Origin of the sequence: Paraburkholderia sp. RL17-373-BIF-A, assembly GCF_046030175.1 — a bacterium.
Classification (GTDB): Bacteria; Pseudomonadota; Gammaproteobacteria; order Burkholderiales; family Burkholderiaceae; genus Paraburkholderia.
The window spans coordinates 1-57,671 of sequence record NZ_JARESO010000041.1 but is presented as its reverse complement, the minus strand read 5'-3'; the positions used below and the strand labels follow the sequence as shown (position 1 = coordinate 57,671).

At 60.7% G+C, this 57,671-nt stretch carries 45 protein-coding genes and 7 pseudogenes (1 of these 52 running past the window's edge); 21 read left to right on the top strand and 31 right to left on the bottom strand.

Annotation, left to right across the window (positions count from 1 at the left end):
* The 6 genes and pseudogenes from P0D80_RS34905 to P0D80_RS34880 form a co-directional block, all read right to left on the bottom strand.
* Window positions 1-683, bottom strand: partial view of a 3-hydroxyacyl-CoA dehydrogenase NAD-binding domain-containing protein gene (locus P0D80_RS34905; protein WP_408290629.1) — the 5' portion only. Its footprint begins 271 nt before the window's first position; the window shows 683 of its 954 coding nt (coding positions 1-683); it begins with the start codon at window positions 681-683; the stop codon falls past the left edge of the window.
* Between the two features lie 21 nt (window positions 684-704).
* Window positions 705-1,619 (bottom strand): 3-hydroxyacyl-CoA dehydrogenase, encoded by a 915-nt coding sequence (locus tag P0D80_RS34900; RefSeq protein WP_408290627.1) that lies wholly within the window; start codon window positions 1,617-1,619, stop codon window positions 705-707.
* A gap of 479 nt (window positions 1,620-2,098) precedes the next feature.
* Window positions 2,099-2,692, bottom strand: a pseudogene (locus P0D80_RS34895) (AraC family transcriptional regulator); the annotation flags it as partial.
* A gap of 70 nt (window positions 2,693-2,762) precedes the next feature.
* Window positions 2,763-3,665 carry a choline ABC transporter permease subunit gene (gene choW, locus P0D80_RS34890; RefSeq protein WP_408290625.1) on the bottom strand — a complete coding sequence of 301 codons (903 nt, stop codon included), beginning with the start codon at window positions 3,663-3,665 and terminating at the stop codon, window positions 2,763-2,765.
* Window positions 3,658-4,827 (bottom strand): annotated as a pseudogene (locus P0D80_RS34885) (quaternary amine ABC transporter ATP-binding protein); the annotation flags it as partial. The gene choW and the pseudogene P0D80_RS34885, both read right to left, overlap by 8 nt.
* A 309-nt stretch (window positions 4,828-5,136) precedes the next feature.
* Window positions 5,137-5,964: a glycine betaine ABC transporter substrate-binding protein gene (locus P0D80_RS34880; protein ID WP_408290654.1), complete on the bottom strand. Its 828-nt coding sequence runs from the start codon at window positions 5,962-5,964 to the stop codon at window positions 5,137-5,139.
* Between the two features lie 1,051 nt (window positions 5,965-7,015).
* Between P0D80_RS34880 and P0D80_RS34875 the strand changes: the two genes are divergently transcribed.
* Complete coding sequence (locus P0D80_RS34875; protein ID WP_408290623.1) at window positions 7,016-7,906, top strand: 2OG-Fe(II) oxygenase; 891 nt, start codon at window positions 7,016-7,018, stop codon at window positions 7,904-7,906.
* A gap of 42 nt (window positions 7,907-7,948) precedes the next feature.
* Here P0D80_RS34875 and P0D80_RS34870 read toward each other — a convergent pair whose 3' ends face one another.
* The 3 genes from P0D80_RS34870 to P0D80_RS34860 all read right to left on the bottom strand — a co-directional run bounded on the left by P0D80_RS34870 (window position 7,949) and on the right by P0D80_RS34860 (window position 12,698).
* Window positions 7,949-8,620: an SEN1982 family lipoprotein gene (locus P0D80_RS34870; RefSeq protein ID WP_408290621.1), complete on the bottom strand. Its 672-nt coding sequence runs from the start codon at window positions 8,618-8,620 to the stop codon at window positions 7,949-7,951.
* 97 nt (window positions 8,621-8,717) lie between these two features.
* Window positions 8,718-10,175, bottom strand: coding sequence for a cytochrome-c peroxidase (locus P0D80_RS34865; protein WP_408290619.1), 1,458 nt, complete (start codon window positions 10,173-10,175; stop codon window positions 8,718-8,720).
* 186 nt (window positions 10,176-10,361) lie between these two features.
* Complete coding sequence (locus tag P0D80_RS34860) at window positions 10,362-12,698, bottom strand: alkaline phosphatase family protein (RefSeq protein ID WP_408180895.1); 2,337 nt, start codon at window positions 12,696-12,698, stop codon at window positions 10,362-10,364.
* A gap of 796 nt (window positions 12,699-13,494) precedes the next feature.
* Between P0D80_RS34860 and P0D80_RS34855 the strand changes: the two genes are divergently transcribed.
* The 6 genes and pseudogenes from P0D80_RS34855 (at window position 13,495) to P0D80_RS34840 (ending at window position 18,234) form a co-directional block, all read left to right on the top strand.
* A complete protein-coding gene (locus tag P0D80_RS34855) occupies window positions 13,495-13,722 on the top strand; it encodes a winged helix-turn-helix domain-containing protein (RefSeq protein ID WP_408180896.1) in 228 nt (75 codons plus the stop codon).
* Between the two features lie 64 nt (window positions 13,723-13,786).
* Window positions 13,787-13,858 (top strand): annotated as a pseudogene (locus P0D80_RS51925) (IS6 family transposase); the annotation flags it as partial.
* Window positions 13,859-13,966: 108 nt separating this feature from the next.
* Complete coding sequence (locus P0D80_RS52035; protein ID WP_132381007.1) at window positions 13,967-14,251, top strand: CppA family protein; 285 nt, start codon at window positions 13,967-13,969, stop codon at window positions 14,249-14,251.
* A gap of 695 nt (window positions 14,252-14,946) precedes the next feature.
* Window positions 14,947-16,458, top strand: coding sequence for a sensor domain-containing diguanylate cyclase (locus P0D80_RS34850; RefSeq protein ID WP_408290615.1), 1,512 nt, complete (start codon window positions 14,947-14,949; stop codon window positions 16,456-16,458).
* A gap of 343 nt (window positions 16,459-16,801) precedes the next feature.
* The gene (locus P0D80_RS34845) at window positions 16,802-17,080 is read left to right on the top strand and encodes an HU family DNA-binding protein (protein ID WP_408290613.1); all 279 of its coding nucleotides are present in this window, start codon (window positions 16,802-16,804) and stop codon (window positions 17,078-17,080) included.
* Window positions 17,077-18,234 (top strand): PDDEXK nuclease domain-containing protein, encoded by a 1,158-nt coding sequence (locus P0D80_RS34840; RefSeq protein WP_408290611.1) that lies wholly within the window; start codon window positions 17,077-17,079, stop codon window positions 18,232-18,234. Before P0D80_RS34845 ends, P0D80_RS34840 begins: the two co-directional genes overlap by 4 nt.
* Window positions 18,235-18,381: 147 nt before the next feature.
* Here P0D80_RS34840 and P0D80_RS34835 read toward each other — a convergent pair whose 3' ends face one another.
* Window positions 18,382-18,531: a hypothetical protein gene (locus P0D80_RS34835; protein ID WP_408290609.1), complete on the bottom strand. Its 150-nt coding sequence runs from the start codon at window positions 18,529-18,531 to the stop codon at window positions 18,382-18,384.
* 810 nt (window positions 18,532-19,341) lie between these two features.
* Here P0D80_RS34835 and P0D80_RS34830 point away from each other — a divergent pair.
* Window positions 19,342-19,989 (top strand): cysteine hydrolase family protein, encoded by a 648-nt coding sequence (locus P0D80_RS34830; protein WP_408180901.1) that lies wholly within the window; start codon window positions 19,342-19,344, stop codon window positions 19,987-19,989.
* Between the two features lie 194 nt (window positions 19,990-20,183).
* Window positions 20,184-21,008: an alpha/beta fold hydrolase gene (locus tag P0D80_RS34825; protein ID WP_408180902.1), complete on the top strand. Its 825-nt coding sequence runs from the start codon at window positions 20,184-20,186 to the stop codon at window positions 21,006-21,008.
* 309 nt (window positions 21,009-21,317) lie between these two features.
* On the opposite strand, the gene P0D80_RS34820 is transcribed toward P0D80_RS34825, so the two are convergent.
* Window positions 21,318-22,010, bottom strand: a complete 693-nt coding sequence (locus P0D80_RS34820; protein ID WP_408290652.1) for a phosphatase PAP2 family protein — start codon at window positions 22,008-22,010, stop codon at window positions 21,318-21,320.
* 2,744 nt (window positions 22,011-24,754) lie between these two features.
* On the opposite strand from P0D80_RS34820, the pseudogene P0D80_RS34815 reads away from it, so the two are divergent.
* Window positions 24,755-24,916: pseudogene (locus P0D80_RS34815) on the top strand (phenol hydroxylase); the annotation flags it as partial.
* Between the two features lie 54 nt (window positions 24,917-24,970).
* Here the strand turns inward: P0D80_RS34815 and P0D80_RS34810 are convergent.
* The 10 genes and pseudogenes from P0D80_RS34810 to P0D80_RS34765 all read right to left on the bottom strand — a co-directional run bounded on the left by P0D80_RS34810 (window position 24,971) and on the right by P0D80_RS34765 (window position 34,406).
* Window positions 24,971-25,660 (bottom strand): zinc-binding dehydrogenase, encoded by a 690-nt coding sequence (locus P0D80_RS34810; RefSeq protein WP_408290651.1) that lies wholly within the window; start codon window positions 25,658-25,660, stop codon window positions 24,971-24,973.
* Window positions 25,661-25,663: 3 nt separating this feature from the next.
* A pseudogene (locus P0D80_RS34805) lies at window positions 25,664-25,996 on the bottom strand (NADP-dependent oxidoreductase); the annotation flags it as partial.
* Window positions 25,997-26,160: 164 nt separating this feature from the next.
* On the bottom strand, window positions 26,161-27,132 hold the full coding sequence (gcvA, locus tag P0D80_RS34800) for a transcriptional regulator GcvA (RefSeq protein ID WP_408290606.1): 972 nt from the start codon (window positions 27,130-27,132) through the stop codon (window positions 26,161-26,163).
* 157 nt (window positions 27,133-27,289) lie between these two features.
* Window positions 27,290-28,327 (bottom strand): NADPH-dependent curcumin/dihydrocurcumin reductase, encoded by a 1,038-nt coding sequence (gene curA, locus P0D80_RS34795; protein WP_408290604.1) that lies wholly within the window; start codon window positions 28,325-28,327, stop codon window positions 27,290-27,292.
* Between the two features lie 49 nt (window positions 28,328-28,376).
* The gene (locus P0D80_RS34790) at window positions 28,377-28,934 is read right to left on the bottom strand and encodes a DUF302 domain-containing protein (RefSeq protein WP_408290602.1); all 558 of its coding nucleotides are present in this window, start codon (window positions 28,932-28,934) and stop codon (window positions 28,377-28,379) included.
* 81 nt (window positions 28,935-29,015) lie between these two features.
* Window positions 29,016-30,602, bottom strand: a complete 1,587-nt coding sequence (locus tag P0D80_RS34785; RefSeq protein WP_408290600.1) for a solute symporter family protein — start codon at window positions 30,600-30,602, stop codon at window positions 29,016-29,018.
* A complete protein-coding gene (locus P0D80_RS34780; RefSeq protein ID WP_408180911.1) occupies window positions 30,595-30,969 on the bottom strand; it encodes a DUF485 domain-containing protein in 375 nt (124 codons plus the stop codon). Before P0D80_RS34780 ends, P0D80_RS34785 begins: the two co-directional genes overlap by 8 nt.
* A gap of 54 nt (window positions 30,970-31,023) precedes the next feature.
* Window positions 31,024-32,346 (bottom strand): fumarylacetoacetase, encoded by a 1,323-nt coding sequence (fahA, locus tag P0D80_RS34775; protein WP_408290598.1) that lies wholly within the window; start codon window positions 32,344-32,346, stop codon window positions 31,024-31,026.
* A 57-nt stretch (window positions 32,347-32,403) separates the two neighbouring features.
* Window positions 32,404-33,633 carry a CaiB/BaiF CoA transferase family protein gene (locus tag P0D80_RS34770; protein ID WP_132380985.1) on the bottom strand — a complete coding sequence of 410 codons (1,230 nt, stop codon included), beginning with the start codon at window positions 33,631-33,633 and terminating at the stop codon, window positions 32,404-32,406.
* Window positions 33,634-33,635: 2 nt separating this feature from the next.
* Window positions 33,636-34,406 (bottom strand): enoyl-CoA hydratase/isomerase family protein, encoded by a 771-nt coding sequence (locus P0D80_RS34765; protein WP_408290595.1) that lies wholly within the window; start codon window positions 34,404-34,406, stop codon window positions 33,636-33,638.
* Window positions 34,407-34,525: 119 nt separating this feature from the next.
* Here P0D80_RS34765 and P0D80_RS34760 point away from each other — a divergent pair, with 119 nt between their 5' ends.
* The 8 genes from P0D80_RS34760 to P0D80_RS34725 all read left to right on the top strand — a co-directional run bounded on the left by P0D80_RS34760 (window position 34,526) and on the right by P0D80_RS34725 (window position 43,433).
* Window positions 34,526-35,884, top strand: a complete 1,359-nt coding sequence (locus P0D80_RS34760) for an AraC family transcriptional regulator (protein WP_408290593.1) — start codon at window positions 34,526-34,528, stop codon at window positions 35,882-35,884.
* 172 nt (window positions 35,885-36,056) lie between these two features.
* Window positions 36,057-37,022 carry a helix-turn-helix domain-containing protein gene (locus P0D80_RS34755; RefSeq protein ID WP_408290591.1) on the top strand — a complete coding sequence of 322 codons (966 nt, stop codon included), beginning with the start codon at window positions 36,057-36,059 and terminating at the stop codon, window positions 37,020-37,022.
* 238 nt (window positions 37,023-37,260) lie between these two features.
* Window positions 37,261-38,319 carry an ABC transporter substrate-binding protein gene (locus tag P0D80_RS34750; RefSeq protein WP_408257212.1) on the top strand — a complete coding sequence of 353 codons (1,059 nt, stop codon included), beginning with the start codon at window positions 37,261-37,263 and terminating at the stop codon, window positions 38,317-38,319.
* A gap of 90 nt (window positions 38,320-38,409) precedes the next feature.
* Complete coding sequence (locus tag P0D80_RS34745; protein ID WP_408180917.1) at window positions 38,410-39,231, top strand: ATP-binding cassette domain-containing protein; 822 nt, start codon at window positions 38,410-38,412, stop codon at window positions 39,229-39,231.
* Window positions 39,228-40,511, top strand: coding sequence for a sugar ABC transporter permease (locus P0D80_RS34740; protein ID WP_408180918.1), 1,284 nt, complete (start codon window positions 39,228-39,230; stop codon window positions 40,509-40,511). The genes P0D80_RS34745 and P0D80_RS34740 overlap by 4 nt, the downstream gene beginning before the upstream one ends.
* Before the next feature lie 98 nt (window positions 40,512-40,609).
* Window positions 40,610-41,338, top strand: coding sequence for an SDR family oxidoreductase (locus P0D80_RS34735; protein ID WP_132380975.1), 729 nt, complete (start codon window positions 40,610-40,612; stop codon window positions 41,336-41,338).
* Between the two features lie 98 nt (window positions 41,339-41,436).
* Window positions 41,437-43,080 (top strand): FGGY-family carbohydrate kinase, encoded by a 1,644-nt coding sequence (locus P0D80_RS34730; RefSeq protein ID WP_408290588.1) that lies wholly within the window; start codon window positions 41,437-41,439, stop codon window positions 43,078-43,080.
* A 110-nt stretch (window positions 43,081-43,190) separates the two neighbouring features.
* Window positions 43,191-43,433, top strand: coding sequence for a hypothetical protein (locus P0D80_RS34725; RefSeq protein ID WP_408290586.1), 243 nt, complete (start codon window positions 43,191-43,193; stop codon window positions 43,431-43,433).
* A gap of 275 nt (window positions 43,434-43,708) precedes the next feature.
* Here the strand turns inward: P0D80_RS34725 and P0D80_RS34720 are convergent, their stop codons facing one another.
* Together P0D80_RS34720 and P0D80_RS34715 are read right to left on the bottom strand one after the other, a co-directional pair.
* Window positions 43,709-45,067: a hypothetical protein gene (locus P0D80_RS34720; RefSeq protein ID WP_408290584.1), complete on the bottom strand. Its 1,359-nt coding sequence runs from the start codon at window positions 45,065-45,067 to the stop codon at window positions 43,709-43,711.
* Between the two features lie 407 nt (window positions 45,068-45,474).
* On the bottom strand, window positions 45,475-46,857 hold the full coding sequence (locus P0D80_RS34715) for an FAD-dependent oxidoreductase (RefSeq protein WP_408290582.1): 1,383 nt from the start codon (window positions 46,855-46,857) through the stop codon (window positions 45,475-45,477).
* Between the two features lie 118 nt (window positions 46,858-46,975).
* Here P0D80_RS34715 and P0D80_RS34710 point away from each other — a divergent pair, with 118 nt between their 5' ends.
* The gene (locus P0D80_RS34710) at window positions 46,976-48,526 is read left to right on the top strand and encodes a bifunctional AfsR/SARP family transcriptional regulator/alpha/beta hydrolase (RefSeq protein WP_408290580.1); all 1,551 of its coding nucleotides are present in this window, start codon (window positions 46,976-46,978) and stop codon (window positions 48,524-48,526) included.
* A 296-nt stretch (window positions 48,527-48,822) separates the two neighbouring features.
* Window positions 48,823-50,328 (top strand): pyridoxal phosphate-dependent decarboxylase family protein, encoded by a 1,506-nt coding sequence (locus tag P0D80_RS34705; RefSeq protein ID WP_408290578.1) that lies wholly within the window; start codon window positions 48,823-48,825, stop codon window positions 50,326-50,328.
* Window positions 50,329-50,463: 135 nt separating this feature from the next.
* Here the strand turns inward: P0D80_RS34705 and P0D80_RS34700 are convergent, their stop codons facing one another.
* Both P0D80_RS34700 and P0D80_RS34695 read right to left on the bottom strand, forming a co-directional pair.
* Entirely contained in the window at window positions 50,464-50,889 is a 426-nt protein-coding gene (locus P0D80_RS34700) for an acyl-CoA thioesterase (protein ID WP_408290576.1), read from the bottom strand.
* 67 nt (window positions 50,890-50,956) lie between these two features.
* Window positions 50,957-51,166, bottom strand: a pseudogene (locus P0D80_RS34695) (branched chain amino acid aminotransferase); the annotation flags it as partial.
* On the opposite strand from P0D80_RS34695, the gene P0D80_RS34690 reads away from it, so the two are divergent.
* Window positions 51,166-51,387 (top strand): alanine racemase C-terminal domain-containing protein, encoded by a 222-nt coding sequence (locus P0D80_RS34690; RefSeq protein ID WP_408290574.1) that lies wholly within the window; start codon window positions 51,166-51,168, stop codon window positions 51,385-51,387. The pseudogene P0D80_RS34695 and the gene P0D80_RS34690 overlap by 1 nt on opposite strands.
* 686 nt (window positions 51,388-52,073) lie before the next feature.
* Here the strand turns inward: P0D80_RS34690 and P0D80_RS34685 are convergent.
* The 6 genes and pseudogenes from P0D80_RS34685 to P0D80_RS34660 form a co-directional block, all read right to left on the bottom strand.
* Window positions 52,074-52,991: a sterol desaturase family protein gene (locus P0D80_RS34685; protein WP_132380034.1), complete on the bottom strand. Its 918-nt coding sequence runs from the start codon at window positions 52,989-52,991 to the stop codon at window positions 52,074-52,076.
* A 329-nt stretch (window positions 52,992-53,320) separates the two neighbouring features.
* Window positions 53,321-54,367: a zinc-dependent alcohol dehydrogenase family protein gene (locus P0D80_RS34680; protein WP_408290571.1), complete on the bottom strand. Its 1,047-nt coding sequence runs from the start codon at window positions 54,365-54,367 to the stop codon at window positions 53,321-53,323.
* A gap of 57 nt (window positions 54,368-54,424) precedes the next feature.
* Entirely contained in the window at window positions 54,425-56,161 is a 1,737-nt protein-coding gene (locus P0D80_RS34675; protein ID WP_408290569.1) for an FAD-dependent oxidoreductase, read from the bottom strand.
* A gap of 67 nt (window positions 56,162-56,228) precedes the next feature.
* On the bottom strand, window positions 56,229-56,510 hold the full coding sequence (locus P0D80_RS34670; RefSeq protein WP_408290567.1) for a hypothetical protein: 282 nt from the start codon (window positions 56,508-56,510) through the stop codon (window positions 56,229-56,231).
* Window positions 56,511-56,586: 76 nt separating this feature from the next.
* On the bottom strand, window positions 56,587-57,438 hold the full coding sequence (locus P0D80_RS34665) for an enoyl-CoA hydratase/isomerase family protein (RefSeq protein ID WP_408290565.1): 852 nt from the start codon (window positions 57,436-57,438) through the stop codon (window positions 56,587-56,589).
* Window positions 57,439-57,496: 58 nt separating this feature from the next.
* Window positions 57,497-57,671: pseudogene (locus P0D80_RS34660) on the bottom strand (type 1 glutamine amidotransferase domain-containing protein); the annotation flags it as partial.

Below are 57,671 nucleotides of genomic sequence, written 5' to 3'. Positions count from 1 at the left end.
CCCGGCCCCCAGGAGAGGGCGGTGTCGACGTCGGCGGCGCTCAGCACACCCTCTGACACCAGGTAATAGACCTCGCGCGCCACCGCGAACTGCAGACGGTTGGCGACGTGGCCCCGCAATTCCTTGTTCAGGCGCACCGCCTGTTTCCCGATCGACGTATAGAACTCCATGGCGCGCTGGATCGTCTCTTCCGAGGTCTTGGTCCCGCCGACGATCTCGACCAGCGGAATCAGGTGCGGCGGATTGAACGGATGGCCGACGACGCAGCGCTCGGGATGCAGCACGGCGCCCACCTGGATGCTGCTCATGGGCAGGGTCGACGTGCTCGATGCGATGATCACGTGGGGGGGCAGCAGCTCATCGAGTTGCCGATAAAGATCCTGCTTGAATTCGAGCCGCTCGGGGCCGTTTTCCTGGACCAGATCCACATCCGTGAGTGCTTGTGCAAGCACGGGCGTGAACGTCAGGTTCGCTTGCGACGCTCCGGGCGCCAGGCCCAATCTCGTGAGCGCCGGCCAGGCAGCCTCCACGAATGCCCTGAGCTGGGCTTCGGCATTCGGGGCGATGTCCGTCGCAACGACCTTCAGCCCCTTGGCGAGAAACAGCGCGGTCCAGCTGGCACCGATCACGCCGGTGCCGATGATGGCGATGCGGCGAATGGGCTGGCTCTTGGTATCAGTCATGTCATGTCTCCAATGCGTGGGTCAGACTTCGGCATAGGCGATGCCGGTGAGGTTGCCTTGGGCGAAGAGGAAGTTGCGCTGGTTCTTTCCATCGAGATCGGCGGAATAGACGGAGCCGCCCAGGTCTGTGACGAACATCCGATTACCGGGAAGGTCGAGTGCGATGCCGATTCCTTCCATCAGGTGCGTAACGAGGATTTCGGACGTCGCCGTTCCATCGATCGGCGCACGATTGACGCTGTTGCCGCGCGGAGGATCGCCGCGGTCGGTCCAGTAGAGGACACGCTTCGCGAGGTCGAGCTCGAGGTCGATGGGCTCCGGCAACCGGTCGAACAGCACTTCGATGTCGGAGCGGTTGGCCGGGCCTTCGCCCTGCGGGATGTCGATATTGGCGCGGAAGATGCGGCCTAGGCCGGCGTTGTCTGGACCTTTCTGCGTCCAGTAGAGCTTCCTGTCCTTCGGATCGATCGTGATTCCGACGCACCACCGGGTCTGGTCGAGCCGATCCTGGTCGCCATGCCCGGTCGCGACCAGCGTTTCGACTTGAGAGCCGTCGAGGTTGGCGCGCATCACGCGCATGCCTTCCCGATCGCACCAATAGAGCTTGCCACCTGCCTTGTCGAGATGAATCTGCTTCGGTGTGTGCGTGACGCCTTGCGGGACGATGACCACGCGGCTCTTGCCATCCAGGTCGGCGCGTTCGATCGAGCCGTCATGGAGGCCGATCGAACCCATGTTGGTCCAGTAGATATGCCCGGCATCCACGTCCACGACGATGCCGTCGGGGAGGCGGCAATCCGCGACGATCGTCTTGAGGTCGGATCCGTCGGGATTGATCGAGTGAATGCGGCCACCGCTCAATTCGAGGAAAAACAATCGGCCGGAGCGGGTCGCGTCCGCGGAAACATTTGTTCCGCCGATTTGGGGCATGGTCATGGTGCGTCCTTTCGGGTCACTGCTTCTGGAAGAGAGATTGAATGTCGGGCGCGACTGTGTACCCCCGGGAAGCGGTCTCGTCCATCATCGCGAAGGGATCGGAAAACCAAGGGTCTGCGCCAAAGAACTACCTGCGATACGGAGGCCGCGAGATTTTTTGATGGTAGTTGGCGGGGGCAAAGGATGGCTATTACATAAATCTGGTACTACCCAGCGAGGCTATTGGCGCTCTACGCTTGTTGAGCAACCAGGCCAGCCACCTGGACGTGCCTCGGACTACACAAAAATGCAATGTCTCGGCTGAGCACAACGCTAGATGGAGCAGAGGAGGGGACTGAAGCCCCCGGACAGATGTTGGGGCCGTCCACCACTGCGCGCGCCGTAGATTGTGTCATCCACTCGCCCCAACAGCGAAGCTATCGGCCGCACGATATCCGGCTCTGCGGCCGGGGTGCCGACCCGAGCGATTGCAACTCGAGCGATACCTGTTCGGCGACGTTCTGCCCAAGCCGGCTGCCGACGAGTTTGAGCATCAAATCAAGCGGCGCGGTACCGCCGACGCACGTCAGGCGATCGCGGTCGATCACGAACAGTTCGTCTGCAAAATGGACTCGCGGAAACTCCTTGCGCAACACGTGCAGGTCTTCCCCATCCACAGTGCAGCGGTAGCCGTCGAGCAAGCCCACCGACATCAGCGCATACGCACCGGTGCACATGCCACCGAGTGGTACACCCTGCCGCGCGAGATCGCCGAGCAGCTCCCTGACGCTGCTATCCACCGCACTGCGGATTTGCGTGCCGCCGCAGACGATCAGCACATCCGGCCTGCCTGCTTCTTCAAGCGTGCACGCGGGCTTGAGCGTGATGCCGTTGCTGGCGCTCACTGGCACGCCATCGGGTGTAAGGATCGACCATCGATAGGGCTGCGCGTGGTCGACGTGATTCGCCACGCGCAGCACCTCGACCGCGCTCGTGAACGCGATCATCGAAAAGCCGGGCAGCGTGAGAAAGCCAAAATGCGCAAGGCTCTGCAACGGCAATTCATTCGTGGCTGACGTCACTTCACTCTCCATGATGCTTACGGTAGGTCTGGTGGTCGCGGAAATCGATGGTTTTCGCGGTGGCATGCTGCTCTCTACCGGTTCAGTTCTGTGCGGCCGGCCGCTCGGCTCGTACGCGCATTACACTGCGCAGACCTGCGAAGCGCGGCGCGCTGACCGTGCCCGGGGAGCGGCCGAAGCTCTCGGTGATACGATCCAACATGATCGCGAGCAGCACCACCGATAAGCCGCTTTCGAAGCCCAGCCCGATATCGAGGCGCTGAATACTGGCAAGCACATCGTTGCCGAGACCGCCCGCGCCGACCATCGACGCAATGATCACCATCGACAGCGCCAGCATGATCGTCTGGTTCACGCCCTGCATGATCGACGGCAACGCGTTGGGAAACTGCACCTTGTACAGCAGTTGCCACGGCGTGCAGCCGAACGCCTGCCCGGCTTCGACGATCTCGCGATTCACGTGACGGATGCCGAGGCTCGTCAGACGCACGGCGGGCGGCATCGCGAAGATCACCGTCGACAGAATCCCAGGCACGCGGCCGAGGCCGAACAGCATCGCAGCCGGGATCAGGTAGACGAATGCGGGCATCGTCTGCATCAGGTCGAGGATCGGTCGCACGACCATCGCGACGTGCTTGTTCTTTGCGGTCCAGATGCCGAGCGGCACGCCGAACACGAGGCTGATCAGCGTGGAAGACAACGTCAGACCCAGCGTGATGACGGTCTGATCCCAGAACCCGGTCGCATAGATCAGTAATTGCGATAGTGTCGCGAAGATCGCAAAGCGCCAGCCGACCCGCCACAAGCCGATTGCAATGAAGAACGCCATCAACGCCCACATCGGAACGGCTTGCAGGCCATGTTCGATCAATGCGGCAAAACTCTCGATCGCCTTGCCGATCGAATCGAAGGTACTCGCGTCGTGATCGAGCAGATAGTGAACCGATTGGTCGACCCAACGGCCGAGTGGAATGATCTCAGACACGGGCACCTCGATTGCGCGTGATTACCTTCAGAACGTCCGCCCGATCGACGGAACCGCAATAGCGGTCTTCATCGTCGACCACGGGCAGCGCGGTCGAGTTCGCGCACACGCGCGACACCACGTGTTCGAGCGACGCGCCACGCGAAATGCATTCGACCTTGCGCAGCGACGGCGACGCATTCCCGATCGCATCGCGCGTCACGAAGCCGCGAATGCGGCGCTCCGCATCGAGCACGAAAGCGTATTCGGCGCTGCCGTTCAACGACGCTTCGACGCTCGACTGATCGAGAATACGCACGAGCGGCACGCCGTTCGTCTGCATCAGATCGCCCGCCGTCAGATAGCGGCTCGTATCGACGCCTTCGAAGAAGGCACGCACGTAATCGTCGGCGGGGTTCGCGATGATGTCTTGCGGCGTACCAATCTGCACGACGCGGCCGCCTTCCATGATTGCTATCCGGTTGCCGATGCGCAGCGCCTCTTCGAGATCGTGCGACACGAACACGATCGTGCGGCGCTGATTGTTTTGCAGTTCCAGCAGTACGTTCTGCATTTCCTTGCGCTTGAGCGGATCGAGTGCCGAGAACGCTTCGTCCATGATCATCAGCGACGGGTTCACCGCGAGCGCACGCGCGAGACCCACACGCTGCTGCATGCCGCCGGACAGTTCGGCCGGCAGCTTCTGCGAGAACGTCGCGAGGCCGACCTGTTCGAGCACTTCGAGTGCACGCTTTTCACGCGTCTTGCGTCCCATGCCGGCCACTTCGAGACCGAAGGCGGCATTCGACAGCACCGTGCGCTGCGGCATCAGCGCGAACGATTGGAACACCATGCTCATCTCAGTGCGCCGCAGCGACGTGAGTTCGGAGCGGCGCACTGCGGCAATGTCGCGGCCATCGATGATGACCTTGCCTGCCGTCGGCTCGACGAGCCGGTTGATCAGGCGGATCAACGTGGATTTGCCGGAACCTGACAAGCCCATCAGCACGAAGATCTCACCTTCCTGAACGTCGAACGAGACATTGTGGACGCCGACCACTTGGCCTGTTCTGGCAAATATCTCGTCCTTGGTGGCGCCGTGCGCGAGCAGGTCAGCCGCCGCGTTGGGATTGTTTCCAAAAACCTTGCAGAGACCTTCGACCACAACCTTTGGGGAATCCATTGAATTCATGTCCTTGTGATGCAGGCGCCGGCCTGCACATTGATGCCTCCGTGGCTTTTCGTACTCGCCGGGCAAACCAGGGTGATAGTCGCGCGCAGAGCGGCTTTCAGCAAAGCTCGGCCGTTCGGCGGCTTTGGCGCAGTCGGTGACTGCACAAGCGATGGATCAACAGGGACTCTTGAATCAAACCATCAAGATTTGAACGAGACGTACGTCTACCCCTATCAGCGAGAATGCGAGAAACACGCAAAGACAGCTGGTGGATCTCGCCACCGACATCAGGTAGGAGCCACGAAACTAACTAAGAAATCATTGCGTCTTAGCAACCCAGCTATCCACGCGCTCCGCGTGCGCCGCAATCCACGCATCAGCCGCGGCCGTAGGCTTGCTGCCATTCTCTGTCGCCAGCATGACGCTATCGATCTCACCCGGTTTCCACTGGAATTTCTTAAGGAACGCAACCACAGGCGCGGCCTTCGTCTCGAGCTGTGGGTTGATCACGTTATCAACATGCTCGGCGCCGCCAAATACCTTCTTGGGATCGTCCAGAAATTTGAGCTTCCACTTGGCGAACATCCAGTGGGGCGCCCAGCCTGTCACTACAACCGGCTTGCTCCCATTCATCCGTCGAGCGAGTTCCGCCGTCATTGCGCTGCCCGAGCTCGGCATCAAAGTCAGGCTGAGGTTATAAGCCTTGATGGCGTCGTCAGCTTTCTTCATTACGCCCGCACCTGCGTCGATCCCGACGATACGATCGTTGAAATCCGCTTTGTGCGCTTCGAGATCGGCAACGCTATTCTCGGGCACGCTCCCCGGTACGACCAACCCGATCTTTGCATCCGGGAAATTGGTGCCGAGGTCGGTCACTTTCCCTTTGAACTGCTCCCAGTATGCGCCATGTGTCGCCGGCAACCAGGCTGACAGCGTCGCATCAAGATCGCCCCGTGCGACGCCCTGCCACATGACGCCTGCTGCCACAGGCACGAGTTGAACCGGATATCCCAGTCGCTTCTCGATAATGCGTGCGGCCACGTTCGACGTTGCGACGCTGTCGTCCCAACCTTCGACATAGCCAATCTTGATTGGCGGTTTGGTATCCGCTGTCGCACTGACGGATGTACTCATCATCGTTACCATTGCGGTGCCCAACACACTGCACAACAATAGTTTTTTGAAAGCCTTCTTCATTGATTTCCTTTGCTTGTTAACCATAAGGAGAAAACCGCTGGCTTGCTCATGATCGGGCTGTCATCGTGCCCTCCAAGGAGTCGGGCGAATCCCGGCAATACGACATGCCCGATGTCGATAGAACGCGATCAGATGCGCTGCGGGTTGCGGCGTGTCGAGCGGTACTTCCGCGCAGCCGCGAGTGAGCGCTCAATGCTCAACGAAGGCGAGCATCAACTTCCCGATTCACCGTCCTGATACGCGGGGTTGACAGCGAACTGGACAATGCTGGTGACGTCGTCTCTGCGATAAAGGGCGCCAGAGGAGGGCCCATAGCGCGTACAGGGTCATCGTTCCGATGATTGCGCGGGTCTGTTTCAATGCACTCAGCGTCGCGCGCTTCTGCTGCTGGCGCAAGGCACTGGGAAATGGAGTGCGGACATTCGGCCTTGCTCTGCGTGCGAGTCGAGGACTTCCGCCAGCTCATCCTCTCCGGTTACGGCGTGCTCGACAAAGAATGGCCACACAGCGTGCGGCCTTCACGCGCCTTCATGATGAACGACCGGAATCAGCAAACGTAACATGTCATTGCCCTTCGATATCGTTTGCATGCTTTCATTTCAACAAATGCGGCATCAAGGCGCCGAAAAAGTTCTAGTTCGATGCATAAAGATGCCGTCAACGTGGCTCGGAACTGGCAACTCGAAGGTGCAGCGTGCCCCTTCGTGCGTAGCCCTGGAGATGGATGGCTTTCACACGTCCAGCAGCAACTGTTGCCGCATCGAATGAAGAACATAACTCGCAGCTGGTGACGCCAAATCGCGTCTTATTGTTTGCCTTCTGCTGTGCAGCGCTGACGGCGAACCTGTCGTCGCGGCAAGCGGCTCAATTGGTCTGCCGTAACTTACACGAACCGCTGCCCACTCGAATCCATTCACTGATGGTTTATATAACCGATATCATGGCAGCAGTTTTCCACTGCACACGACAGTACCCTTCCAACCTATCGTTCACCATTCCGATGTCCATAACAGTTAGCTTCCCCGTCGAAGTGCGCGACTGGATTGTCCACAATCTCACACGCGGCGTCGCGCCACAGGCGATCGTGCGCGAGCTGGTCGATCGAAATAACGCAGCGGAGCTCGCGTCGGCAATGGTCGATGCGGTCTCCTCGGCTTTTTTATACGGGACACCGTTGCCGGGCGAGACGCTCGAAATCGGCGGTGCGCCAGTCACTTACGAAGTGGAGCCGCTGCGCGTGCCGGACGGTGCGGTGATCCGGCTCGGTGAACGCAAGGTGCGCGTGATGTCGCGGATGCACCGGCCATCCTCGGTACTGCTCGCGGATTTTCTCACCGCGAACGAATGCGAGCAGCTGATCTCGCTCGCGCGGCCGCGGCTGGATCGTTCGACCGTGGTCGATCCGGTGACCGGCCGTCATGTCGTGGCTGGCCACCGCAGCAGCCACGGCATGTTCTTTCGTTTGGGCGAAACGCCGCTGATCGCGCGCCTCGAAGCGCGGATCGCCGAGCTCACCGGCCTGCCGGTCGAGAACGGGGAGGGCCTGCAACTGCTGCATTACGAAGCGGGCGCCGAGTCGACGTCGCACGTCGACTATCTGATCGCGGGCAACCCGGCGAATCAGGAGTCGATCGCGCGTAGCGGGCAGCGCGTGGGCACGCTGCTGATGTATCTGAACGATGTGGAAGGCGGTGGTGAAACCGTGTTCCCGCAGCTTGGATGGTCGATAGTGCCGCAGCGCGGCCAGGCCCTCTATTTCGAATATGGAAACCGTTTCGGGCTCTCCGATCCGAGCTCCCTACATGCGAGCACGCCCTTGCGGACGGGCGAGAAGTGGGTGGCCACCAAATGGATCCGTACTCGCCGCTTCGTGCCTCGCGATCAGGCGTAACGGTTTGCGGGGCGGCTAAACGCGCTCCCCGCCTACTGCGTTTCAGCGCACGAAGACCTCGTCGGCGACCCAGCCGTTCGACGTCAGATGCACGCCTTCGCGCAACTGCATCGTGCCCGCGCCCTCGATCACGCGCTTGATCATCGGGAACACGCGCTGCGCATCGGCATCTTTGGCCCACGGTGACGGATCGATCTTGTAGGTATAGATGACCGAGGTGGCGGTCTTACCTTCCACTTGCATTGGCCGTTCCCATCCCACCACCTTGTCGAGGGTGAGCGTGGCTGCACAGAAATCAGCCGGGTGCGTGACGCGCGAGGTGGCGGTCGCGACGACTTCCGGAATGTGCAGATAGTATTTCTGCCCTTCGGCTGTCAACTGGTACTGGCGAGCGTTCGCGGTGATCTTCTTGCCGCTGGGGTCAGTGCGTTCGACCACCATATCCTTGCCCGCTACGATACCGAGTTTCTCGAGCACCGGCATCTGTACCGCGTCGCGGCTACCGGAGGCGACATCGTCCGTCGTCACGTAGATCGGCCAGTCGTATTTGGCGAGGCATAAGTGGCCGCGCTGGGCGAGAAAGTCGTTGATGGTAGCCGTGAAATTCTCGCGGCTAACGTCTTGGCTCTTGTCGTGGCAGCCAGCGAACAGGGTCAGGGCGCTCAGGGCAAGTGCACCGCAAGCAAGGCGGGCGGCGATGGAACGTCGCGTCATGGTGTTTGTTGCTCAGGTTAGGTTGCTAAGGTACGGATAAGACAGAGCAAGCGGCCTGCCTGGAAGGGCAGGCCGCGTGCGAGGATCATCGATTTTGTCAATTTACGCAGGAGCCGCTGGTGGGCGGCGTGGCGGGCGGTTGATAGCCATCGGTGAGCGTGTTCAGGAAGCACACCAGGTCGGCGATGTCCTGCTGCGTCAACTGCGGCGTCGAATGAATCGGGCGCGGCTTTGCACCGTCGGCCGCCGTCGTGCCACCTGCGTCAGTCTGGCCTTGTCCCATTGGCGGTTCTTCGTCGATATTGCCCTGATAGGCCGCGGGCAGATCGTTGAAGGATTGGGCCGTCGCACCCGACGCGGCGGTCGGGAACAGCGCGAAGGACGGGTTCTGCACCTGGTTGCTGGAATCGCCGCCCGTGCTTGGATACCAGTATTCAGGGTTGGTGTCGCGCGTGTTGTAGAAATTGATCACCTGCACGAGCGAGTGGAACACGCCGTTATGGAAGAACACGGACCGCGTCGCGACGTTGCGCAGCGTCGGCACCTTGAAGCGGCCGCAATACGGGTCGGGGACATTGACGCCGGTGAACGAATCCGGACCGGCGCCGCTCGTCGCGGAGCCCGGAATGTGGATCGTCGCATACGGTCCGCACAGACCCATGTCGACGAATGACGCGTTCGTGTTGGCCGGAATCGGATCTGTGTTGTTCGGGATCGACGCGTCGTTGCGCGGCGCACCGATCGCCTGGTAGGTAAAGTCGGTCATCAAACCGACCGAGCCCTGGAAGTTGGCGCCCACGTAGTGGCAGGCCGCGCAGCCGGCGCCGTTTGTAGTGTCATTGAATAGTTTGAGACCGCGCGTCTCGGCGGCCGTCAGGGTGCCGCCGAGCTTGTTGCCGATATACAGGTCGAACTTGCTCGTGTACGTCTCGAACGACGGCTCTTCAATCTGGAACTGCTGCAGCGCGTCGCCGATATCGTTGAACGCGGCCATGGTATTGCCGAACACGCCCTGGCCGTACACCTGCTGGAACCGCGCGGCGTACGGCCCGCTCTGTACGGCCTTCACGACGACATCCGGCGAGCTGTTGTTCATCTCGATCGGATTCAGCAACGGAAACGCCGGCTGCGTAGCGAGCGTCGTGGCGCGACCATCCAGCATGAAGCCGCCGCCGGGCGCGTTCTGCGTGACGCCGTCCGGGTTCGCCGCGTTGTCGTCGTACGGCGGCGTCATCGCCTTGTAGCGCAGCGACGGCACCGCGCGCACGCCCGACAGCGACGGATCGGAGCCGAGCTGTACCGACAGGCTGTTCGGTGGCCCGTATGCGTAGGCCGGGCTATGACAACTCGCGCATGCCATGTTCTTGTTGCTCGACAGAGATTTGTCGAAGAAGATCGTTTGGCCGAGCTGCGCCTTCTGGCTTAGTGTCGAGGCGGCAGGCGCCGATGCGCCAGATGATGGGCTTGACGCGTCGCTGCTGGACGAGCTACCGCCGCCACAGGCGGCCAGTACCACGGAAACGGAGCAGATTAGAGCAAGAGATAGCGTACGCATGGTTGGTATAGTTTTCGCCGGGAAGTCAGTTTCCGGGCGACCCCGCAGTCGCACGAGGCGAGGTGGCCGGGAAAATGTGCGAGATGTTCAACAAAAGTGCCGGGTAACGCGCGAGGCATACCCGGCATGCAGCTGCGATGGTTTCAGACGGGGAAAGGGCGGGCCCTTTCCCCGTGACCGTGAAACTTACTGGATCGTCCAGATGTTGGTCTGGGTCTTGTCCGGACCCGGCTGGCGATTAGCTTCCTGCGTACCGATGATGTCGGCCGGATTCAGCTTCTGCGTATAACCCTGCGGCGTGATGTACGCATGGTTCATCGGACGGACCGAGTCGAAGTGCGTATCAGCGCTGTCCGCGAGTTCCGGCAGGTTCAGGATGTTCGCCGTGATGAAGCTCTCGGTGTACTTCGAGCGGGCGATGTACGTGGACTCCTGGCCCGGTGCCGGATCGGCGAGCTGGAACATGTCCTGCAGCGTCCGCACGAGCGCGAAGTGGCTGTACGCGTCGCTGTCCTGGATGCCCTGCGCGCCATGGTTCGTGACTACGCCGAAGATCGAGTTGCCGTGACCGTGGTTGCCCTTGTTGTACTGCGTCGTCGTCGTCGGCGTGTACTTGCCGTTCGTGAACGTGAGCGGTTCAGCGGCCGACGTTTGACTCGGGTTCCAGCCGCAGCACGACGTCGAGCTACCTTCGCCTTCGTCGAACATCACGACGATCGCAACGTGACGCTTCGGATTGTTCCAGATCGGCGAAGCCTGGATCTTGGTCACCACCTGCTGGACGTATGCGTCGCCACGCTTCACGAGGTTGTCGCCCTTACAGGTCGGGTCGTTACCCGTGCCGTGCATGTCGTCGCACTGGTCCGGAACCACGAAGTTGACCGCGCCAACGTCGCCGTTCTGCAGGTCCGTATCGAACTGGTCGAAGTTGTAGCCTGACGGGACCGGGTACACCGACGTGTTCTGGAGCGCCGAAGCGTACTGCGTACCGAAGATCGTACGGTTGCTAGCGAAGAATTCCGGCAGCGAACGCGCGGTCTGGTAGGCCATGCCCGGGTGATGCTTCGTCTTGTACAGCGCTGACGGCATGTTCAGAGCCGGGCTGGTCAGGCCGGCGGTGACGGTGCCCGCGATGCCGTTGTAGCCGGCCACTACGGCCGGGTCGGCGATGCTGTCGGTACGCGGATCCTGGCCCGGGTTCATCGACTCGCTATACGTGCGCCACGCGAGGCCGGCGTTCGACAACTGCGTGAACAGGTTCGGTTGGACAATGTTGTGCGCAGCGGTCGTCCCCGTCGGACAAGTGCCAAAGCCGGACAGGTCACCGTTTTGGTTGGCCGGAACAGCGGGCGTCGCCACGAGCGGCTGACCGTCTGATGCCTTGCCGCCCGCGAACGCGGTGTCCTTCAGCGCGGAAGCGTCTACGCCGCAACCCCACCAGTTGTCGTCGGTGATACCCCAGTCGTCCGCACCGCCGAGCGCCGTGTAGTTCGGTTCCGACGGGTTGCCGGTCGAGTAGTAGGTCGTGGCCTGGTTCCACTTGCCGCTCGTGAAGTCGAGGTTGCCGGCGATGTACGGCGCGTCGCCCGAGCCCTCGATACCGATCGTGCCGCCCGTCGTGGTTCCGATCGAGCGGTTCTCGAGCATGACAATGAAGACCGCGTCATAGCGCGGAATGCCTTCGACGTTGAACGCAGCCTGCTGCGACTGCGCGAACGTGATCGGCGTCTGCGTCTGTGTCGGCACAACGGCCGTCGTCGAGGTCACACCCGCCTTGCCGACGAGCGACGGATCGCCGCCCGCAACCGCGAGGTTATCCGGGTACATGTCGCCGCGATCGAGCTTGGTCGTTGCGTACGTATAGCGGTTCGTCAGTGCATTGTCTTCAAAGAGGATCGTCGACTGCTCGGCGCCCGACAGCTTGTTCACGTCGCCGAGCACGTCGGCGGCAGCGACAGTCGCTGCCGAAGCGGCCACACCCGGACCGCTCAGGCGCGTCGCGAGGTTGGCCTTCTCGGTGGCGTAGGTCGTGCCGTTCGCTTCAACCAGACGCTGAACTTCGCTCGACATCGGGCTGATCACGACGTTCGTCGCGCCCTGGTCGGCGATCTGTGCCGCCGAGGCGCGCAGGATCATATGGCTCGGGGCGGCTGCGCCGGTCGCCGTGTTGGTGGCCTTGGTGCTCACGTCGGCTATCAGTTGGCCGCTGCCGCTGGTCTTCAGCGTGAAATGGCCCGTGCTGTCGGTTGTCGCGATGGTTTCAGCCCCGTCGCACTTGCCGTTGCCGTTCGCGTCGACGCACACGGTCGCGCCAGCGTAGTAGCCTGCCTTGAGGATTGGATCGCCAGTCGTGCTGCCCGGCACGAAGCCGGCGGCGGCGACGGCGCCCGCGAATGTCTGCGTGGGGGCGTTGCTGGCCGCCGGTGTAGAGTTGTCATTACCTCCGCAAGCGGTCAGCACGCAGGCTGCCGCGATCGAAGTTAGAAGAAGAGTGGTGGTGCGACTTGTTGAATTGACCGACATTGTGGGGGAGCCCCTGTTGGTTGTATACGCCCTTCAGAGCAAACTCCGACTGCGCGGTGCAGCGCGTTCACTTTCAACTACGTGCGGAGCTTGCCTGGGATGTTATTAGAAGTGCAACTGCCACGACTGCCTTTAAAGCAGGGCGAATTGGAACACCCCTGAGTGAAACTTTAGCGGCAGAAACCTGAATATTGGCTTGCAATTCGCGATGGCGCGTCAACAGGACCTACCAAACATGTCTTCAGAAAGCCGACAAAATTGGCTCTCCGATAAATGTGTCCAGGAGATGTCGAAAAAAAAGTTGCAGTTCGCAATTAACTGGAAGGCAGCGGTTATCATCACGCCTCTCTCGGATAAACTCTGGCAGATTTTTTAGCTCCGAATCCACCTCTCGCGCTGATCCTCGGCCAGCACATGTCTGAAATTCTGATTGTTGAAGATGGCCCCTCGATAGCCGAAATGCTATGGCTACATGCACAGGAAGCGGGCATTGACCTGTGGTTGCATTCACGGGGAAAAAGGCGAAGGAATTAAATTGATGAGCGGTTGCCGGCGGCTGTGATTCTTGGCTGGACGTTGCCTGACATGACGAGACTGTCTCTGTTGATGCCGGGGCGGACTTCTATCTCCTCAAGCCCTTTTCAACAAGGGAATTGTTTGCCCGTGTACAAGTTATGTTGCGCCCACAACCAAACGTGAACTCTCAGGATATTTTTTGAGCGTCCCTGGGATCACCGTGTCGCTCACGTCACATCGAGTATTCGTACGGCGGGAGGACTGAGAAGTTGCTGTCACTATGTCGCCGACAGGATTCAAGCTCCTACGTCTTTATTTGGCGCATCCAGGAGAGGTACTTTCCCGTGACGCATTTCTCCAGGAGGTCTGGATGGCACAACCCGATGCCAGGGAGCGCACGGTCGATGTCCATATCAAGTTCCTCCGCGATGCGCTTCGACCATTTGACACAATGATCGAAACGGTTCGGAGTCGAGGCTATCGTTTGTCGAGTTCTCCTTCTCACTAGTCGAACACCGGTCAATCACCGTAGGGGCCTTGTCACGTTGCTGCGGTGGCCGCGTAAATCGGCGATGAAAAATACGAAATCACTCTATGACGGCCATCGCTTTCCGGCGGTGGTGATCGGTTGTGCCGTTCGCTGGTGCAGTGTGTATCGGCGGCGGTCGCGGTGGCACCCCTACTTTTACCTTGAACGCAGCAGCAATACTGTATATATTAACAGTACTGGTTATATATACAGGGTCGGCAATATGGAACATCTGATTCGTATTCTTAACGACAAGGATCGCCGAACGCTCGCCTGGCTGCGGGAGCAGGTCGGCGAGGCCGCCCTTGGCGCGGCCGCTGAGCGGTGCGGCGGGCCGACAAAGCCCTATGTGTCTCGTGTCTGCCGGTGCCTAGGTCTGAGGCCGCCAATATTCGGCGAGTCGCGCCCGCACATATCGACTGCGACTGCCGAGCGGTCACTTGCTTCAATCCGCGAAATTCTGGCCGCGGCTGCGGCAAGGCGCGGCCCCGGTTCGGTGCGTGTTTGACTCTTTGACGTCTAATCTAGCGAGAACGCCGATCCGATCACGTCACACCGGCCGCTTCTGAAAGACGATTCTGGAAGTGACGTTTGCGCCAGGCGAGAGCCACAGTCATTCAGCTTGGCAACGGGCACCCGCAGGCGCACGGTGCGACATGCACAGCTTGGCTCACGAGATCCGCATTTACGAGGACGGGGGAGCTGCTGGCCGTTCATCCTGTACTCTAAGGGCGTCGAAGAACGTCGCTGTTGCCGGGACATCGGCGTTCACACGAACCGCTTGCCTTTTGCTCTCGCGATGCGGCGAGCAGTCTGGTTAATCGTTGGAAGGGGATTTTCAACTTGCCGCTGTCCATCAGGAAAACGGTGAAACGGTCCTCAACTACGTTGACATCCCTTGCCACCGGTCGAATACGATTTATCATCCCACGGCGTCCAAATGATTGTCCGCAGATATCATCTCGCCTGCGGTGGCTGGGCAAGTGTCGCCTCGGGTATTTGAAAAGGCCGCCTCTTGGCGTTCCAGTAAATTACTCAAGTAATGATTTTGTCAGATCCTGTGCGGCGATAATCGGAGTCGTTTTGGGGTCTCGTGCGCCGCGAGAAATGACGTTGGCTTGTTATCAGAAGGCACGTCTGCCGCCCCGTGCGCGCGGCAACGTTTGTTCAGACCGTGCGGATGAATTCGTCTCATGAGGCTCCATGCGTTCGTCACTATCGCTTTCTGTGCGCAGATCCGTTTCGTCAGCCGCCTCGCGGGTGTTGTCGCCATCTGGTGTGATCGTTTGTGGTGTTTTGCTGACGCTGTTCACGTGCAGCCTTTGCGCGTGGGTGCTTTTCGAGTCACGCAACGATGCCTACAACCACGCCGAGGAAAATGCACGGAACCTGATGCTGGTCATCGAGCGGGACATCGCTCGCAACATCGAGCTCTACGATCTTTCGCTGCAAGCGGTAGCGGACGGGGTGGCGGATCCGCAGGTGATGGCACTCCCCCCGAGGATCCGAAGCGGGGTGTTGTTTGACCGCGCCGCTTCGGGTAAGTACCTCGGCTCCATATTCGTGATGAGTGAGCGCGGCGACATCGTCCTGGACTCCCGATTCATACCGGCGCGGGTCGGGAACTTCGCTGACCGTGACTATTTCAGCTTTCACCGCGACAGCGGCAACACCGGCCTCTACATCAGCAAACCCTACGCGTCGCGGCTGCGCGACGGCGCGCTCACGATTGCCCTGAGTCGCCGGATTACGCGCACGGACGGCTCTTTCGGCGGTGTCGTGGTTGGGACGCTGAGCATCGACTATTTCCGCGCTCTACTGGACGGCCTGTCCGTGGGGGAGCGCGGTACAGCGGCAGTGATCGAGACGAACGGAACCATGATCACCCGATTGCCCTACGATCCGAAGGTGGTCGGGCGTGACATCCGAAACGCCCCTGTGTTTATTCAGGCGATGTCGACAAACGAAGGTGCGTTCGCTGGCACTGCCTCAATCGATGGGATCCGCAGGCTCTACGTGTACAAGCACCTACCCGGGCTCCCGATCATTGTCGACGTGGCGCCCGCGGAGAACGACATTTACGCGGAATGGCAACGCCGGGCCAGGCGACTTGAGATCGTGATGGCGGTGTTCGGCGTGATCCTTGGGGCAGGATCGTTGCTGTTGTCGCGTGAACTACGGCGGCGGCAGCTTGCGGAGTCGAAACTACAACATCTGGCGCGTACGGACGCGCTTACGGGATTGAGCAACCGGGGCACCTTTGACGAAACGTTGCAGAAGGAATGGCAACAGGCCAATCGCTCGGGCCGTCCGCTCTCGCTGCTGTTCGTCGACATCGATCAGTTCAAGGCGTACAACGACTACTATGGTCATCAGGCGGGCGATGAGGTACTAAGAGCCGTTGCTCAATGCGTGGCTCTGTGCGTTCGCCGACCGGCCGACCAGGTGGCGCGGTATGGCGGCGAAGAGTTCGTGGTGACCCTTCCAGATACCGACGCGACCGGTGCCGCGAACGTCGCAGAGACCATTCGGCAAGCCGTATTTGATCTCAGTATTGAACACGCCCAGAGCCGGTATGGCTGTGTGACCGTGAGCATCGGCGTGGTGACGTCGCAAGGGCGAGCGGTTCACGATGGCGCGATTCTGGTGAAGATGGCTGACTCGGCCCTATACGAAGCAAAGTCAACCGGCCGTAATCGGGTCTGCGAGGCATAGCAGCGCCAGCGCGCGCAAACGATGCAGAGGGTGTACACAAAGGCAGCTGAATGGAGTTGCACTCGAACAGCAGGATGAACAGGAACCTGGCCGGTTCCCGCGCGGCTAGGCGATCACCGATCATTTCAGGCTGCACGTTCAGGTGGAATCGGCGAGCCACGATCACTGGCGATGAAGCGATGCATGCGCGGGCGCCGCTGTACGCGTCACATCGAGAAGTGGTCGTCGGGCAGGCATCCGTCGCGGCGTGCGATGCCGACGCCGACGTCGCCCAGCGTCAGGTTTGCCTGTGCGCCGTGCGATGCGGTAGGGTGCGGGTATCACTCACGGAACTGAGCTGTCCATGAACAAACAGGAACTCATCAACGCTGTCGCCGGTCGCACCGCCGACAGCAAGCCCGCCACTGGTGAAGCCATCGATGCGGTGCTCGGGGCGAGCATGCACGCGCTGATCGCTGACGACGGCGTGCAACTGTTGGGCTTTGGGTCGTTCTCGACGGGGCAGCGCGCCGCACGCACCGGACGCAACCCGTCGACGGGTGCCGAAATCCAGATTGCCGCGGCAAGGACGGTCAGGTTTACGGCCGGCAAGGCATTCAAGGATGCGGTCAACGCGTCATGACGAAGGTGGCGATCATTCCCGGCGACTACGCCGGGCTGCATAAGGAAGTGGTCAGTGTCGTCGAGTCGGCGCGACGCACGGCGGCTCGCAACGTCAATGCCGTGATGACCGCCGCCTACTGGGAGATCGGGCGGCGGATCGTCGCCAGTGAGCAGGGCGGGCAGGCGCGCGCGGGCTACGGACAGGCGCTGATTGCCCGGCTCGCGGACGACCTGACGCGTCGCTTCGGACGCGGATTCGGCAAGGCCAATCTGGCCAGCATGCGCGCCTTCTATTTCGCCTGGCCGGCTGCGCAGATTTTCCAGACAGTGTCTGGAAAATCTGCAGCCCCCGAAAATGTCCAGACGCCGTCTGGAAAATCGCTGCCGGCGAATGACGTCGTCGACGCCATGGCAACGGCGCCCGATTACATGGCGCTAGCCGCCCGTTTTACGTTGCCTTGGTCCGCTTATGTGCGCCTGCTTTCAGTGAAGACGGCGCCCGCTCGCGCTTTCTATGAAACAGAGGCGTTGCGTGAAGGCTGGTCGGTGCGCCAACTCGACCGCCAGATCAGTAGCCAGCTTTACGAGCGGCTGGCGCTGTCGCGCAACAAGGCGGCCCTGCTCAGGAAAGCCGCTGATGTTCAGCCGGGTGATCTCCTCACGCCAGAGGAGGCGATTCGCGACCCGTTCGTCCTCGAGTTTCTCGACATCAAGGACGAGTACTCGGAGTCGGGTCTTGAGGAGGCGTTGATCCAGCATCTGGCGGACTTCCTGCTGGAACTTGGCGACGACTTCGCTTTCGTTGGACGGCAGCGCCGTCTGCGAATCGACGACACGTGGTTCAGGGTCGACCTGGTGTTTTTCCATCGACGTCTGAAATGCCTCGTCATCATCGACCTCAAGGTCGGCCGCTTCAGCTATGCGGACGCCGGGCAGATGCATCTCTATCTGAACTACGCGCGCGAGCACTGGATGAAGCCTGGGGAGAATCCACCTGTCGGTCTGATCCTTTGCGCCGAAAAAGGTGCGGCCGAAGCACACTACGCGCTGGACAACCTGCCGAACAAGATTCTCGCGGCGGAATACCAGACCGTGTTGCCAGATGAGGCGATGATCGTGCAGGAGCTGGAGCGCACGACAGCGGAACTGGAGCGGCGTACCGGGGCTGCGTGAGATCCGGTCCCGACGTCCGACAGATCAGGATCACCCTGAGCGCCTCACAAGAATGCCTTCTGGAGAATCTGCCTGTTTTCGAACGAAAAGGACGACTACCGCCTGAATCCGCTTCCAGACTCGGGGCGCGCGCTCATTCCCGCGTCGCTATCGATTATTGTAGTTGGCTATCACGGCGCGTATCGCCGGCTCATTCATGTTCGCGCGTGTCACCGTCACCACGTCGACGAATACCTTTGGACGCGGCGGATGGCCCTGCAAGGCAGCGATCAGCGTCTCGACCGACTGATAACCCATACGGTAGGGGTCCTGCACGTTCTGCGCATTGAGTGTTGCTGTGGTGCCGAATATGGGTTCTGCTGCGTACGCAGCGCGGCCCAAAGGGCCGCAACTGATTTACCCCGTATCAACGTGGAATCACCCGGATGACTTGTCCCAAACACTGGGAAACTAATTGCGCCCGGCGGCTGTGTCAATGGATTTCGGATATCCATCCCCGGTCTGCAGCTTGCATCGACCACCTGGAAGACCTGAGGTCATCCCCTTAGCTGCAATGCGCAAAACATGTCCTGCATTACGAGGACGAAAGCGTTGGCCATGCGCCGCGCAGATGAAGTCAAAGGGTCGCAAACGGATGTCTGTTTGGGGGTGGGGCGAAGGTTCGCAGTGGGTCAGCTACAGAAGTCGGGCCGCTGCCACGGGTGGCTCAGTGCGGTGGAGCAATGTACTTCCGGCTTCGGCCATCTGCCGCCATTCGTTCGTGCGATCGATCGGTCATTCGGACGTCGGCTTGGCGCCGACAGCGGACCTTAGCTGCGTGCACGTGTTCGAACTGACGCGCGGCTAGGCTGTCGCGGAAACCGCATTTGTTTGCATGCGTGATCCCAACGATCGCGTTGGCTTCTTAAGCATTGGCTTGTTAATAGTGTGCACGCGAAGTCAACAGGTGGACTCATCAAGCGCCCCGTCACTCGGCGCGCGCGTGCAAAAACCTGGACGCGCCATCGGACCGTCGTTGCTTTCCAGTTCGCCGTTTCCTAATCTGATCGGAGAGGCTCGGGTCGATGAAAGTTGGCGAGCCGTCATGGACTCTATAGGAGGTCCGAAGTGTCCTTTGATCGAACTGAAACAGCCGTGGTTTTCATCGACCCGCAAGTCGATGTCTTAAGCAAGAACGGCAAGAACTGGGGCGCGGTGGGAGCAAGCGTGACAGAGAATAAGACGGTAGAAAACATGCTGCGAATCTTCAAGGCGGCGAAGTCCGCAAAGTTTACGGTCTTTATCTCGCCACATTACTTTTTCCCGACCGATCGTGTGTGGAAATTCAATGGACCGCTGGAGGCAGATGAATTCGCTACCGGCACGTTTGCGCGTAGTGGTCAGTTGAGTCTGGAAGGTTTTGAAGGCTCCGGCGCGGACTGGCTCGACGAATTCAAGCCCTACATCAACGACGGCGAGACGGTTGTTGTGAGTCCGCACAAGGTCTTCGGACCGCAAACCAACGATCTCGTCCTTCAACTGCGCAAGCGAGGCGCAAGGAAGGTGGTACTGGGAGGCATGCTTGCCAACATGTGCGTGGAGTCGCATTTGCGTGATCTGCTCGAACAGGGATTCGAGGTGTATGTCGTTAGCGATGCAACAGCCGGACCACGTCATCCCGTTTGGGGCGACGGCTACAAGGCGGCGATGATCAACTACGCGTTCCTCGCGCACGGCGTGGTGACTACCGACGAGGTTGTGGCCTCAATGGAATGACGCCCAACTGAGATCGGCTGGCAGGCGAACAGACTGTCGGCCTAAAAAGCGCATTTGCCCAGTTGCGAAACCCCAGCATGTTTCCCGGACGGATTGCCGACCGCCTGCTTACCCCGCTGCAATGTCTCATGGCGCACGAGTTCACGCGGTGGTTCATTTTCAATTGAAAGCTCGCCTCAGCAAGGAGAATGACAATGAACACGGTCACGACCAAAGACGGCATTCAGATCTTCTACAAGGACTGGGGAACAGGGCAGCCCATCGTTTTTTCACACGGATGGCCACTGAGCGCCGACGATTGGGATGCCCAGATGATGTTCTTCCTGAACCTCGGTTTCCGTGTCATCGCGCATGACCGTCGCGGTCACGGGCGGTCAACGCAGACGGCCGACGGTCATGATATGGATCACTACGCCGATGATCTCGCGGCCGTTACCGAGCATCTTGACCTTAAAAATGCAGTCCACGTGGGCCACTCGACGGGGGGCGGTGAGGTCGTCCGCTATCTCGCGCGTCATGGCGAGGGTCGAGTAACCAAGGCGGTGCTGATCAGTGCTGTGCCACCGCTGATGGTGAAGACCGCTAACAACCCGGAAGGTCTTCCCAAGGAGGTTTTTGATGGATTTCAGGCTCAGGTCGCCAACAACCGCTCACAGTTTTACCGTGATGTTGCTGCCGGGCCGTTCTACGGTTATAACCGGCCAGGGGCCAAGCCGTCCGAAGGCGTGATCCTGAACTGGTGGCGTCAGGGAATGGAGGGCGGAGCCAAGGCGCACTACGACGGGATCGTGGCCTTTTCCCAGACCGATTTCACCGAAGACCTGAAGAAGATCACAGTCCCGACGTTAGTGATGCACGGCGATGATGACCAAATCGTACCCTATGCCGACTCTGGGCCGTTGAGCGCGAAATTGCTGCCGAACGGCACCTTGAAAACCTATAAAGGCTTCCCGCACGGCATGCCTACGACGCAAGCCGATACGATCAATGCGGATCTTTTGGCGTTCATCAATTCCTGAATCGTCAGGCATCCTGGTGCGCTTGGAGCGAGCAAACGACTGATCTACCGCGAAAGCGGCCATTGCCTTCATTCAGCTCGGCCGTCCGTTAGGGGCGGCTACGGCCGATCGCTCGTAGGGCAGAGGTCGGTCATGAAGCGACGTTCATCTAGACCGTCACATGGACATTCGTGCGACTGCTCCGCTTTCTGAGCGGCCGTTTCGATCACAACGACGCGTGTCGCGTCGATGAACCTGGCTTCGATAAAATCACTCGCTCGGGCGGCGCCACCACCGACATGCTCCCAGCGCCGCGCCGCAACGGGTGGTTCATAGATGTTTGAGCACACTGCTCGCCAGCGTGCGCAGTTCGTCGAACTGCGTAACGAGTTCGAGGCACAGAATAAACGCCAGCATCGCTGAAGGTCCCGGGAAGCGTTCGATCCATCGCAGCGCCGAAGTCGCGTAGCGCACGCGGATCGCATCTCGCGTCATGACATAGGTAATTCCGATTCCCACAGCGGCGCCCACCAGCAAATCGGTTGGGTAGTGAAAGCCGAGATAGGCGCGCGGAACGCAAATGAACAGCACGGTATAGAGAATCGCCAGCACACCGATGCCGCGCCACACGAGGAAGATGCCGGTTGCGACCGCCATCCATAGCATCGCGTGATCGCTTGGAAAGGAGCTCCAGCTTGTCAGCAGTGCGTCCTTGATATCGCCACCTGCGAAGTGCAGATGCAGTTCGGCGCTATAGACGGGGCGCACTCTGAACGGCAACCAGTGAGTCAGCAGTCTTCCGACGAACAGCGCCACGAGGCCACTGAGAAGCGTCGCGAGAACCATTTCTCGCCGCCATTCGCGGCGCTCGTCCTGCTGAAACCACATCCACCACAGCATGGGAATGAGTACGAGGCCTTTGAAGGTGTAAAGGTCGGCGATGCCTTCTATGGATCGGGTCGCGAAATGACCGAAGTGTAGGTTGGACAGATATGTTTCGATAGAGGAATCGAAGCTATTCATTATTTTGTAAGAAACTTGAGCTAGTCGCATCGAGGTTAGCATAGCCCAACGAATGCGCTGCATTTTTGGTGCTTACTTTCATTGACAACTTTCCCTGCGCAATTTCATCGCCAACTTTCACTGACGGCTTACTGCGCGAGTTTCCTCTTCGGGCGGCGTATGCCGACGAACACCGCGTCGGCCACGTCCATCGGAAAATCTCGGGTAGCTATGGCGACACCTGCTCGATACTCGTCAATCAGCGCGTCGATAGCCGCAGCGGAAATGCCGGCCGCTGTCCTTGGGTGACCCAATCGAGCTTCGACCGAGAATCCGCCAGCGATCTCATTCCTCGAATGTCCGCTGCACTCCGAGACGCGCCGCACAGTTCGCCGGATGATGACAGTCTGTACCGGTTCATATTGGAACGTCGAGATAGAGCTGACATGCCGGGGTTAATGCCAGGACACCGACGACAGCTTGCAAAGAACGTCGCATGCCATGACCAAACCGAGCAAACCGTGCCGGTCAGTCGGTCGACGCGCCGAAGCAGCGGCCGCACGAACGCGCCTTGCCCAGTCGCAGGCGCCCGGCGCTCACTGTTGCCTCACCACCGCAGTCGCACCGGCAAACCCACAAACCATCGCCAGCGTACCGATCGGTCGTCAGCTGGCCAAACACCTCACCGCCCCGCAGCGCAGGTGAGCCTGGGCGGGACCGCCACACACGACGCTGCTCACGGCAGCCACAATCACGCGTTCTGCCGCCTTCTACCGCCTCCAACTCGGCAGTCACGTGGCCGCCGCAACGACAGCTCCAGAGCCACACATCGGCGCCGCGATATTGAAGCGCGACAAGGTGGCCGAAGGTGCGACCAGCGACATCGCGACGAGGCGGAAAGGGCCATTCAGGCGGCAAGGGGGGACGGATACGCTGATTCACAAAAGGTAAATGGGATTCGGCATCCTACTCTCAAGGCATAAGTGCTGCCCGTCGCTTCGCGGGCGTGGCTCAGGAAGGGGACAGAGTGGCCACGTAGAATCGATGAATCGGCACCTCGTTATAAGCGACGTATGCTCTCCGCACGTACCAAACGGAGAACGTCTTGGTATTCGCATTGCGATCTGTATCTTCGCCGTTTTACGGCATTTTTACGTGCCGAGGAATTCCTGACAATATAAAGTCAACCCGTTCAAGTTTTCTGTGTGCGACGCAATTACGGTGCGACATTATCCACAAGTGGTCCGTCAGCCTGACGCCTCGCAAGCGTGCGCCGACCAAGCCTTGGCTCACGCACTGTTTTTCTGTCAAATAACATGCGCGGATATCTCTGATCATGATGTGGTACGAAACTTAAAGGGAGTATTCATATCGTGAGAATTGAAGCACCAGCGAGCAATATGCCAGCGATCGACGATGGCCACGACCGGCAAACGGCATCAGCGTCAAAAGCGCTAAGCGGCTCGCAACCTCCAGCTTCCCCCGAGATGACGGGCCCATTGTCCGGTCTCAGGTCAGTCAAGGACCCCGGGCCGGCAGCGCGAGCTTCATCGTCCGTCCGGTGGGGTACGTCACCGTCAACAGCCGGAGGTCGAACGTTTTCGACGAGCGATTCGATCCCGTTGCAGCGGATGCCGCAATTGGGTCCGCAAGCACCCGCCAACGCTGCATCTCACACGATGTCCGCGGATGCCGCGGGTAGCCGCGCCCAATCGTCTGGCATGGCAGCTTCTAAGGAAGGGAACGCACCTCTAGCCTCTCGATATGCCGGAGGTATCGCGGGGGCACTCGAGTTAGGGGGCGCCATCGCTGCCGGCGTCGCGACAATCCCGAAACGCGAGGTGATAAGTACCGCCGCGTCTGGTGCTCTTTGGGCGGGCGGTGCAGCGGCAGGTATGGTCGGCAACACGGCCAGCCTGGTAGCGGGTATCGGCACGCAAAGCCATCTATCAGTCGGTAGCCTAGCGACCAGAATTGCATCTCACGCAGGGCAAATGATATCCGGTGTTGCTAATCTGGGTGCTGGCGTGTCGGATGCGACAACAGCAAGTCGCCATGTCGTGGCAAAAGTTGCGGGCGGTTTTTCCGGCGGCGCATGGGGACTAAGTGCAGGGCTCAACATGGCCCAAGCCGGGACGGAGCTTTGGAACGGCTACAGCCACGCCTCCGCTTTAAAGTTCGCAAGTGGGGGATTCAATCTTGGCGCGGCCATAGCGGATACGGTTGCGGTATTCGATGCCACGGCATCGGTAGCTCCTAAGGTGGCTTCCGCACTATGGGCCGCGGGCGCCGCTGCGCAAGTGGGGGCTGCAATTGCGGAAAGGCCCGCGAAAAAGCCTGAGGATGTTGAGTCTGGGACGCAGGTGAGCCAATGACCGTTTAACGCGCGAAACCCTCCGGTATTGCCACATTGCGATAGACGCGGCAAAGCGCGCAAAGCAGCAGGTGCATTTGCATTGCATGGCGATTGGCCGCGATCGCATTATCACACTGACGCATCGTGAAAATGTGCAGGAAGCCAAAGACTTCGCAACTCACAAAATGAACGAAAAGCGCTAGTGTCGCCTGCTTTCCGGTGACGCCCCGCGACACGAACTGTCCATGATGCGTTTCAATCCATGGATCCCATGATGGACTGCAACACCGACTTTTTGCGATGCGGGCCGAAGATCAGGCAGCCAGACTGCGCGCCGGCAGGCTCACGGAACTGGCCGCGACAACGTCGCGGAGGGGCTGGACAGCCTTGCGGGTGAGTGACCATACTTCACAAGGCCTATCTTTGCGGGCCGCCCATGATAATTGAAGCGGCGATCCGCACTCTGATGCAGGGCCAGTTGTTCGAGCGCGACATCTACACGGAGAAGTTTCTCACCAGCGCGGACCGCGCGGAGGCACTCGCGAAGAGTCCCCTGTTCAAGTCGATTTGAGCGATGCGGCCGGGCGCGGGTCTTGATCTTTTTACGAGCGCAAAACGAATTCTCTCAAACCCTCACGAGCAACTTGCCGATGTTGCCGCCTTCGAACAAGCTATTCAGCGCAGCAGGCAGTTGTTCGAATCCATCGACGAAAGTCTCCTTGAATACGATCTCACCGCTTTTAACCCAAGGCGCCACTTGCGCCACCATTTCGTCCATACGATTGGTGTAGTCTCTTGCCAGCACGCCCTGAATGGTGGCGCGCTGAAAGAGCATGTGCTGTAGAAATCGTGGTCCCACGTCCGGCGTGTCCAAACCACCGTCGTATTGACTGATCGCTCCGCAAATCACGATGCGGGCTCGGCGCTTGATAAGCGGGATCACGGCATCCGTGATCGGGCCGCCGACGTTGTCGAAATAAACGTCCACCCCTCCTGTGGCCTCGAGCAGCGCGCTCGTCAAGTCTTCATGCGTCTTGTGTTCCCGATAATCGACCGCGCGATCCAGTTTCAGTTCGTCGAGCAGGAATCGGCACTTGTCTGGACCACCGGCAATGCCGACGACCTTGCAGCCCGCCTTTTTCCCAAACTGTGCGACCAGCGAGCCGACGGCCCCCGCCGCGCCGGAAACAATCAGGGTATCACCAGGGCGCGGCCGGCCGGCTTCCATGAGACCAAACCAGGCGATACGCCCCGGCATGCCGAGCACACCGAGTGCCGTGGAAACGGGCGCGCTTGCCGGATCGAGTTTGGTCAATTCGCTGTGATGGCACCGTGCATATAACTGCCAACCCGAATAAGTCGACACCCAGTCGCCTTTGGCGAACAGCGGGCCGGCCGACTCGACCACTTCTCCCACTACACCGGAGCATTGCACGATGCCGAGGGGATGAGGCACGTCATACGTATTGCGCTCGTGCTGCTGAATGCGAATATACGGATCCACGCTGATGTACCGTGCGCGAACGATGACTTCGTTCTCCGCCAACGGTCCCGAAATTTCGCTTTCACGAAGCTCGTAGTGTTCCGATCCAACGCGACTCGTGGGACGTTTTACATAGAACCATTGGCGATTCGAATAGAGTGCGTTCATGGATTGGATTTCCGGTGTGAATTTCGATGCGGTGGGAACGATTCACTTGAGTTGCGCGAAGTCTTTGCCATGTTGGTATGACGGATTTGACGAGGCAACACAGCGATCTCTGGCGGCTGGTTTCGTGCAGCGATATTTTAGTTTTATGGACAGCCACCGTCGAATCATTGTTTATCCAGCTTGGCAGTAGTTTTTCTACTGCCTCCTCGCGATCGCTTTGCTGTTGTCGCTGCTTTTAGTTCATATTGGGCCTGCGTGATCAGCCAGTCTCGCATTGCCCGAATAGTCTCCGAGTCGCGCCGGTCCTCGGGATAGACGACGTAATAGCCCAGCGAGAGATGCAGCGCGAAATCGAAGAGGCGGCACAGGCGGCCGGCGGCGAGATCCCGTTCCACGAGTTGCTCGCTGGTCAGCGCGATGCCTTGGCCCGATATCGCGGCATCGATTGCAAGGGCGGACTGGCTGAATCGAGGCCCCTTACTCGGATCGACATGTTCTCCTCCGTTCAGCGCTTCGAGAAATTCAGGCCACAGGTCATGTGAATCATGCAGCAAAACGTGACGCTTCAGATCGGACGGCTTCCTCAGTGGTCGTCTCGATTCGGCCAATGAAGGGCTGCAGACGGCATAGATGTCGACCGGAAAGAGCGGATCGGCAGCAAGTCCTTTACCGAAAGGCGGCTTGCCGTGGCGGATTGCAATATCGACTCCATCGCCTTTGAAAGTCGAGAGTTGTTGATCTGCGATCACGCGCACTTCAATTGATGGATAAGCGTCCGTAAATGTTGCCAGCCGTGGGATGAGCCATTTCGACGCAAATGAAGGCGTCGTGCTGACCGTCAAACTCGATGCACGGTGTGTGAGCGCTTCCGTTGCGTTCGCGATGATCGTTAGCGCGCGCTGCACTGATGAGAAGTAGATCGAACCATGGGTAGTTAACGCGAGCCCGCGCGGCAGGCGATCGAACAACTGAAGTCCAAGAACATCTTCGAGATTGCGCACCTGCTGGGCAACTGCGCCTTGAGTTACGCCTATTTCCTCTGCGGCGACACGGAAGTTGAGATGACGCGCGGCGGCTTCGAATGCCCGCAGCGCGTTTAAAGGGGGAAGGCGTGGCACTTTGGTTGGGGACAGCATACGGTGGAAAAACTACAGCCTTGGAGTAAGCAATGCTTCGACGCGGTTGGCGCCCGGACGCCCTAAGTTAGCATATCGTGGCGCGCGCAGGGAGCGTGTTCGCTTTACGGCCAGGCCAGACACCTGCCTCTACCGCTTGAGTTTGCGGGCACTTCGATCAGTCGAACTTGGCCGGGTCCGCCACCCGCACCACTACTTTGCCGAAGTTGCGCCCTTCGAGCATGCCGAGAAATGCCTCCGGGGCCTTCTCGAGACCGTCGACGATATCTTCCTTGCAGCGAATCCGTCCTTCGCCAATACCGTTGGACACGATGCGCAGAAACTCGGGATAGTGTTCGTCGGCAAACTCGTAGTTGATGAAGCCTCGCACCAGAAGGCTTTTTGTCAGTATCTGGCGCATCGTGGCCGCAAGCTGGCCGTTGGCGTTTTCCTGATCGCCGCTGTATTGCGCGATGAGGCCGCAAACTGGCACACGCGCGAAGCGGTTCAGCAGAGGCAGCACCGCTTGCCATATCTTGCCGCCGACGTTCTCGAAGTACACATCGATTCCATCCGGACAAGCCGCAGCCAGTTGTTCGGCCATGTCGGGCGCGCGATGGTCGATCGCGGCGTCGAAACCGAGTTCGTCCAACACGTAGCGGCACTTCTCCGAACCGCCCGCGATGCCGACTGCTCGCGCCCCGGCTATTCGCGCAAGCTGCCCGACGAGTGAGCCGACCGGACCGCTAGCCGCTGCAACGACGACCGTATCGGCGGGTTTGGGCTTGCCGATCAACATGAGGCCGGCATAAGCGGTGAATCCCGGCATGCCGAGCACGCCGAGCCGAGCCGACGGTGACGAGAGATCGGGATCGACCTTGCGCAATCCAGTACCGTCGATCACCGCATAGTTGCACCATCCGGTTGGTGCGAGTACGAGTTCACCTGTGCGATAGTCCGGATGTCTGGATTCGATGACCTCGGCCACGGCTTCACCGACCATCTTGTGATCGATTGCGACCGAGGGCGCGTACGACTTGCGCGCATCCATTCGGCCCCGCATGTACGGGTCGAGCGACAGGTACAAAACACGAAGCAGCAGCTCATTCGGCGGCGTGTCCGGCAGCGTGGCTTGCTCAAGACGGAAATTGTCGACGGTTGGCTGTCCATCGGGACGAGAGGCAAGAACGATCTGTTTGAAAGTGTCTATTTTCATGGCGGATATTCGCTTCGTCAGGACGTTGGCCCGTCAGATCAGTACGTTGCTATTGCAATACCGAAGCACAGAGCTTCGCCAGCCGAGCGTCGAGCGAACGGCCTTGAACGTCGATTTGGGCGCTGTGGAACTGGCTCAGTTGGGTCGACGGCTTATCGTACTCGATCGTCGTGCCACCCTGTGCGTTCTCGTAGACCATGATACGCAATGGCGCGTACAGTCCCGCCGCCATATTGACGCTGGTCATTTCAGTCGCGGTGAGAACGTTGCCGGTGAAATACTCAGTACCGTTCCGGCGCTGTCCTTTCAGCACGAGCCAATCTCCATGCAGCCCAATGTAATGAATCACAAGACCGTCGTTGCCGGCGGCTTTCTGAAGGGCGACGCGCAATTCGTCGACCTTGTCCTGCTTCAGCAACGTGCGGATATGATCGTCAAGTCGGCCGAGACGGCTCTCCAGATCCTGTTTGACGGAAGCGTAGGGTTTGCTGGAAGAGACGGTCACGTGATCGATAATCGTCTTTGTTTCCGATACCTCCACGGTCGCCGCCATCGCGGGCGCACAGAACATGTTCATGCTGATCGCAGCAACGGCGGCCGTAGACAATGCAACTCGTGAAGCGGCAGTACGTAAGTTAATCACTGTTGTCTCCTTGTTGGACAGGTCGGTAGAGCGCGCTCTCTCGGGTCAGTGTTCCGACGCGGCTTCCGCTCCAAGGCCGCTTAGCATTCGAAGTTGCTGAGCATCGAAGGAAGCGTCGCCGGCGTTCTGACGTGTCGTGACCGATCCGATCCAGCCCGCGATAAAGCCCACCGGAATGCTGAACAGACCGGGATTCGAGAGCCAGAAAGGCGGGGTGGAATCCTTGAAGATGATGCCTTTCGCTCCGATGACGGCCGGCCCCAGCAGCACGAGACCAATCGAGGAAAGGGTGCCGGCGAGCACTGCGGCCACGGCGCCTCGATCCGTAAAACGCCGCCAGTACATCGAGAAGAGAACCACGGGCAAGTTTGCGCTGGCCGCGATGGCGAACGCGAGCCCTACGAGAAACGCGACATTAAACGTCTTGACGAGCAGCGCGAGTCCCATCGCGGCCATACCGAAGACTATTGTTGCGATCTTTGCGATCACGACCTGCCGACGCTCCTTGTCGCCAGACGCCGAAAAGAGTTGGCCGAAGATGTCGTGAGAGATGGTCGAGGCCGAGGAAATCATGATGCCCGAGACGACCGCAAGGATCGTCGCGAAGGCAATTGCCGAAACGCAAGCGAGAAGAAGTTCGCCGCCGGCAGAACCCGCACCGCCGCCGAGTGTCGTGGCGAGCAGGGTGATGGCGCTGTTTCCTGAACTGTGTGTGGCGAGAATCGCCGCCGGTCCCACGATCGCGGTGGCGGAAAATCCGAGCACGATCATCATTACCGCAAAAGACGTCATCACAATCAGACCGATTTTCGCGGACTTTCTCGCCGCGACGGCGGACGGCACCGTGTAAAACCTGGTCATGACGTGCGGCAGGCCTGCTGTGCCCAACGCGAGAGCGAGCGTGAGTGACAGCGTATCCAGCGGATCCTTGAAGTAGCCGCCCGGCACAAAGTACTGCGCCGGACGCAGCGACGAGAGGCGTGCCTTATTGAACAGCGCGCCCACGTCGAAGGAGAAATGCGCCAGAGCAAGCAGCACGAGCACCGCGCCGGCAGTCCAGACGAGGACGGCTTTGACGATCTGCACATAAGTCGCGGCCACCATTCCGCCGAACAGCACATACGCGATCATGAGTACGCCGATCAGCACGATCGCGGGGTTGGTGCCGATCGGCAATAGCAGACTGGCCAGTGCGCCGCCGCCAACGAGTTGCGCGAGTAGATAGGCTAACGAAATGATCAGCGAGGAAACCGATGTGGCCGCTCGAACTCCGCGGCTGCGCAAACGCAGTGCGACCACATCGGAGAGGGTGTATTTGCCGCAGTTTCTGACCGGCTCGGCGACGATCAGCATGATCATGATCCATCCGGCGATGAAGCCGACCTGATACACGATGCCGTCGAATCCGAACAGGGAAACGAGTCCCGTCACACCGAGAAACGAGCCGGCGGACATAAAGTCTCCCGCCAGCGCGAGGCCGTTCTGAAACGGCGACAGATTGCGTCCGGCCACGAAAAATCCGGAGGTTCCGCGCGACCGGCGAGCGCTCCATCCGGTCAGAATGAGGCTGAGTCCGATAAATCCTACGAAGGCGATGATTCTGAGCCCGCCATGACTGATCAGATTATTCATGTCGATCACCGTTCGATTGTGCAAACGCGCTGCGAAGCAATTCGGCCGCTTTCGGGTCGTAGACTCGCTCGGCCCACGCGCAGTAGCCCCAGAAGGTAGCGATCGTGAGCGCGAACTGAACGACTACCGCGAGCAGTCCAAGGTTGAGTTCGCCGTAGACGGATAGGGACATCGCGCCAGGAAACTCCAGCACTGCGATCAACAGGCCGAAATAGATTCCCAGTGAGGTGTAAAGCAATGACCATACGAAGCGGTTCCGGAAGTTTGCGAGCGCTCGCGTCTTCTCGACGAGGGACAAGCCGGATGATCTGACTTTCGTCACGTTTTGCCTCTCGAACTCCGCGTTGATTGATTCCATGGATTGCATGTCGGGTCTCCTCCGTTATGGTGTTCATGACAGACATCTGAAGAGGCTTGATCACTAGAGTTTTGCTGGCAGGACTTCGCCGCGACTCTCTCCAAATCCGATTCGTGCAAAGCCTGCTTTCTCACAGTAGCCGCGCAGGATAATGGCGTCGCCATCCTCCACGTAGCTGCGCTTTTCACCCGTACTCAGCGTGACCGGCTCGCTTGCGTTGCGTGCTAGTTCCATCAGCGCGCCCGCTTCCGATTTCTCCGGGCCTGAGATGGTGCCGCTGCCAAGCAGGTCTCCAGCGCGCAGATTGCAGGCGCCCACGGCGTGATGCGTGACCATCTGTGCGATGCTCCAGTACTGATGCTTGAAACTCGTGAGTGAGAGTCGCGTCGCCGGGAGATTCCCGGCTCTATGGCGAGAAGTCTCCATCCAGACTTCCAGTTGGATGTCGATGGCGCCCGTCGTGCTATTCGGGCCGGAATCCAGATAAGGCAGCGGCTTTCCATCTGTGTCTGGGCGCGGCAGGGGAAGCCTGAACGGCGCCAGTGCCTCCATGGTCACGATCCACGGCGAGATCGTGGTGGCAAAATTCTTTGCCAGAAACGGCCCTAGTGGCTGCATCTCCCAAGCCTGAATGTCGCGAGCGGACCAGTCGTTGAGCAGACATAGCCCGAAAACATGGCTGTCGGCCTGATCCAGATCGATCGGCTCGCCAGCCGCATTGCCTTGTCCAATGTAGATGCCGAGTTCGAGCTCGTAGTCCAGCTTGCGCGACGGCGAGAAGATCGGTGCATCTTCGCCCGGAAGCATGATTTGCCCCGCCGGGCGTCGGAACCGCTGACCGCTTAGCCCGATGCTCGAAACCCGGCCGTGGTAAGCAATAGGTATCGATTTGAAGTTGGCCCCCACACCGCTCAGGCCGAGTAGCTTGCTGATGTTGGTCGCGTGATGAATCGAGGTGTAGAAATCCGTGTAATCGCCGATCTGCGCTGGCAGGCTGTATTCCACTTCCGCTAGCGGGACCAGACATGCCTCGATCGCCGCGCGATCATCCGAAGGGGCGCGCTCATGAAGCGCCGCAAATAGCGCGTGTCGCAATTCGCGCCATGCGGACGGACCCATTGAGAAGAACCCGTTGAGCACGGGCTGCGCACACGCCCGCGCGGCCTCGCCCGCGATTCCATTCAGACCGGCACGAGACGCCCAGGCGGCGATGTCGATGACATGATCGCCGATTGCGACCGCGCCCCGAAACGCCTCATCGGAATTCCTTCTACGGATAACCGAGAATGGCAGGTTCTGGATGGGGAAGTCGCCCGCCGGTGCATTGGCGGACTCGACCCAACTGCGCGCAGCGGGATCATGCGTCTGATTCAGAGTGTGTTGCATGTTCGTCTCGATTCATTCGGGGTAGGGCGCGAGCCGCTCGCGTCATGGCACCTACGTTCAGTCGAACGGGCGCGTGGGGCTGTGCCTGCTGAGAAGGATTCCGCGCTCCTGCAAATCCCGAATGAACGCCGCGCTGAGCTTGCGTTCGGAGAGCACCTCGGCGTTATGCTCGCCCTGGAAAGCAGGGCTGCCCGGCTGCGGTAACTCAGACTGGCTGAAATGCCACGGCGCGCCGGGCATGCGTGTCGTGCCGCCTGATCTGTCGTCGACATCGACTAGCGCACCCCATTCCTGCACCCACTCGGAATCGGCGAACTCGTTGACGCTCCGGACCACGCCAATGGCCAATCCCGCTTCGCTGACCTGCGTCTGGAGCTGATCCAGGTCGTTGAAGGTGAGAAGCCACGCGCGCACTTCGGCCAGCAAATCAGCAATGTTTTGCCGCCGCAAAAGCGCCGTGCCGAAGCGGGGGTCGCTCAGCAAATCGTTGCGGCGCATCATCGCGCAGTAACGCGAAAACATCGGCGTGTAGATCGGGCTGCCAGCGATGGTGAGTTGGCGTCCATCGGGCAAATCGAAGATGTGTGAATCGGGCGCGGAGAGAATGATCGGTTCGCCATCCGTATCGATTTCCGACAGTTGTGCGCCCACGCGTTCGTTCACCGATAGCATGGTGGCGGCCATCGAGACGTCGACGTGCTGCCCCTCGCCGGTTCGCGCGCGATGCTGAAGCGCGGCCAGAATGCCGATGACGCCGTGAAGTCCGGTGTACATGTCGGCGTGGCTGCATGCGTCGTTACGGACTTCGGTGAGCGCAGCGCCGAAATGGTGCTGGACGATGTCGGTCAGTCCCGACTCGGCTTGCACGGTCGGCGCGAACGCCGGACGGTTGCGCCAGGACGTCGATTGTCCATAGCCACTCAAAGAGGCATAAATCACGGACGGGTTGAAAGCGCGCACCTGCTCATAGCCGAGTCCAAACCGGTTCAGCGTCCCGGGGCGAAAATTCTCGACGATGATGTCCGCGTCCCGGCACATGTCGACCATGATCGAGCGTGCCTCCGGGAAGTTGAGATCGAGGCTCACGTTGCGCTTGCCGGCGTTCTGCTGCACGTAATACAGCGACATGTCGCCGATATGCGGCATGCTCACGCGGCCGATATCGCCGGACGGCGGTTCGATCTTGGTCACGGTGGCGCCGAGATCGAGGAGCGTTTTGGTGCAATGCGGTCCGGCCAGCACTCGCGTGAAATCGATCACGCGAATGCCCTGGAGCGGTGCTGACATGATCAATCTCCCTTGAATTCGGCGGTGGCGGGTCCGGTCGAAAAGAACGAAGCGAAACCTCGCTCGCGATCGCCCGTCTTCCAGATCATGTTGTTGAGGTTGATCTGTTCGAGGTCTGCGCTGCGCACGCCGCCGTTGGCAGCGAGATTGGCCTGCTGCTTGATGCCGTGGAGGACTTGGGTCGGGCCTGCCGCCAGTTGCCGGGCGAACGACATGGCGGCGCTCTGGAGTTCGGCTTCGGGCACGACGTGATTGATGATGCCCCAGCGTTCGAATGCTTCCGCCGGGTGCCGCCGTCCGATCAACGCGATTTCCTTGGCCCGCACGACGCCCGCTCGCTGAACGAGTCGTTGCGTGCCGCCAAGCAGCGGAATCAGGCCCACGATGTTCTCGACCTGGCCGAAGTAGGCCGTGTCCGCGGCGACGATCATGTCGCAGGTGAGCGCCAGTTCGAGGCCGCCGCCGAGCGCGGCGCCGTGAACGGCTGCGACTGTCGGAACCGGCGCGTTTTCCAGCACGTCGAGAAACTCGAGGAATTGATCGGCGTTGTGCTGGATCACCGTCTTGCCATCGGTAAATGAGCTCATTTCCGCACCGGCGGAAAAGTGCCGCATGTCGCTTTTGAGCACGATCGCACGAGCACCTTCGGCGACTATGCTGCGATACGCGGCGAGCAGATCCGCGATCATCGCGTCGTCGATCAGGTTGTGCGGTGGCTTGGCTAATGAAACGATTCCGACGGCGCCATCCATTTCAATCTTTACTGTGGTCATGGTTCTCTCTGCAAGGTGCGATAGGCGAGGCAAAGGCCACTGGCTTCAAAGCAGCATTTGAGGCGCGGCCTGCGTGTGGGAGGGTCGACGGACGAGTCCGTTACCGGTGCGTTAAACCGATGCCGCGACAGCTCGCATCGACGGAGCGTGTTGCGTCGCCGCATGGACGGGACCGATTGCGCCATCCACGGTTTCAGGATGAGCGCCGATCAGGGTTGTCACTAGTGCCGGAACGGGGTGGGCTGAGGGCTTCATGGCTTGTCTCCATCTGTTTTTCGGCGTGCGCCGTTGATGGTTACTATCTCAGCGAGCTCATTGAGCGGCAACGTCCAACCCTGCCAATTGCCGTGTCAAACTGTGCCAAACGTGCTCGACGAAGATCGGAAAAATGTGCGAGCATGTCCGCAACTGGAGTGAGACAAATCGTGCGACCACCGAAAATCATCACGCCATTGCATCCGGATCTCGATGCGCCGACGCAGAGTCTTCTGGGCTTGGCCGCGCTCGCCGCCGAACTGGCCGCGGAGGGCGTTTCCGTCAACAAACTGTTCGCGAATACGGGCGTCCATGCGAACCAGTTGGAGGATTCGCAGGCGAGAATTTCGCATCGTCAACGCCTCGCCATTTATCGAAACGCCCAACGGCTTGCAACAAGAGCCGATGTTGGATTGCTCGCGGGTGCGCGTCAGAGGATCAGTGACTTCGGCATATATGGCTATGCCATGGTCAGCAGTACGACCTTTGGAGACGCCCTGAAATTCAGCGTCGAAAATGTCAGGATGGCCGGCGCGGTTTTGCAGATCCGCTATTCCACCGAGGGCAATACCGGTATTCTGAGCAGTCACGGGCTCGCATCGCTCGGCGACATGTTGCCGTTTGTCGCCGAATTCTGGCGAAGCTCAATGACGGTGTTATTCAGCCGGGTGCTGGAAGCGCCTTTTCCGTCGAAGCGCATGGTCATGGCGTATCCGGCGCCGCCACATTGGCGGAATTACGAGAGGATGTTCGACTGTCCCGTGGAATTCGGCGCCGATACGATGGAGTGGCATTTCGACGTGCATGTACTGGACCGTCCGTGTCCGAATGCGAATCCGATTACCGCGCAAATCTGCCAGCAACTGTGTGATCGTATTCTCGAAGAACGCGATGGCATTCCCGAACTGGCGAGGCAGATCCGCATGGCCTGCCTGAACGCACCGGGCGTGTTCCCATCCGCCGAGAAGATGGCCGCCCAACTCGGCATGTCACTGCGAACCTTGCATCGACGGCTGGCCGACGATAACTACTCGTATCAAACCTTGTTGAACGATGTGCGCCGGTCGCTCGCCATCGAATTTCTCGAGAACACGCGGCTTCCTATCGATCAGGTCGCCGAGCGCATTGGATTCTCGGATGCGGCGAGCTTTCGCCGGTCTTTCAGGAAGTGGACTGGAAATTCACCTAGTCTGTATCGGAAGGGAATGGGCCAGGATGGGTGAGGGGAGCGTTGTCACTTGATGCCGTACGGATTTACCCGAATGCAATAAAGTATCAGTTCGCGGTCTTATTTTCAGTGGCGAGATGTCCGCGGCGAGGCTAACTTTCTGTTATAGCGGACGCAATGCGACATATGCGACTGTCAAAAGCAGAATGGGCTCAGGAGGAAGACAGATGCACACGACGCTGGGTGTCACGGCGCGTACCGATGCCCGCCACGCCAAGATCGCTCAGCCGGATCTGGAACTGGTCGCCGTGCCGCGCGACGAGTCGTTCAAGATCTGGTCCCATGGGTATCCCTATCGCACGGTGCGCTGGCATTTCCATCCTGAATACGAAATTCAGCTGATTACGTCGACGACGGGCAAATACTTCGTAGGCGATTACATCGGCAATTTCGCGCCTGGCAATCTCGTGATGGTGGGATCGAATCTGCCGCACAACTGGGTCAGCAATGTGCCGCAGGGCGACCGTGTGGATGAACGCTGTCTTATTCTGCAATTCGATGCAGAGTTCGTTACGCGCGCAATCAAGCTTTTCCCGGAGTTTAAACGCGTCGAGTTGTTACTCGATGCATCGCGTTGGGGTGTACTGTTCACACCGGAAACGGGCGCGGCGGCTGAACCGATCATGCGCGAGATGCTGGGCGCGAAAAGCATGCGGCGCATCACGTTGTTTCTTGCTTTGCTTGACTTGCTCGTGCAAAGCGTCGCGCCGGTGAAACTGGCGAGTGCTGCTTATTGTGCGGACCCGGCGCGCTATGCGCAGGCGCGCATCAATCACGTGCTTTCCTACATTGGCAAGAACCTGTCGCAAGAGTTGCGCGAAACGGAGTTGGCCGAACTTGTGGGACAGAGCGTCAGTGCCTTCTCGCGATACTTCCGTCGGCACACCGGCGTGCCTTTCGTGCATTATGTGAACCGGCTGCGCATTAATCTCGCGTGTCAATTATTGATGTCGGGTGAACTGAACATCACCGATATCTGCTATCAGGTCGGCTTTAATAACCTCTCGAATTTTAACCGCCAGTTCCTTTCCCTTAAGGACATGTCGCCTTCGCGATGGCGCGCCTACCAACAACTTAACGCTGCCAGTGGTGCTGAATCGCCTGATGCCGCAGTTGTGCAAGACCGGCGATGACTACACGATAAATAAAGGCGCAACACTTTCAGCCCGTGGAACGGAGACATCGCGCAGTACATGGGATATGAAACACGACGCGGCAACTTTCCCATAATCGGGCCAACGCAAGTGAGGCAGGTGATGGGCATTGGTCTGGAAGCCGCTAGCAACGACGAAAAACTACAACAAGGAGTTCACTCGCGACGCAGACACGGCAGCAGCTACGCCGGAATTTTTCTAATAATGGAGACATTCGATGACCCGACTTTCGAACCAACTAATCGGCGCTAGCGCCCTGAGCCTGAGCTTGTTGAGCAACACGGCGGCACTGGCCGCCCCCAGTGGCACGGTCGCCTTTCTGATGCCCGACCAGGCGTCGACCCGCTACGAACAGCATGACTTCCCCGGCTTCAAAGCCGAAATGAGCAAGCTCTGCCCCGACTGCAAGGTCCTCTACCAGAATGCCAATGCCGATGTCTCGACGCAGCAGCAGCAGTTCAACTCGGTGATCGCGCAAGGCGCCAAGGTGATCGTCCTCGACCCGGTCGACTCGACGGCCGCCGCGTCGTTGGTCCACATGGCGCAGGGCCAGGGTATCAAGGTTATCGCTTATGACCGGCCCGTGCCCTCGACGCCGGCCAACTACTACGTTTCGTTCGACAACGAAGGCATCGGCAAGGCCATCGCGCAGTCACTCGTCCAGCACCTGAAGGAAACCGGCGTGCCGACCACCAAGGGCGGCGTGCTCGAAGTCAACGGTTCGCCGACCGACGCGGCCGCCGGACTGATCAAGAAGGGTATCCACGCCGGACTGCAGGGGAGCGGCTACAAGACGCTGGCCGAGTACGACACACCGGACTGGGCGCCCCCGAAGGCCCAGCAGTGGGTCAGCGGGCAGATCACGCGCTTCGGCTCGCAGATTGTCGGTGTCGTGGCCGCTAACGATGGCACGGGCGGCGGGGCTGTCGCGGCCTTCAAGGCAGCCGGCGTCAACCCGGTGCCCCCCGTGACCGGCAACGACGCGACGCTCGCGGGATTGCAGTTGATCATCGCGGGCGACGAGTACAACACAATCCTGAAGCCGAGCGAGATCGTCGCCGCCGCAGCGGCGAAGGTGGCCGTCGGCTTCCTTTCCGGGCAGACGCCGAAGGCTGAAACGACGCTCTTCAATACGCCGTCCCAGCTCTTCAAGCCGGCGGTCATCACGGCGAAGAACCTCAAGGCGGAAGTTGTCGACAAGGGGTTCGCGAGCGGCAAGGATCTGTGTACTGATCGGTATGCCGAAGGATGCAAGAAGCTGGGAATCACTTACTGATCTGGCGCATAGCTGACGCAAATGCGGCACAAACGCCCGACGGACCCGGCTCGTGCCGGGTCCGTCTACTCTCAATGAGGTATCCGTCCCATGACTGACAACTCCACGACACGATCCAGGCGCGGCGAACTGGTGCTGAGCCTGCGCGGCGTCTCGAAGCACTTCGGAGCGGTCTCGGCTTTGACGGACATCGAGCTCGACGTGCATGCCGGCGAAGTGGTCGCCCTGGTGGGCGACAACGGGGCCGGCAAATCGACGCTGGTGAAAGTTCTAGCCGGGGTCCATCAACCCAGCACCGGCACCATTACCTTCGGCGGCAAGGAGGTCACGCTGTCCAATCCGGGCGCGGCGCTCGATCTCGGCATCGCCACGGTGTTCCAGGACCTGGCGTTGTGCGAAAACCTCGACGTCGTCGCGAACATCTACCTCGGGCGCGAGCTGAATCCGCTGCGCCTCGACGAGGTCGCGATGGAGGTGAAGGCCTGGACGCTGCTGAACGAGTTGTCGGCGCGTATTCCGAGCGTGCGCGATGTGGTCGCGTCGCTCTCGGGCGGCCAGCGCCAGACCGTCGCAATTGCGCGCTCGCTGCTGCTGGACCCGAAGCTGATCATGCTCGACGAGCCGACGGCAGCGCTGGGCGTGGCCCAGACCGCCGAGGTGCTGAATCTGATCGAGCGGGTGCGCGACCGCGGTCACGCGGTGATCATGATCAGCCACAACATGGAGGACGTTCGCGCCGTGGCGGACCGGATCGTGGTGCTGCGGCTGGGCCGCAACAATGGCGTCTTCTATCCCGACTCCTCGAATCAGGAACTGGTGGCCGCGATCACCGGCGCCACGGAGAACGCCGTGTCGCGTCGCGCCGGCCGACGCCAGGCCGAACAGGGCACCCAGACTAAGGAGCCGTCATGAGCAACGATATTCAAGGCGGCTCGCAGCCTGAACCGCAAGGCGCGCCACAGCCGTCCACGCTGCTCGACCGCAGCGATGTCCGCGTCAAGCACGCCACCGGAGTCGGCGGTACCGTGGCCGCCTTCGTCGAGCGGGTGCGCTCGGGCGATCTGGGATCGCTGCCGGTCGTCGCGGGCCTGATCATCATCTGGACCGTGTTCACCAGCCTGAACCCGGTGTTCCTCTCGGCCGACAACCTGGTCAACCTGCTGTTCGACTGCTCGACGGTCGGCGTGATCTCGCTGGGGATCGTCTGCGTGCTGATGGTGGGGCAGATCGACCTGTCGGTGGGTTCGATGAGCGGCTTCGCTTCGGCCCTCGTCGGAATGCTCTGGGTGAACCACGGCTGGCCGGTGCTGCTGGCCATCGTCGCCGCGGTCGCCGTCGGTGCGGTGGTCGGCGCACTGTACGCGTTTCTGCTCAACCGGCTCGGCATGCCGAGCTTCGTCGCGACGCTGGCCGGGTTGCTCGCAATCCTCGGGATGCAGCTATATGTGCTAGGCGCTACCGGGTCGATCAACCTTCCCTATGGTTCGACGATGGTGAACCTCGGGCAACTCATCATCATCCCGGCTGTCGTTTCGTACCTCTTTGCGCTGGTGCCCGGTGTCGTGATGCTGGTGATCGGGCTGCGCACGCGTGAGCGCCGCCGCGCATCCAATCTGTCGGCGCCCTCGGTGGGCAGTCTTTGTGTGCGCGCCCTGGCCATTACCGTACTTTTGGAGGCTGTGGTTGCCTACCTCAACCAGGGACGTGGCGTTCCACTGATGTTCGGCATCTTCCTCGGCCTCTCGGTCGCGATGGACTATGCGCTAACAAGGACGCGCTGGGGCCGGTCGATGAACGCGGTCGGCGGTAATCACGAGGCTGCGAGACGGGCAGGCATCAATGTCGGCGCCATCTACACCAGCGCCTTCGTACTGTGCGCCAGTCTCGCCGCGCTCGGCGGCGTGCTGACCGCGGCACGGCTCGCCTCGGCCAGTCAGCAGGCCGGCACCGGCGACGTGAACCTGAACGCCATTGCAGCGGCCGTGATCGGTGGCACCAGCCTGTTCGGTGGCCGAGGCAGCGCGTATTCCGCAGTACTGGGCATTATCGTGATCCAGTCTATCGCCAGCGGCCTGACGCTGCTGAACCTGTCGTCCTCGCTGCGCTTCATGATCACCGGCGCGGTGCTGGCGATCGCGGTGATCGTCGACTCGCTTGCCCGGCAGTCCCGCGTCTCGCATGGTCGCGCGTAATTCAAACAGTCCAGCAATCGTTTTGCACGGGACCGCGGTTGCATGGGACCGGAGTAAGCGCTAAAGCGCTAACTCCGGTCGACATAGGAGAGCAGTCAATGAGTGAATCCATGAAAGGAAAAGTTGCCGCGATCACGGGCGCGGCATCGGGCATCGGCTTGGAGTGCGCGCGCACCCTGCTCGCGGAAGGCGCAAAGGTCGTTCTGATCGACCGTGCGAAAGACAGGCTCGTGCAACTGTGCGCAGAACTGGGGCCGAACGCACTGCCGCTGGCCGTGGATCTGTTGCAGCCGTCGGAGGTGTCCGCGATGCTGCCGAGAATCCTCGAGCTGGCCGGTGGCCTCGATATCTTCCATGCCAACGCCGGCGCCTACGTCGGCGGCGATGTCGTGGATGGAAATCCGGACGAGTGGGATCGCGTACTGAACCTGAACGTCAATGCCGCGTTCCGATCGGTTCACGCCGTGCTGCCGCACATGGTCGCGCAGAAATCGGGTGACATTATCTTTACCAGTTCCATCGCGGGCATCGTCCCGGTCGTGTGGGAGCCGATCTACACCGCGTCCAAATTTGCGGTGCAGGCCTTTGTCCACACGACCCGGCGCCAGCTCGCCAAGCATGGTGTGCGGGTCGGCGCGGTGGCCCCGGGCCCGGTCGTCACCGCACTGCTCGACGACTGGCCGAAGGCGAAGATGGACGAAGCGCTCGCTTCGGGCAGCCTGATGCAGGCCAGGGAGGTCGCCGATGCGGTGCTCTTCATGCTGACGCGGCCGCGCAACGTGACCATCCGCGATCTCGTGATTCTTCCAAACAACGTCGATCTCTGAAATGCGTGCCAGACGCGGGCGCGGTTGTGTGGCTCGCCGTCAACATGGAACGCCTCCCCCAAAAAGGCAATGAGCAGACAGTGACCAGGCAGCGAGCTATGACCTCAGAAAACTCGACCTCCGGCGCGACAGACAGCACGCGCGATGCGCTCCATGTCGTCGGGGTGGATGTGGGCACGGGCAGCGCCCGGGCTGGAATCTTCGACCTTGCCGGTCGCATGGTGGCCTCGGCCAGGCGTGACATCACGCTGTTCCATGCAAGCGGCTCCATCGTCGAACAATCGAGCGGCGAAATCTGGACCGCCGTCTGCGCTTCCGTGAAGGATGCGCTGTCGCAGGCCGCCGTCTCGCCCGATCAGGTCGCCGGCATCGGCTTCGACGCCACCTGCTCGCTCGTCGTGCTGGGCGAGGGCGGCCAGCCCCTGCCCGTGGGCCCTTCCGAGCAAGCCGAGCGCGACATCATCGTCTGGATGGATCACCGCGCCGTGGCACAGGCGGAGCGCATCAATACGACGGGCCACGAGGTGCTGAAGTTTGTCGGCGGCAAGATCTCGCCGGAAATGGAAACACCGAAGCTGCTGTGGCTCCTCGAGAACAGGCCGGGCGTGTTCGAGGCGGCGTGGCAGTTTTTCGACCTGACCGACTTCCTGACCTGGCGCGCGACCGGGGATCTGTCGAGATCCACCTGCACGGTCACCTGCAAATGGACTTATCTGGCGCACGAGCGGCGCTGGGACGAGAGTTACTTTCGGAGCATCGGCCTCGGCGTGCTGGCGGACGAGGCTTTTGCGCGCATCGGCCAGACCGTCGTCGACCCGGGTACGCCGTTGGGCAGCGGACTGACCGAAGACGCCGCCGCGCAGCTCGGCCTGCGAACCGGAACGCCGGTCGCCACGGGCGTGATCGATGCCCATGCCGGGGGGATCGGCACGGTCGGCGCCGACGGCGAGCCCGAGTCCTGCCTCGCCTACGTCTTCGGCACCTCATCGTGCACGATGACCACGACCCGCAGTCCGGTCTTCGTGCCCGGCGTGTGGGGGCCTTATTTTTCGGCGATGGTGCCGGATGCATGGCTCAACGAGGGCGGCCAATCGGTAGCGGGCGCGGCGATCGAACGACTGCTTTCGATGCACCCCGCAGCCCCAGACGTCCGACGTCGCGCAGAGCACGAGGGCCACCCGCTGCCGGTGATGCTTGCCGGTCTCGCGGCGCAGGCGGCGGACAGCCTGTCGGGCGCGGCGTTGCTGGCCAACGGCCTGCATGTCGTCCCGGAGTTCCTGGGAAACCGTGCCCCGCTGGCCGACCCACACGCAAGAGCCGTCATTGCGGGCCTTGGAATGGAGGACGACCTGAACAGTCTGGTCGCCCTCTACATTGCCGGCATTTGCAGTATCGGTTACGGCCTTCGCCAGATCATCGAAGCACAGGCGATGGCCGGCGCACCGATCGAGCGGGTGGTCATCAGCGGTGGCGCGGGGCGACTCGATCTCGTTCGGCAACTGCTCGCCGATGCGACGGGAAAGCCCGTGCTTGCGACGCGGGCGGAAGAACCCGTGCTGCTGGGCGCGGCGATCCTGGGCGGCGTGGCTGGCGGCCTGTTCGACGACGTGCGCTCGGCGATGGCCAGAATGTCGCAGATCGGTAGGATCTACGAGTCGGACACGGGTGACATTGCGGCATTGCACGAGGCGCGGTATCGCGCCTTCAGGCAGTTGCAGACCGTGGCCAGGGAAATTCGCTAGGTCCGACGATCAGCCCGCGTTTGCCAGAGAGATCAATGATTGAATTCATGTCGCCGCTTCCTGATTGATCGTGAGGGTGGCTGTGGATGTCGGCGGACTAAACAGCGAAGATGTCGAAGGGCATCCAGTGGCTATGTCAGGCGATCCGTCGAGCGGGAAGTTTTCGCTCCATCGCAATCGGCTGTTCTTCGAGAACCGAATGCACAATCGGGAAAAAGATCGAGGTCGTGCCGCTGGCAGATCTCGAAAGTATCAACCTGCGCGGAACGTTCGATTTCCCAATCGGACGCTTTGCGCATCATTTGCTGCCGGGCGTCGCTGACCTGGATGCGAAGCAACGGCGGTTAGCTTGAACGGCATTAATCTCCATCGGCTCGACACGACTAGAGTTCCGCCCGTCGAGCGCAGGGCAGGCGTCACTCCGGCGTGCGAAAACTTCGGCGGAGCGAGCAAAACGGGAAGGGGGCAAACGGCAGACAGGAAGCGCCTGATTTGGTGAGGTATTTTAGCGGGACCGCTTCGCAACCCGCATCAAGCCAGGATCAACCTGCCGTCACAAAATGCATTGAAATCAAGGGTGGGCCTGGCAGCGCGCCCGCCGCAAAATTCCGGTCAACTCCCGTTCAGGTCAAAGCGACACGATCTGTCGCAATAGTTCCAGCGCTTTCATTTCGTCAAGACGACCGGTTCGTGCCTTACCTGCGAGCGTCTTGATCAGCGCCTCTGCGATCGGTTCAATACCGATCAGATCGCCAAGACTGGTCACGGGAGCAGAACGGCGCGGCTCCGCGATGACCTCTGTGATGGAAGCCGGCGCGGGCTGCTGGTGGGAGGCGGACGGTGGGAAATCGCTGTCGACAGTTTGCCGGATTGCCAGATCGGAGGCATGCGGAAGTCCCGGATCCTGTTGCTCCACGACTGCCTTCGTAACGACGCTGCCGCTGGGGTGATCCGCCTCGGACGGTTGGGCGTGTCGGTCGCTCGCGGCTTTTGTCTTTCTTGTCGCGGATTTTCTTGCCACCACCGCTTCCGGCCTTTTCGCGGCAGGAAGCTCCTGCTGATCAGGTGCAGATCGACCCGACAGCGGATCAAGCAGAGCCGAGACAGACTCAGGAATGTCTGAGACTGAACGCGGAACGTCCAGCCAGGCAGTCGGCAACCCAAGGCGTTCGGTGAAACGGTTGGCTTCAGCGTCGTCCATGCGCTTCTGTCCATACAGACGATTGTCCAGGTTGGAGGCGCTGATATTCACTACTGCGCTCAGTCGCACCTTCGATCCTTTACGTGAGGTGAGTACGTGCAGGTTGGCGCGACGAATGTTTTGCAGAGCTGCCACGTCGGTCAACGGCAAGGATTGCTGGGCCCCGGACTTCATGGACGCTTTGGCCTTCGCTGATGCCGGTTTCGACGAGGGAGCCGTGGCAGTTCTTGCCGCTGCGGGGTTGCGCTTCGCGACGGCCTGTGGCGAGTCGCCATCGGTTCTCTTTGGCATTTCTGATTTCCTGGGCAAACGGTCAGTGGGGGTAGGGTGGTGATTCGCCAGTACTGCAGGAGCCGGTTCCACTGGCTGCCCGTCCGCCGATTCTGGCTCAGCATTCGCGCGAATAAAGATGAGCGGCGCCCTCAAGCGACTGATCGTTTCGGATGTGAGCGCAGGATTGGGTTGATCGAAAAACCCGTCGGGTAGACCGAGCGTCGTTTCGATGTGGAAAGCCGTCTCGGGTGTGAATCTCTCGCCGTTGATCAACTCGGCCACGCGCGCCAGGTTGGATTCAAGTCCCAGTGCGATGTTCTCCGCGCCCACCGCGTCGACAAGCCATTTAAACGAACGCGTTTTGAAAATGGACGCCGTCTGGGCTGGGTCTCGCGCGGGCGGCGTTTTTACGTATGGCTTGTTCTGTCGGTGGGATGTCGTATTTGAGGGTTGGCGCGATTGACGCGGACCCTTGCCTCGCGATCCCGGATGTCGCCCATTTGGCTGACTCATAAAGTGGGGCTCTCCGCCGATGAAATCACTGTCAATGCGGGGATTATAAGGGAGGGGAGACTGTCCTCGGAGTTGTCATCCATCATCCAAAAAAATGAGACGTTCTGACGACCCGGATGCTGACGGCCTTGTGCCCGGCGACCTTCGTGGCCGATCAGGAACGTGCGGCCGTTGCAGGTCGCTTTGCCGACATTCGCGACCAGGTGTCGGCGAGTGTCAGCTTTCGTTATTGACGAATGAGCCTTCTCGACCCTCAAGTGCTGTTCGTCATCGCGACCGGCAACGGCCGCTTGCCAAGTCCAACGGCCATTCGCTCGCGCGAGATCGCCTTTCGCTTGTCGGCCGTGGCAAACGTTCGTGACGAGCGCGCGTTGGACGCCTGCGCCGGTCAACACCGTGATGCCAGCTCACGACGATGCGCTATTTTGCCTCGTTGTTTCGACTGCAGGCGAGGGAGCCGATAGCACAGGCCTCCGGTTGCCCTGCCAGACCCGCCTGGCGATCGCAGGGCTGAGCAGCGACGACGGCGGCATCATCAGGTTGACAACCTTCAGAAACGCCGTCGCCAGCGTGCTGTCGCGCGTTGCGGCAAGGTGAAGCTTGCCAATGTACCAGTTGATGAAACGTAGCATCGGCGGGCGCGCGCCCTTGACCTGTGGATGGCGGAGGTCGTTGCCAACGGCGATGTCCCACGGAATATCGACGATCTTCGCGGCCGCCCGGAAGAATCGACGCGCAAGATCGTTCGAGCCCGCGCGCAGGCACCGCTGCAGCGTCAGCGCTTCCTCTGCCGCGACGGTCATGCCCTGCCCGTAGACCGGATTGAAGCTGCAGATGGCGTCACCAAAAACCAGGTAGTTCCCGGGGAAGCGTGCAAGCTTCTCGTACCGCCGGCGCAGGCTGCAGGCGTAGCGGTAGTGCTTGTAATCGGTTAGCGGTTCCGCTCTTGCGACAACGTCGTGAATCTCCATGGTCGGCAGCGTCGCCAGATACGCGAGAAAGCCCTGGTCGTTGTCCGGTGCGTCGTCGCCAAGAAAACCGCCGGCACTGACGATCCAGCTGTTGTTGTCCTGCGCGAGCAGGACACCATTACGCCAGTTCGGCGCACTACCGGCGACAACAATACCGTGCTTGCCGTCAAGATCAGTCGGCCGACGTCGATAGGTACGGGTCGTGTAGCAGATGCCGATCTCGACCTTCTCATTGGCGGGAGGTTGGTAGCCGAGTGCTTCAAGCCACGCCGCACTGGATGAGCCACGGCCAGTCGCATCAACGACAAGGTCCGCGTTGAGTGTCTCTTCCGGTTTGCCCTCGACACATATGCGCACACCGGTCACGCTCCTGCGAACGGGGTCGGTGGCGAGGCCACGCACAGCGCAACTTTCTATGGCGCGCACGTTCGGCAATCCGAGGAGCCGTCGGCGTAGATGGCCTTCGAGCACGGGACGGCTCGCAAGCAGACCGATCAGGTCGCTCGTGCCGTTAGCAAGCCTGACGTTGCGACCTATCCAGATCACATCGTTGGCGACATCACCGATCAAGCCGCCGCTTTGGGCGACGACCTCGGCGTTGTATCCCGGGAAGAATTCCTCGAGTACCGCGCTGCCGCGCGCAAGGAGCCCATGGGTATGACGACCCTGTGGCACGCCCTTGCGCGGTGTGTCTGCTGCCGGAAACGCATCGCGTTCGAGCAAGGTGACTGTGGTATAGAAATCCGACAGCACGCGGGCGGCCAGGAGCCCACCCATGCTCGCGCCGATCACGATCGCATGCTCGCCCAGGTTCTTCATGGCAATCCTCCAGTTCAATCCGTCGCAATGAGTCCAGTGACCATCGCTTGCAGGGAATGGTAGGATTGCTTCGTCCCCTGAGCGTCCCCCGGACGCCGTCATTGAGGGTCGCCTCGCCATGGCTCTGTTCAGCGTGCGGACGCTTGGATTTCCGGAGATCCGTCGGGACGGCCGGCTGTGTCAGCTGCCCCTGCGCAAGGGCCTGGCCCTGCTGGTTTACCTGGCCGAAGCGAAGGGCTCAGTCGGGCGTGACGTCTTCGCCACGATGTTGTGGCCGGAAGGCCGCGAAGAGGTTGTACGGGCGCGGCTGAGGCGTCTGTTGCATCGCCTCCAGCTCACGCTTGGCGACGACGTTCTCGCCACCGACCGGTCGACGGTTCGATGGTCATCAGCGATCGGCCTGCAGTTGGATTCCCAGCTGTTCGAGCAAGCCTGCGACCGCGGCGAGTTCGAGCGGGCCTGCCGTCATTATCCCGGCGACTTTCTCGAAGGTTTTTCGCCCGGCGACTGCCCGCAGTTCGACGAGTGGGCTTTTTTTCGCCGGGAGGCCTTGCGGGGCCGGGCGATCCAGGCGCTCGAGCGAGTGGTGCACGACAAGAATGCGGCCGGTGAGTACATGACCGCGGCCGCCCATGCCGGCCGTCTTGTTGAGCTTGATCCGCTCAGCGAAGTGTACGGCCGGCACCTCATCCGCAACCTTCTGCTCGCCGGAGACCGGGCCACAGCCCAGCGGCACCTCGAGGCCCTGACGCAGCGCCTTCGCGACGAGCTCAATGTAGCCCCCGAATCCGAGACCCGCGCGCTGCTCGATGCGGGCGCAATGTTACCCATCGAGGACCCGCCGTCGACGCGTTACGTCAGCGGTGGCGGCGTCCATCTCGCGTTCCAGACCTATGGTGCCGGCCGCATTGATATCCTGGTGCTGCCCGGTTTCGTGTCCCACGTCGAACGGATCTGGGAGGAGCCCCGGTGCCGGGCGTTCCTGTCCGCGCTCACTGAGATGGGCCGTCTTGTCCTGCTCGATCGTCGCGGCATCGGGCTTTCCGACCGGGTCGGGTTCAATCCGAGCGTCGACGCGACCGCGCAGGACATCGGCACCGTGCTTGACGCCGCTGGCAGCCGCCGGGTCGTTCTGTTCGGCGCGTCCGAGGGCGGACCGGCATGCATCAAATTTGCCGCTGATCACCCCGACCGTGTCGCCGGCCTCGTTCTCTTCGGCTCGTTGGCGAAGGGGAGCGCGGCATCCGACTATCCGCACGCGCTGCAGGCTAGCCAGTACGACGTGTGGCTGCGGCAGCTCGTCGCCGTCTGGGGCGGTCCTGCCGGTATCGAAACATTCGCGCCGAGCCTCTCCTGCGATTCGCAGGCGAGAGCCTGGTGGGCAGGCTTGCTGCGGGCCGCGTCGAGCCCGGGAGCCATCAAGGGCGTGCTTGAGGCGTTGCGCGAAATGGATGTGCGGCATCTCCTGGGCCGAATTTCCGTTCCGACTCTGGTGCTCCACCGCCACGGCGACCGCGCCGTTCGCATCGGCGCCGGCCGGCATCTCGCCAGCCACATCGCGCAGGCGCGATTCGTCGAACTCGACGGTGCCGATCACTGGGTCTTCGCGGGCGACCAGCAACCCGTCCTGGACAACATCAAGCAATTTGTCGGCAGTCTCGCGGCGTGACTGCGACCGAGAGATGCAGGCCAATATATCAGCGCAAGGCAAAGTGCGATTCAGATGAAACCTACCTACGCAGCGCCACTGAATCGCGTTATCCGACGATGTAACCGTTCGACTGCGGTGACAACCGCGCGTTGAATGTCCGTCTTCTCGGAAGCGGCCTTTTGGGATTATTCTTGTTGAACGGCTCATCTCTCCCGAGGTTGTCAGATCGCCGGACTTGTGCCGACAGGGCCTGCGCTCCTGAGCATGGCTATCGCGACACGAACACGCTACTCCTTGATCGAACAGGTGCCGTGATGGATAAGAAAGATGCCGCTGGTTCGCACGCTTTCCCCGGAGTCCAGCCGCGCTTCGAGGAAACGCTCGATCCGGACGATTGGACCGGGCTGCGGACACTTTCCCACCAGATCATCGACGATGCGGTTGACTACCTGCGCGACGTCCGCAGCCGGCCGGTGTGGCGAAACATGCCGGCGGATGTCACAGCCTTATTCGAGCAAGCGCTGCCACGGTCGGCGTCGCCGGTGGAAGGGATCTATCACGAGCTTGCCGAGAACGTGTTGCCCTATCCGCTGGGCAACGTGCATCCGCGCTTTTGGTCCTGGTATATGGGGGCTAGCAACTTCACCGGTGCACTGGGAGATTTCCTGGCGGCAATCCAGGGCTCTAACCTTGGTGGCGGCAATCATGCTGCTGCCCTGATGGATCGGCAAGTGGTCAACTGGTGCAAGGAGATGATCGGTTTTCCAGTTTCGGCCAGCGGCACATTGGTGAGCGGTGGCTCAATGGCCAATATCATTGGCTTGACAGTGGCGCGCAACGCCAAGGCCGGCATCGACGTGCGCGAGCATGGTGTCGCCGCCATGGAGCGGCCCTTGCGTTTCTATGGCTCGGACCAGGTCCACAGCTGTCACCGAAAGGCCATGGAGGCGCTAGGCATGGGAAACCGAGCGCTGCGATGCATCCCGACAGATGTCGAACTAGGGATCGATCTCGCCGCCCTGCGCGTTGCGATCGCAGAGGATCGGGCGGCGGGATTTCAGCCTGCCTGCGTGATAGCGACAGCGGGGACAGTTAACACCGGCGCGATCGACGATCTGATGGCACTGGCGGATCTGGCCGCCGAAGAGAACCTCTGGTTGCACATTGACGGATGCATCGGCGCGCTGATTGCGATCGCTCCCGAAAATGCAAATCGCGTTGCAGGAATCGAGCGGGCGGATTCCATCGCGCTCGATCCTCACAAGTGGTTGCACGCACCGTTTGAAGTCGGCTGCGCCCTGGTTCGCGACGCCTCTGCCCATCGAGGCGCGTTCGCGGTGACACCGGAATATCTGGAGCCGACGCCGCGCGGAATCGCGTCGGCCCCTTGGCTGTATGAGTACGGACTGCAGACGACGAGAGGTTTCCGTGCGCTGAAGGTCTGGATGGCACTAAAAGAGCATGGAGTCGAGAAGTTTGGCCGCCTGATCGATCAGAACATCGCACAGGGTCGCTACCTCAGCGGCCTGATCAAGGCCGAGCCCCTTCTCGAGCTGGTCGCGCCAACGAATATCAACATCGTATGCTTCCGATATCGTCCGGAGGGGGTGGAAGAGGGAGCATTGAAGGCGCTCAACATCGAGATCATGCTGCGGCTACAGGAAGCGGGCATCGCGGCCTTGTCCGACACGACGGTGCACGGAGTGCATTGCCTGCGGGTAGCAATATGCAACCACCGCACCCGCTGCGATGACCTGGATCTGCTGGTCAATGAAATCGTTCGGCTTGGGCACCAGATTGTGAGTGCAAGCCCCGCCTGACTTGTTTGTTCGAGTCTCGCTCCGCTTCGGCGTTGAAGGCAGAATCAATATGCGCCTCCGGAACCTCGGCATCGTTCGGCTGTGGCCGATCAGGCAACGCTCGTCTTTCGGAGGCCAATGCCCGTTACGAGTAGTTCAGCGTTGACGTGGAAGCGGGTCGATGGGTGGCAAAGGGCGTGGCATTCGCGCTGAGTCGGTGGCTACAAAGGTGAGGGTAGCTTCCGTCACCTTGACGACGTCGGCCGCCATGCCCATGCGTTGAGCGAAGACCTCCACGTTGACGGTGATCGACGTACGTCCCTCGCGCACGATTTCTGCGTAGAAGCTCAACAGGTCGCCGATAAAAACGGGCTGTCTGAACGTGAACGAATTGACGGCGATGGTGACGACACGGCCGTTCGCGCGCCGGCTGGCGGGAATCGATCCGGCGATGTCGACGTGTGACATGATCCAGCCGCCGAAGACATCGCCGTGTACGTTGGCGCTCGACGGTTGGGGCACGACGCGCAGCACGGGCATCGCGTGGGCGGGAAGGCGTTCCGAGGATGAGGAGGCGGGCATGGCGGTCTCGTGTCGTAAGTGAGCCGGGAGCTGCACGATAGCGCCCGGCTCCTGGCAAATATCGCGTTCAGCGGACCACGTGCGTCAGCCAGTGCGCGTAGCGTTCCGATTTGCCGGCGACCGCGGCAAAGAACGTTTCCTGCAGCGATGCGGTGATCGGTCCACGCTCTCCGTTGCCGATCACGCGATCGTCGAGTTCACGAATGGGCGTCAGCTCGGCCGCCGTGCCCGTAAAAAAGGCTTCGTCGGCGCAGTACATTTCGTCGCGCGTATACCGTGGTCGACATCACGGAGAATGAGCAGGCCCGGACTGGAAGTGTCGTGACGTTGCTGGGACAGGACGGCGACCAGACGATAACGATCGACGAACTGGCAGCATCGCTGCGGCTCCCCGTCATGGAACTGATTCCGCGGTTAGTGAGGAGCTTGCCTCACGTTGACACCGAAGTGACGGATGTGCCGGGCAATAACGGATGTGTCTGTCGCTCATCAAACTGAATCGAATGGCCGTTGTGCATTAGAACCTGTGGACGAAGGCGCGTTGACTCGAATGAGGCATTGGCCGATGACCGGGCAGCAGGTCCAAAGGCGAATGACCGCTGCGCCTCCGGACGAAACGAAAGGCGGCCCTGGAGCCACGTGGCGAGGCAAGGGGCGACACGGGTCGGTCGGGCGCGTCGATATTGCCAATGCCGTGATAACCCGCCGTGTCACCGCAACCGCTTCTTGGCATTAGCTGTGGAATCGGCAGGGCCGGGCAGCGTCCCCGGATTCTCGGCAATTCCGGTCGTTCATGCCTTGCTCGACGCAGTTGTTTCGCAGCGACCGTTTTCGTGCAGTTTCGAATCGTCAATGGCGATCCGCACTCGAAATAGAGCGGGGTGATTGCTCCACGCTCGCACCGACATCAAGAACGAACCGTTCCGGCCGAGCCAACCTTCGAGGCAACAAGGAAACCTGTTGCGACGACAGTCCTTGTTTCGGAGAAGGCGCTGACGCTGACCTTGCTGCGCGGTCGCCCAACTGCGGTTTTCTGAATCTTGTCGTGGTCGAACGCGACCCACACGCCTGAGTAATGGCTGATCAAGGTTGGACCAGGCGACTTCCACCACGTTGATGTCAGCCATCTTGCCATTGCTTTCTGACAGTTCCTTCTGGGTGACCAGGCGTCAGTGGACGTATGGTCAGCCATTGGCCACTTTGCGCTCGCCACAAGGCGCCTTGTTCCTGCGGCGCAGTTCATCTGTGGTTTCGCCGCCGCCGTCCGGCAGCCAGCCAGGCGGCTGGAGAATGTGATTGATCGCCGTCCACACGTTCTTTGCCTTCACTACGTCCCGCACCAGTGTCGCCCAGTGCTCGAACTCGACGACGAACGGATTGCGCGAGGTGGTCGGCGTGACGAGACCGTAACGGCAAGGTTCGTCGGCGCGCTCCTCAACGTAGGTGCCGAACAGCCGGTCGAAGATAATCAATACGCCGCCGTAGTTCGCATCCAGATAATCGACATTCGATGCATGGTGCACGCGGTGCGAGGATGGCGTATTGAAAACATACTCAAGCCAGCCGAGCTTCGGAATCCACGTGGTATGCAGCCAGAATTGATACATGAGGTTGATGAAGAGCGTCAGCAGTACGACTTCAGGACGCACGCCGAGCCATACGAGCGGCGCGAAGAAGATCGCCGAGCCCGACAGCTTGCCCGTCACGCCGAGCCGGTACGCGGTGGAAAGGGTCAACTGGTTAGGCGAGTGGTGCACAGCGTGCGTCGCCCAGAAGAACCGGATGCGATGCGACGCCCGGTGATACCAGTAGTAGCAGAATTCCTGGCCGATGAAGAGCGTGAGCACCATCAGAGCGCTGTTCAGTTCTACGGTGAAGATGCGATGCTCCCATGCCAAGGCAAATATGGGGGTTGCGAGCGAGAGCGGCAGCAGCGCGAGCAGCTTGCGTCCGACAACATCGGCGAGCGAAAGCCACACTTCGTGCCATGCGAATGGCGTGTCGGTTATGCGATTTTTCCGGCTAAGCCAGACAGCTTCGACCAGCGACACGGCGATGACGAAAGCTGTGACGTAAAGCGTGAATTTTCCAAGTGATTCCATGACGATGCCCTAACGGTAGTGGCGGAAGCTATCGTCTGCGGTGAAAGGGTGTGTCAGTGCATCGCATCCGATACCGACACATTAGCCATGGGTGCCATAACAGTCTATGTGGAAGTTATTTCACCGTATGTCGTGGGACGTGGAGCCTTGCCACGCGATGAAAGTCGGGCCCAGACACATGGAGCCTGGTCCTTTGACACGGTAGTGACAATCACAGGACCGCACGGTGTCTAGGGCAGGTCAAACTGTGCTGTCGGAACCGTAGCTACCAAGATGCTCAGTCCCGCTAGCAGGCGTAACCGGAGCCGCTTGTCCAGGCCGTTTTTTATCTACGCGCCCTCGTTCGAGATGACAACCTTCAAGGCCCGCGAATGCACCGCATCGGAGAACGTAGTGTAGGCATCCATGATCCGGTCCAGCGTGAAGCGGTGCGTGACCAGCTTCTTCGGTTCAAGGCGTTTCGACGCCACAGTTGAAAGCAGCATGGGCGTGGTGTACGTATTCACCAGGCCGGTTGTCAACGTGATGTTGTGTGACCAGAGCCGCTCCAGGTGCAGGTCCACCTTCGTGCCATGCACGCCTATATTCGCGATCGTTCCGCCCGCGCCGACGATGGACTCGCAGATGGCAAATGTCGCCGGAAGACCGACTGCCTCGATGGACACATCCACACCGCGGTTGATCGTCAGCGCCATGACCTGTTCGACGGAATTTCCTGCGGCGCTGTTGACGAGGTCTGTCGCACCGAACTGCTTCGCGACTTCCAGCCGGTTGTCGTCGAGATCGATGACGATGATCTGGGCGGGCGCGTAGAACTGAGCTGTCATTAGTGCGGCAAGACCGACTGGCCCCGCCCCCACGATGGCAACGCTCTGACCCGGCTTGAGCTTGCCGTTGAGGATCCCGCATTCAAAGCCCGTCGGCAGGATGTCGCTGAGCATCACGAGAGCCTCCTCATCGGCGCCGGCGGGCATGTGATAAAGGCTCGAGTCGGCATGTGGGATGAGGACCTTCTCGGCCTGCGTACCGTCAATGAGATGCCCAAGAAGCCACCCACCTGTCGTGCAATGGGAATACATCTGCCGTCGACAGAATTCACATTTTCCGCAAGAACTGATGCATGAGATCAGCACCAGGTCGCCGATCATGAAGTTGGACACGGCGTTGCCGACGGCTTCGATGACGCCGACGCCCTCATGACCGAGCGTCGTGCCGGGCCGCACTTTCGGGACGTCGCCTTTCAGAATGTGCAGGTCTGTGCCACAGATCGTCGTCTTCGTGATGCGCACAATCGCATCCGTCGGCTTCGCGATTGTCGGTTCCGGCCTGTCTTCGAGCGCCTTCTGGCCCGGACCATGGAATACCAATGCTTTCATGACCACCTCCATTGCGATGCATCCTCGGACATCGGCGGGCGCCTGGTCTGCGCGGCTTTAGCCATGCGACGCGGCAAGGTAACTATGAATCTGATACACCACAGCCGCGCCTTCACCGACGGCGGCCGCGACACGCTTAATCGAGCCCGAGCGAACGTCACCGATCGCGAACACGCCGTCGACGCTAGTCCGTAATGGTGACGCCGCAAGGCCCGCTTCGGGAAGGTCAGTGCCAGTTAAGACGAACCCTTTGTCGTCCAACGACACGCCGCATGTCTCCAACCAGCTTGAATTCGGTTCGGCGCCCACGAACACGAACAGATGATGTGCTGTCATCGTCCCCTCGATGCCGCCCGCACCGCGGAAATGCACGCGCTCAAGGCGTTCGCCCCCTTCAAGCGCTGTCAGTTCGGTGCGCCTATGAACCGTCACGTTCTCCAGCGCGGCAACGCGCTCGATCAGATAGCGCGACATGCTCTTTTCGAGGCTCGATCCGCGGATGAACATATGGACGTGCTCCGCGTGCGACGCGAGAAACACGACCGCCTGTCCCGCGGAGTTGCCGCCGCCCACGAGCAGCACCGGTTCTTTGCGGCAAAGCCTCGCCTCGATCGGCGAGGCCCAGAAATAGACGCCGCGGGATTCGAAGCGCGCGAGCCCTTCGACACCGAAACGCCGGTACTCCGCGCCGCTCGCGATCACGACGGTACGGGTGGTGATGCGCCGCGCGTCGGCAAGCTCCAGGACGAGCGGGTGCCGGTCGCAGTACAGCCTCTTGACCTCACATGGAATACCGAGATGCGCGCCGAACTTTTGCGCCTGGGCGAACGCGCGGCTCGCCAGCGCATGTCCGGAGATCCCGGTGGGAAACCCCAGGTAATTCTCAATGCGCGAACTCGTACCGGCCTGACCGCCAGGCGCCCGGCCGTCGAAAGTCGCCACCGATAGTCCTTCGGATGCGGCATAGACAGCCGTCGCCAGCCCCGCCGGTCCGGCACCGACGATCGCGACATCGTAGACGTGAGTTGGATCGAACTCGGGAATGAGTGCGAGGCACGACGCCAGTTGGCCCTCGTCGGGGTTTCTTAGCATCGTGCCGTTGGGGCACAGGACGAGCGGGAAATCGTCGGGCTGCGTCGTCAGCCGCTTGAGTAGCGCGATGGCTTCGGCATCGCTGTCGGCATCGATCGTCGTCTGCGGACAGCCATTGCGGAGAAGGAAATCCTGCAAGGCGACGAGCCGCGCGTTACCGGGCGGTCCGACGAAAACGACGCCCTGCCCGCGTTCGATGATCAAGGCACGCCTCAAGATCAACGCACGCATGATTTTTTCGCCGAGTTCGGCTTCGCTCATCATCATCGCGGTGAGTCCGTCGGGCCGCAGCAAAAGCGCTTCGACATCCTCGATGACGTGCGCGTCGAGCAAGGCGGGCTTGCGCGAGAGCTGTGCGACATCGGAGGTGAACTCGCCATACCCCGTATGAGTCCGTACTACGCGCTCGCGGCCCAGGCCGTCGCGTCCGACGATCCGAACCTTACCTGAAAGCAGGACGAACACACCCGGGCTGATGCTTCCGGCGCGATAGAGCAATTCACCCACTGCGTGGTGGCAACGGTTGCCAAAACGCCGCAGCCTGTCGACCTCGACCTGGGTCAGGACCGGAAACATCTGCTGGAAACGCGGATGGTCGCGCACACTCGGATCGTCGGTCAGCTCGCCCTCCTGCGCGCGCTGCGCGTCGTCCAGTGGCTCGCAAACGAGCGCGCTGCCTGGCGACACTGACTCGTTGTCCATCTGAGATTTACCTCGCAACACCCTACACTCATGGATCACTGCACGGAAGCCGTGGACGCCGGCTTCGTCACGGCATCGGCCATCGCTCATAGTTGCCATGCTCAAAACGCAGCGTTCGGCGCACACTCCAGGCGATTTCCAGCATCAACGAAGTCATGGCCGACTGGGTCGCCCCTATGCGTGAGGCCGGCAAGGTTATATTCCCGCAGCGGCTTCGTACGAAGCAGATCGTGAAGAATGCACTGCCTGCCAGCATCGATAACAGCCTCAGGATGGCGTTCGACGCGGCATGTATCTTTGCCGGTCCAAGGCGGCGCACACTACCGCCCGATATCGCTTCGTCGCTCATCGCTACTTCTCCTCCAGCAAGGGCGGTGGCGCCGCCACCTGGCCGACCGTCGGCTCTACAAGCGTGGCGAGAGACCTTATAGCGTGCCGGCTTGGCCTGCAAGCTGGCCAATGTAGTAACCGAGCCGATTTTCGACATCTCCCGGCTTGTGGAATCCACGCGCCAGCAGTGCCTTGATGTTCTTCTGCGCGGCGGGGCGACCCAGCGACGCCATGCACGCGTCCCACCCTGCGCCGAGTTCGACGTCTGGCGGCAGGCTGGTGTTGACAAGGCGCTTGGTGTTGGCGATGGCCCACTTGTCAAACCTGGAAATGCGAGTCGCTAGCGCGTCCACGAATGCGTCGAGATCGGCATCAGGCAGTGAACGGTTCACGTAGCCATACGCCTCGGCCTGAGCACCACTGATGTCCTCCGAGCCCAGCAGCACTTCAAGCGCGCGGTTACGGCCGATAAGCTGGGGCAGTCGGGCCATAGGGCCGCCGCCAGCGACCATCCCCACACCCACCTCCCATTGCGAAAGGATAGTCTTTTCGCGACTGGCGAAACTCATGTCGCAGGCGAGCGTGATCTCGCTGCCGTTGCCCGTCGCCCGGCCGCGGATGAGGGCGATGGAGACGACGGGCGCGCGCGTCAGGCGTACAAGGAAGTCGGGCCACTGCGGCAGGCCTGTAGGCCCGGGCGGCATGGCCGTCAGGTCCGCGAGCCCGGCGGCGAAATCCGCGTGATTCAGAAAATAGCCGTCTACCGCACTTTCGAAGACCACCACTCTGACATGCTCGTCGGCTTCTAGCGCGTTGATGAGTTCGTGGAATTGCCCGACCATCGGCGGGCCCATCACGTTGATCGGCGGGTGGTCGATCGTGACACGCCAACAGGCCGGGGAGTGCCGTGCAACCTTAAGTTGAGTTGGGGTTGTCGTCGCATTCATGATGGGACTCCTGTCACCGACAGATGCGCGCGGGCGCCTTGGCCGCGCCGGAACAGAACTAGGCCTGCAGAACCTTGAGCAGTTCCCTGGCGGTCGGACCGGATGAGGCCGGGTTCTGGCCGGTGATCAGCCGTCCGTCGACAATAGTGAACACGCCCCAGTTTTCCACCTTTTCAAAGTGGCCGCCCAGGCGCTTGAGTTCATCTTCGACGAGAAAGGGCATCACCTTGGTC

Excerpts from the sequence above, each read along its gene's own strand:
- P0D80_RS34780 (WP_408180911.1), bottom strand. The coding sequence starts at position 30,969 with ATGCAATCCATGGAATCAATCAACGCGGAGTTCGAGAGGCAAAACGTG.
- P0D80_RS34865 (WP_408290619.1), bottom strand. The coding sequence starts at position 10,175 with ATGCGTACGCTATCTCTTGCTCTAATCTGCTCCGTTTCCGTGGTACTG.
- P0D80_RS34850 (WP_408290615.1), top strand. The coding sequence starts at position 14,947 with ATGCGTTCGTCACTATCGCTTTCTGTGCGCAGATCCGTTTCGTCAGCC.
- P0D80_RS34855 (WP_408180896.1), top strand. The coding sequence starts at position 13,495 with ATGTCGCCGACAGGATTCAAGCTCCTACGTCTTTATTTGGCGCATCCA.
- P0D80_RS34755 (WP_408290591.1), top strand. The coding sequence starts at position 36,057 with ATGCACACGACGCTGGGTGTCACGGCGCGTACCGATGCCCGCCACGCC.
- P0D80_RS34700 (WP_408290576.1), bottom strand. The coding sequence starts at position 50,889 with ATGCCCGCCTCCTCATCCTCGGAACGCCTTCCCGCCCACGCGATGCCC.
- P0D80_RS34900 (WP_408290627.1), bottom strand. The coding sequence starts at position 1,619 with ATGACCATGCCCCAAATCGGCGGAACAAATGTTTCCGCGGACGCGACC.
- fahA (WP_408290598.1), bottom strand. The coding sequence starts at position 32,346 with ATGCAACACACTCTGAATCAGACGCATGATCCCGCTGCGCGCAGTTGG.
- P0D80_RS34715 (WP_408290582.1), bottom strand. The coding sequence starts at position 46,857 with ATGAAGAACCTGGGCGAGCATGCGATCGTGATCGGCGCGAGCATGGGT.
- P0D80_RS34845 (WP_408290613.1), top strand. The coding sequence starts at position 16,802 with ATGAACAAACAGGAACTCATCAACGCTGTCGCCGGTCGCACCGCCGAC.
- P0D80_RS34870 (WP_408290621.1), bottom strand. The coding sequence starts at position 8,620 with ATGACGCGACGTTCCATCGCCGCCCGCCTTGCTTGCGGTGCACTTGCC.
- P0D80_RS34840 (WP_408290611.1), top strand. The coding sequence starts at position 17,077 with ATGACGAAGGTGGCGATCATTCCCGGCGACTACGCCGGGCTGCATAAG.
- P0D80_RS34785 (WP_408290600.1), bottom strand. The coding sequence starts at position 30,602 with ATGAATAATCTGATCAGTCATGGCGGGCTCAGAATCATCGCCTTCGTA.
- curA (WP_408290604.1), bottom strand. The coding sequence starts at position 28,327 with ATGAAAATAGACACTTTCAAACAGATCGTTCTTGCCTCTCGTCCCGAT.
- P0D80_RS52035 (WP_132381007.1), top strand. The coding sequence starts at position 13,967 with ATGGAACATCTGATTCGTATTCTTAACGACAAGGATCGCCGAACGCTC.
- P0D80_RS34820 (WP_408290652.1), bottom strand. The coding sequence starts at position 22,010 with ATGAATAGCTTCGATTCCTCTATCGAAACATATCTGTCCAACCTACAC.
- P0D80_RS34875 (WP_408290623.1), top strand. The coding sequence starts at position 7,016 with ATGTCCATAACAGTTAGCTTCCCCGTCGAAGTGCGCGACTGGATTGTC.
- P0D80_RS34745 (WP_408180917.1), top strand. The coding sequence starts at position 38,410 with ATGACTGACAACTCCACGACACGATCCAGGCGCGGCGAACTGGTGCTG.
- P0D80_RS34730 (WP_408290588.1), top strand. The coding sequence starts at position 41,437 with ATGACCTCAGAAAACTCGACCTCCGGCGCGACAGACAGCACGCGCGAT.
- P0D80_RS34750 (WP_408257212.1), top strand. The coding sequence starts at position 37,261 with ATGACCCGACTTTCGAACCAACTAATCGGCGCTAGCGCCCTGAGCCTG.
- P0D80_RS34705 (WP_408290578.1), top strand. The coding sequence starts at position 48,823 with ATGGATAAGAAAGATGCCGCTGGTTCGCACGCTTTCCCCGGAGTCCAG.
- P0D80_RS34835 (WP_408290609.1), bottom strand. The coding sequence starts at position 18,531 with ATGGGTTATCAGTCGGTCGAGACGCTGATCGCTGCCTTGCAGGGCCAT.
- P0D80_RS34880 (WP_408290654.1), bottom strand. The coding sequence starts at position 5,964 with ATGGTAACGATGATGAGTACATCCGTCAGTGCGACAGCGGATACCAAA.
- P0D80_RS34725 (WP_408290586.1), top strand. The coding sequence starts at position 43,191 with ATGTCGAAGGGCATCCAGTGGCTATGTCAGGCGATCCGTCGAGCGGGA.
- P0D80_RS34665 (WP_408290565.1), bottom strand. The coding sequence starts at position 57,438 with ATGAATGCGACGACAACCCCAACTCAACTTAAGGTTGCACGGCACTCC.
- P0D80_RS34675 (WP_408290569.1), bottom strand. The coding sequence starts at position 56,161 with ATGGACAACGAGTCAGTGTCGCCAGGCAGCGCGCTCGTTTGCGAGCCA.
- P0D80_RS34740 (WP_408180918.1), top strand. The coding sequence starts at position 39,228 with ATGAGCAACGATATTCAAGGCGGCTCGCAGCCTGAACCGCAAGGCGCG.
- P0D80_RS34860 (WP_408180895.1), bottom strand. The coding sequence starts at position 12,698 with ATGTCGGTCAATTCAACAAGTCGCACCACCACTCTTCTTCTAACTTCG.
- P0D80_RS34765 (WP_408290595.1), bottom strand. The coding sequence starts at position 34,406 with ATGACCACAGTAAAGATTGAAATGGATGGCGCCGTCGGAATCGTTTCA.
- P0D80_RS34710 (WP_408290580.1), top strand. The coding sequence starts at position 46,976 with ATGGCTCTGTTCAGCGTGCGGACGCTTGGATTTCCGGAGATCCGTCGG.
- P0D80_RS34760 (WP_408290593.1), top strand. The coding sequence starts at position 34,526 with ATGCCGCGACAGCTCGCATCGACGGAGCGTGTTGCGTCGCCGCATGGA.
- P0D80_RS34685 (WP_132380034.1), bottom strand. The coding sequence starts at position 52,991 with ATGGAATCACTTGGAAAATTCACGCTTTACGTCACAGCTTTCGTCATC.
- P0D80_RS34720 (WP_408290584.1), bottom strand. The coding sequence starts at position 45,067 with ATGAGTCAGCCAAATGGGCGACATCCGGGATCGCGAGGCAAGGGTCCG.
- P0D80_RS34825 (WP_408180902.1), top strand. The coding sequence starts at position 20,184 with ATGAACACGGTCACGACCAAAGACGGCATTCAGATCTTCTACAAGGAC.
- gcvA (WP_408290606.1), bottom strand. The coding sequence starts at position 27,132 with ATGCTGTCCCCAACCAAAGTGCCACGCCTTCCCCCTTTAAACGCGCTG.
- P0D80_RS34680 (WP_408290571.1), bottom strand. The coding sequence starts at position 54,367 with ATGAAAGCATTGGTATTCCATGGTCCGGGCCAGAAGGCGCTCGAAGAC.
- P0D80_RS34770 (WP_132380985.1), bottom strand. The coding sequence starts at position 33,633 with ATGTCAGCACCGCTCCAGGGCATTCGCGTGATCGATTTCACGCGAGTG.
- P0D80_RS34670 (WP_408290567.1), bottom strand. The coding sequence starts at position 56,510 with ATGAGCGACGAAGCGATATCGGGCGGTAGTGTGCGCCGCCTTGGACCG.
- P0D80_RS34735 (WP_132380975.1), top strand. The coding sequence starts at position 40,610 with ATGAGTGAATCCATGAAAGGAAAAGTTGCCGCGATCACGGGCGCGGCA.